At 70.2% G+C, this 54003-nt stretch carries 57 protein-coding genes and 5 pseudogenes (1 of these 62 cut by a window edge); 31 read left to right on the top strand and 31 right to left on the bottom strand.

The window, feature by feature from the left end:
• Positions 1 to 30: 30 nt before the first annotated feature.
• On the top strand, positions 31 to 1362 hold the full coding sequence (locus ACP4J3_RS22160; RefSeq protein ID WP_426537034.1) for an erythromycin esterase family protein: 1332 nt from the start codon (positions 31 to 33) through the stop codon (positions 1360 to 1362).
• Between the two features lie 9 nt (positions 1363 to 1371).
• On the opposite strand, the gene ACP4J3_RS22155 is transcribed toward ACP4J3_RS22160, so the two are convergent.
• The gene (locus ACP4J3_RS22155) at positions 1372 to 1866 is read right to left on the bottom strand and encodes an FBP domain-containing protein (RefSeq protein ID WP_426537032.1); all 495 of its coding nucleotides are present in this window, start codon (positions 1864 to 1866) and stop codon (positions 1372 to 1374) included.
• A gap of 90 nt (positions 1867 to 1956) precedes the next feature.
• On the opposite strand from ACP4J3_RS22155, the gene ACP4J3_RS22150 reads away from it, so the two are divergent.
• Positions 1957 to 2880: a DUF3626 domain-containing protein gene (locus tag ACP4J3_RS22150; RefSeq protein ID WP_426537030.1), complete on the top strand. Its 924-nt coding sequence runs from the start codon at positions 1957 to 1959 to the stop codon at positions 2878 to 2880.
• On the opposite strand, the gene ACP4J3_RS22145 is transcribed toward ACP4J3_RS22150, so the two are convergent.
• Positions 2811 to 3338 carry a hypothetical protein gene (locus tag ACP4J3_RS22145; protein ID WP_426537028.1) on the bottom strand — a complete coding sequence of 176 codons (528 nt, stop codon included), beginning with the start codon at positions 3336 to 3338 and terminating at the stop codon, positions 2811 to 2813. The genes ACP4J3_RS22150 and ACP4J3_RS22145 overlap by 70 nt on opposite strands.
• Positions 3339 to 3510: 172 nt before the next feature.
• Between ACP4J3_RS22145 and ACP4J3_RS22140 the strand changes: the two genes are divergently transcribed.
• Complete coding sequence (locus ACP4J3_RS22140) at positions 3511 to 4800, top strand: ROK family protein (RefSeq protein WP_426537026.1); 1290 nt, start codon at positions 3511 to 3513, stop codon at positions 4798 to 4800.
• 72 nt (positions 4801 to 4872) lie between these two features.
• A complete protein-coding gene (locus ACP4J3_RS22135) occupies positions 4873 to 5115 on the top strand; it encodes a hypothetical protein (RefSeq protein WP_426537024.1) in 243 nt (80 codons plus the stop codon).
• Between the two features lie 25 nt (positions 5116 to 5140).
• Here ACP4J3_RS22135 and ACP4J3_RS22130 read toward each other — a convergent pair whose 3' ends face one another.
• The 3 genes and pseudogenes from ACP4J3_RS22130 to ACP4J3_RS22120 form a co-directional block, all read right to left on the bottom strand.
• Positions 5141 to 6169 (bottom strand): SDR family oxidoreductase, encoded by a 1029-nt coding sequence (locus tag ACP4J3_RS22130; RefSeq protein WP_426537022.1) that lies wholly within the window; start codon positions 6167 to 6169, stop codon positions 5141 to 5143.
• Positions 6170 to 6246: 77 nt separating this feature from the next.
• On the bottom strand, positions 6247 to 6399 hold the full coding sequence (locus tag ACP4J3_RS22125) for a hypothetical protein (protein ID WP_426537020.1): 153 nt from the start codon (positions 6397 to 6399) through the stop codon (positions 6247 to 6249).
• A pseudogene (locus ACP4J3_RS22120) lies at positions 6389 to 7084 on the bottom strand (PHP domain-containing protein); the annotation flags it as partial. The pseudogene ACP4J3_RS22120 and the gene ACP4J3_RS22125, both read right to left, overlap by 11 nt.
• 446 nt (positions 7085 to 7530) lie before the next feature.
• Between ACP4J3_RS22120 and ACP4J3_RS22115 the strand changes: the two are divergent.
• The gene (locus tag ACP4J3_RS22115; RefSeq protein ID WP_426537018.1) at positions 7531 to 7962 is read left to right on the top strand and encodes a hypothetical protein; all 432 of its coding nucleotides are present in this window, start codon (positions 7531 to 7533) and stop codon (positions 7960 to 7962) included.
• Positions 7963 to 7998: 36 nt separating this feature from the next.
• On the opposite strand, the gene ACP4J3_RS22110 is transcribed toward ACP4J3_RS22115, so the two are convergent.
• Entirely contained in the window at positions 7999 to 8214 is a 216-nt protein-coding gene (locus ACP4J3_RS22110; RefSeq protein ID WP_426537016.1) for a hypothetical protein, read from the bottom strand.
• A gap of 8 nt (positions 8215 to 8222) precedes the next feature.
• Positions 8223 to 8438 (bottom strand): hypothetical protein, encoded by a 216-nt coding sequence (locus tag ACP4J3_RS22105; protein ID WP_426537014.1) that lies wholly within the window; start codon positions 8436 to 8438, stop codon positions 8223 to 8225.
• A gap of 386 nt (positions 8439 to 8824) precedes the next feature.
• On the opposite strand from ACP4J3_RS22105, the gene ACP4J3_RS22100 reads away from it, so the two are divergent.
• The 4 genes from ACP4J3_RS22100 to ACP4J3_RS22085 all read left to right on the top strand — a co-directional run bounded on the left by ACP4J3_RS22100 (position 8825) and on the right by ACP4J3_RS22085 (position 12120).
• Positions 8825 to 9349: a DUF6879 family protein gene (locus tag ACP4J3_RS22100; protein ID WP_426537012.1), complete on the top strand. Its 525-nt coding sequence runs from the start codon at positions 8825 to 8827 to the stop codon at positions 9347 to 9349.
• Positions 9350 to 9368: 19 nt separating this feature from the next.
• The gene (locus ACP4J3_RS22095; RefSeq protein ID WP_426537010.1) at positions 9369 to 10217 is read left to right on the top strand and encodes a helix-turn-helix domain-containing protein; all 849 of its coding nucleotides are present in this window, start codon (positions 9369 to 9371) and stop codon (positions 10215 to 10217) included.
• A gap of 404 nt (positions 10218 to 10621) precedes the next feature.
• On the top strand, positions 10622 to 11425 hold the full coding sequence (locus tag ACP4J3_RS22090; RefSeq protein WP_426537008.1) for a hypothetical protein: 804 nt from the start codon (positions 10622 to 10624) through the stop codon (positions 11423 to 11425).
• A 446-nt stretch (positions 11426 to 11871) separates the two neighbouring features.
• Positions 11872 to 12120, top strand: coding sequence for a hypothetical protein (locus ACP4J3_RS22085; protein WP_426537006.1), 249 nt, complete (start codon positions 11872 to 11874; stop codon positions 12118 to 12120).
• An 89-nt stretch (positions 12121 to 12209) separates the two neighbouring features.
• Here ACP4J3_RS22085 and ACP4J3_RS22080 read toward each other — a convergent pair whose 3' ends face one another.
• The 8 genes and pseudogenes from ACP4J3_RS22080 to ACP4J3_RS22045 form a co-directional block, all read right to left on the bottom strand.
• A complete protein-coding gene (locus tag ACP4J3_RS22080; protein ID WP_426537004.1) occupies positions 12210 to 12383 on the bottom strand; it encodes a hypothetical protein in 174 nt (57 codons plus the stop codon).
• A 208-nt stretch (positions 12384 to 12591) separates the two neighbouring features.
• Positions 12592 to 13722 (bottom strand): phage major capsid protein, encoded by a 1131-nt coding sequence (locus tag ACP4J3_RS22075; RefSeq protein WP_426537002.1) that lies wholly within the window; start codon positions 13720 to 13722, stop codon positions 12592 to 12594.
• Between the two features lie 240 nt (positions 13723 to 13962).
• Entirely contained in the window at positions 13963 to 14226 is a 264-nt protein-coding gene (locus ACP4J3_RS22070; RefSeq protein WP_426537000.1) for a hypothetical protein, read from the bottom strand.
• Complete coding sequence (locus ACP4J3_RS22065; RefSeq protein WP_426536998.1) at positions 14227 to 14529, bottom strand: hypothetical protein; 303 nt, start codon at positions 14527 to 14529, stop codon at positions 14227 to 14229.
• Between the two features lie 105 nt (positions 14530 to 14634).
• On the bottom strand, positions 14635 to 16101 hold the full coding sequence (locus ACP4J3_RS22060) for an AAA family ATPase (protein ID WP_426536996.1): 1467 nt from the start codon (positions 16099 to 16101) through the stop codon (positions 14635 to 14637).
• Positions 16098 to 16454, bottom strand: a complete 357-nt coding sequence (locus tag ACP4J3_RS22055; RefSeq protein ID WP_426536994.1) for a hypothetical protein — start codon at positions 16452 to 16454, stop codon at positions 16098 to 16100. Before ACP4J3_RS22055 ends, ACP4J3_RS22060 begins: the two co-directional genes overlap by 4 nt.
• A gap of 160 nt (positions 16455 to 16614) precedes the next feature.
• Positions 16615 to 18240, bottom strand: coding sequence for a recombinase family protein (locus ACP4J3_RS22050; protein ID WP_426536992.1), 1626 nt, complete (start codon positions 18238 to 18240; stop codon positions 16615 to 16617).
• A pseudogene (locus ACP4J3_RS22045) lies at positions 18215 to 18631 on the bottom strand (PHP domain-containing protein); the annotation flags it as partial. The pseudogene ACP4J3_RS22045 and the gene ACP4J3_RS22050, both read right to left, overlap by 26 nt.
• An 87-nt stretch (positions 18632 to 18718) precedes the next feature.
• Between ACP4J3_RS22045 and ACP4J3_RS22040 the strand changes: the two are divergent.
• Entirely contained in the window at positions 18719 to 18955 is a 237-nt protein-coding gene (locus ACP4J3_RS22040) for a hypothetical protein (protein ID WP_426536990.1), read from the top strand.
• A 97-nt stretch (positions 18956 to 19052) separates the two neighbouring features.
• On the opposite strand, the pseudogene ACP4J3_RS22035 reads toward ACP4J3_RS22040, so the two are convergent.
• A pseudogene (locus tag ACP4J3_RS22035) lies at positions 19053 to 19895 on the bottom strand (glycoside hydrolase family 16 protein); the annotation flags it as partial.
• 221 nt (positions 19896 to 20116) lie between these two features.
• On the opposite strand from ACP4J3_RS22035, the gene ACP4J3_RS22030 reads away from it, so the two are divergent.
• Positions 20117 to 20893 (top strand): sulfite exporter TauE/SafE family protein, encoded by a 777-nt coding sequence (locus ACP4J3_RS22030; RefSeq protein WP_426536988.1) that lies wholly within the window; start codon positions 20117 to 20119, stop codon positions 20891 to 20893.
• A 75-nt stretch (positions 20894 to 20968) separates the two neighbouring features.
• Here ACP4J3_RS22030 and ACP4J3_RS22025 read toward each other — a convergent pair whose 3' ends face one another.
• On the bottom strand, positions 20969 to 21649 hold the full coding sequence (locus tag ACP4J3_RS22025) for a VanZ family protein (protein ID WP_426536986.1): 681 nt from the start codon (positions 21647 to 21649) through the stop codon (positions 20969 to 20971).
• Between the two features lie 65 nt (positions 21650 to 21714).
• The gene (locus ACP4J3_RS22020) at positions 21715 to 22377 is read right to left on the bottom strand and encodes a DUF4230 domain-containing protein (RefSeq protein WP_426536984.1); all 663 of its coding nucleotides are present in this window, start codon (positions 22375 to 22377) and stop codon (positions 21715 to 21717) included.
• Positions 22378 to 22525: 148 nt separating this feature from the next.
• On the opposite strand from ACP4J3_RS22020, the gene ACP4J3_RS22015 reads away from it, so the two are divergent.
• Positions 22526 to 23479: a ribose-phosphate diphosphokinase gene (locus ACP4J3_RS22015; RefSeq protein WP_426536982.1), complete on the top strand. Its 954-nt coding sequence runs from the start codon at positions 22526 to 22528 to the stop codon at positions 23477 to 23479.
• 9 nt (positions 23480 to 23488) lie between these two features.
• On the opposite strand, the gene ACP4J3_RS22010 is transcribed toward ACP4J3_RS22015, so the two are convergent.
• Both ACP4J3_RS22010 and ACP4J3_RS22005 read right to left on the bottom strand, forming a co-directional pair.
• Positions 23489 to 23869 carry an anti-sigma factor antagonist gene (locus ACP4J3_RS22010; protein ID WP_426536980.1) on the bottom strand — a complete coding sequence of 127 codons (381 nt, stop codon included), beginning with the start codon at positions 23867 to 23869 and terminating at the stop codon, positions 23489 to 23491.
• A 171-nt stretch (positions 23870 to 24040) separates the two neighbouring features.
• Positions 24041 to 24478 carry a MarR family winged helix-turn-helix transcriptional regulator gene (locus tag ACP4J3_RS22005; protein WP_426536978.1) on the bottom strand — a complete coding sequence of 146 codons (438 nt, stop codon included), beginning with the start codon at positions 24476 to 24478 and terminating at the stop codon, positions 24041 to 24043.
• 103 nt (positions 24479 to 24581) lie between these two features.
• Here ACP4J3_RS22005 and ACP4J3_RS22000 point away from each other — a divergent pair, with 103 nt between their 5' ends.
• Positions 24582 to 26033 (top strand): aldehyde dehydrogenase family protein, encoded by a 1452-nt coding sequence (locus ACP4J3_RS22000; RefSeq protein ID WP_426536976.1) that lies wholly within the window; start codon positions 24582 to 24584, stop codon positions 26031 to 26033.
• A 23-nt stretch (positions 26034 to 26056) separates the two neighbouring features.
• Positions 26057 to 27163 (top strand): NAD(P)-dependent alcohol dehydrogenase, encoded by a 1107-nt coding sequence (locus ACP4J3_RS21995; RefSeq protein ID WP_426536974.1) that lies wholly within the window; start codon positions 26057 to 26059, stop codon positions 27161 to 27163.
• Between the two features lies 1 nt (position 27164).
• On the opposite strand, the gene ACP4J3_RS21990 is transcribed toward ACP4J3_RS21995, so the two are convergent.
• Entirely contained in the window at positions 27165 to 28115 is a 951-nt protein-coding gene (locus ACP4J3_RS21990; RefSeq protein ID WP_426536972.1) for an NADP-dependent oxidoreductase, read from the bottom strand.
• Positions 28116 to 28186: 71 nt separating this feature from the next.
• Here ACP4J3_RS21990 and ACP4J3_RS21985 point away from each other — a divergent pair, with 71 nt between their 5' ends.
• From ACP4J3_RS21985 to ACP4J3_RS21960, 6 genes are all read left to right on the top strand, one after another.
• Positions 28187 to 29146: a GlxA family transcriptional regulator gene (locus ACP4J3_RS21985; RefSeq protein WP_426536970.1), complete on the top strand. Its 960-nt coding sequence runs from the start codon at positions 28187 to 28189 to the stop codon at positions 29144 to 29146.
• 214 nt (positions 29147 to 29360) lie between these two features.
• On the top strand, positions 29361 to 31088 hold the full coding sequence (locus ACP4J3_RS21980) for an ATP-binding protein (protein WP_426537148.1): 1728 nt from the start codon (positions 29361 to 29363) through the stop codon (positions 31086 to 31088).
• A gap of 3 nt (positions 31089 to 31091) precedes the next feature.
• Complete coding sequence (locus tag ACP4J3_RS21975; protein WP_190070208.1) at positions 31092 to 31502, top strand: roadblock/LC7 domain-containing protein; 411 nt, start codon at positions 31092 to 31094, stop codon at positions 31500 to 31502.
• Complete coding sequence (locus tag ACP4J3_RS21970; protein ID WP_426536967.1) at positions 31499 to 31870, top strand: DUF742 domain-containing protein; 372 nt, start codon at positions 31499 to 31501, stop codon at positions 31868 to 31870. The genes ACP4J3_RS21975 and ACP4J3_RS21970 overlap by 4 nt, the downstream gene beginning before the upstream one ends.
• On the top strand, positions 31851 to 32456 hold the full coding sequence (locus ACP4J3_RS21965) for a GTP-binding protein (protein WP_426536965.1): 606 nt from the start codon (positions 31851 to 31853) through the stop codon (positions 32454 to 32456). Before ACP4J3_RS21970 ends, ACP4J3_RS21965 begins: the two co-directional genes overlap by 20 nt.
• Positions 32453 to 33697, top strand: coding sequence for a cytochrome P450 (locus tag ACP4J3_RS21960; protein ID WP_426536963.1), 1245 nt, complete (start codon positions 32453 to 32455; stop codon positions 33695 to 33697). Before ACP4J3_RS21965 ends, ACP4J3_RS21960 begins: the two co-directional genes overlap by 4 nt.
• Positions 33698 to 33745: 48 nt before the next feature.
• On the opposite strand, the gene ACP4J3_RS21955 is transcribed toward ACP4J3_RS21960, so the two are convergent.
• The 3 genes and pseudogenes from ACP4J3_RS21955 to ACP4J3_RS21945 all read right to left on the bottom strand — a co-directional run bounded on the left by ACP4J3_RS21955 (position 33746) and on the right by ACP4J3_RS21945 (position 39090).
• Entirely contained in the window at positions 33746 to 35359 is a 1614-nt protein-coding gene (locus ACP4J3_RS21955; protein WP_426536961.1) for a hypothetical protein, read from the bottom strand.
• Positions 35360 to 35921: 562 nt separating this feature from the next.
• Positions 35922 to 37565 carry an amidohydrolase gene (locus tag ACP4J3_RS21950; protein WP_426536959.1) on the bottom strand — a complete coding sequence of 548 codons (1644 nt, stop codon included), beginning with the start codon at positions 37563 to 37565 and terminating at the stop codon, positions 35922 to 35924.
• Between the two features lie 20 nt (positions 37566 to 37585).
• Positions 37586 to 39090: pseudogene (locus ACP4J3_RS21945) on the bottom strand (APC family permease).
• A 123-nt stretch (positions 39091 to 39213) separates the two neighbouring features.
• On the opposite strand from ACP4J3_RS21945, the gene ACP4J3_RS21940 reads away from it, so the two are divergent.
• The 3 genes from ACP4J3_RS21940 to ACP4J3_RS21930 all read left to right on the top strand — a co-directional run bounded on the left by ACP4J3_RS21940 (position 39214) and on the right by ACP4J3_RS21930 (position 40923).
• Entirely contained in the window at positions 39214 to 39990 is a 777-nt protein-coding gene (locus ACP4J3_RS21940; protein WP_426536957.1) for a helix-turn-helix domain-containing protein, read from the top strand.
• Positions 39987 to 40451 carry a pyridoxamine 5'-phosphate oxidase family protein gene (locus ACP4J3_RS21935; protein WP_426536955.1) on the top strand — a complete coding sequence of 155 codons (465 nt, stop codon included), beginning with the start codon at positions 39987 to 39989 and terminating at the stop codon, positions 40449 to 40451. The genes ACP4J3_RS21940 and ACP4J3_RS21935 overlap by 4 nt, the downstream gene beginning before the upstream one ends.
• A gap of 79 nt (positions 40452 to 40530) precedes the next feature.
• Positions 40531 to 40923 carry a VOC family protein gene (locus tag ACP4J3_RS21930; protein WP_426536953.1) on the top strand — a complete coding sequence of 131 codons (393 nt, stop codon included), beginning with the start codon at positions 40531 to 40533 and terminating at the stop codon, positions 40921 to 40923.
• 291 nt (positions 40924 to 41214) lie between these two features.
• Here the strand turns inward: ACP4J3_RS21930 and ACP4J3_RS21925 are convergent, their stop codons facing one another.
• The gene (locus tag ACP4J3_RS21925; RefSeq protein ID WP_426536951.1) at positions 41215 to 41523 is read right to left on the bottom strand and encodes a DUF4235 domain-containing protein; all 309 of its coding nucleotides are present in this window, start codon (positions 41521 to 41523) and stop codon (positions 41215 to 41217) included.
• A 24-nt stretch (positions 41524 to 41547) separates the two neighbouring features.
• Positions 41548 to 42561, bottom strand: a complete 1014-nt coding sequence (locus ACP4J3_RS21920) for a glutathione S-transferase family protein (RefSeq protein WP_426536949.1) — start codon at positions 42559 to 42561, stop codon at positions 41548 to 41550.
• A 124-nt stretch (positions 42562 to 42685) separates the two neighbouring features.
• On the opposite strand from ACP4J3_RS21920, the pseudogene ACP4J3_RS21915 reads away from it, so the two are divergent.
• Positions 42686 to 43719: pseudogene (locus ACP4J3_RS21915) on the top strand (cation diffusion facilitator family transporter).
• A gap of 75 nt (positions 43720 to 43794) precedes the next feature.
• Here ACP4J3_RS21915 and ACP4J3_RS21910 read toward each other — a convergent pair.
• Positions 43795 to 44244, bottom strand: a complete 450-nt coding sequence (locus ACP4J3_RS21910; RefSeq protein WP_426536947.1) for a nitroreductase family deazaflavin-dependent oxidoreductase — start codon at positions 44242 to 44244, stop codon at positions 43795 to 43797.
• A gap of 83 nt (positions 44245 to 44327) precedes the next feature.
• Positions 44328 to 44954, bottom strand: coding sequence for a LysE family transporter (locus tag ACP4J3_RS21905; protein WP_426536945.1), 627 nt, complete (start codon positions 44952 to 44954; stop codon positions 44328 to 44330).
• A 329-nt stretch (positions 44955 to 45283) separates the two neighbouring features.
• Between ACP4J3_RS21905 and ACP4J3_RS21900 the strand changes: the two genes are divergently transcribed.
• Both ACP4J3_RS21900 and ACP4J3_RS21895 read left to right on the top strand, forming a co-directional pair.
• Positions 45284 to 46492, top strand: coding sequence for a cytochrome P450 (locus ACP4J3_RS21900; RefSeq protein WP_426536943.1), 1209 nt, complete (start codon positions 45284 to 45286; stop codon positions 46490 to 46492).
• 12 nt (positions 46493 to 46504) lie between these two features.
• Entirely contained in the window at positions 46505 to 46750 is a 246-nt protein-coding gene (locus ACP4J3_RS21895) for a ferredoxin (protein WP_426536941.1), read from the top strand.
• A 70-nt stretch (positions 46751 to 46820) separates the two neighbouring features.
• Here ACP4J3_RS21895 and ACP4J3_RS21890 read toward each other — a convergent pair whose 3' ends face one another.
• Positions 46821 to 47372 (bottom strand): TetR/AcrR family transcriptional regulator, encoded by a 552-nt coding sequence (locus tag ACP4J3_RS21890; protein ID WP_426536939.1) that lies wholly within the window; start codon positions 47370 to 47372, stop codon positions 46821 to 46823.
• Between the two features lie 118 nt (positions 47373 to 47490).
• Between ACP4J3_RS21890 and ACP4J3_RS21885 the strand changes: the two genes are divergently transcribed.
• The 3 genes from ACP4J3_RS21885 (at position 47491) to ACP4J3_RS21875 (ending at position 49567) form a co-directional block, all read left to right on the top strand.
• Entirely contained in the window at positions 47491 to 47952 is a 462-nt protein-coding gene (locus ACP4J3_RS21885) for a DUF1348 family protein (RefSeq protein WP_426537146.1), read from the top strand.
• A gap of 22 nt (positions 47953 to 47974) precedes the next feature.
• On the top strand, positions 47975 to 48520 hold the full coding sequence (locus ACP4J3_RS21880) for a flavoprotein (RefSeq protein ID WP_426536937.1): 546 nt from the start codon (positions 47975 to 47977) through the stop codon (positions 48518 to 48520).
• Positions 48521 to 48589: 69 nt separating this feature from the next.
• Entirely contained in the window at positions 48590 to 49567 is a 978-nt protein-coding gene (locus ACP4J3_RS21875; RefSeq protein WP_426536935.1) for an aldo/keto reductase, read from the top strand.
• A gap of 25 nt (positions 49568 to 49592) precedes the next feature.
• On the opposite strand, the gene ACP4J3_RS21870 is transcribed toward ACP4J3_RS21875, so the two are convergent.
• Positions 49593 to 50414, bottom strand: coding sequence for a phytanoyl-CoA dioxygenase family protein (locus tag ACP4J3_RS21870; RefSeq protein WP_426536933.1), 822 nt, complete (start codon positions 50412 to 50414; stop codon positions 49593 to 49595).
• Between the two features lie 63 nt (positions 50415 to 50477).
• Here ACP4J3_RS21870 and ACP4J3_RS21865 point away from each other — a divergent pair, with 63 nt between their 5' ends.
• Both ACP4J3_RS21865 and ACP4J3_RS21860 read left to right on the top strand, forming a co-directional pair.
• Positions 50478 to 51398 (top strand): helix-turn-helix domain-containing protein, encoded by a 921-nt coding sequence (locus ACP4J3_RS21865; RefSeq protein ID WP_426536931.1) that lies wholly within the window; start codon positions 50478 to 50480, stop codon positions 51396 to 51398.
• 344 nt (positions 51399 to 51742) lie between these two features.
• On the top strand, positions 51743 to 53860 hold the full coding sequence (locus ACP4J3_RS21860; protein ID WP_426536929.1) for a ricin-type beta-trefoil lectin domain protein: 2118 nt from the start codon (positions 51743 to 51745) through the stop codon (positions 53858 to 53860).
• 9 nt (positions 53861 to 53869) lie between these two features.
• Here the strand turns inward: ACP4J3_RS21860 and ACP4J3_RS21855 are convergent, their stop codons facing one another.
• Positions 53870 to 54003 carry the final stretch of a DUF4232 domain-containing protein gene (locus tag ACP4J3_RS21855; RefSeq protein WP_426536927.1) on the bottom strand. It continues 550 nt past the right edge of the window, so 134 of the gene's 684 nt are visible here — the last part of the coding sequence; its start codon lies beyond the right edge, outside the window — the gene reads right to left on this strand; its stop codon occupies positions 53870 to 53872.

Raw genomic sequence — 54003 nt, 5'->3', positions numbered from 1 at the left:
GGTCCGCCCCGAGCGCAAGCCTTGGATCACATGAGACAGCATCGGACCGGATCAGTGCTGACCCTGTTCATCATCCTCGCCGCCCTGACCACCGGCATCCCGGCCACGGCCGCCCAGACCTCCACGGTCGTCGACGCACTCGACCGCGCCGCCCACCCCCTGCGCACGGTCGAACCCGGCGGCGACACCCGCGACCTGCGGCCCCTGGACCGGATGATCGGCGACGCCGAGGTCGTCGGCCTCGGTGAGGCCACGCACAGCTCGCACGACTTCTTCGCCCTCAAGGACCGCGTCTTCCGCCATCTCGTCGAGGAGAAGGGCTTCCGCACCTTCGCCCTGGAGGCCCCCTGGAGCACCGGTCTGCGCCTCAACGGCTACGTCCTGCACGGCAGGGGCGACCCGCGGCGCATCATGCGCGAGGAGTTCCAGCGGGACTACCTGTGGTGGAACAACACGGACTATCTGCGGCTGGTCGAGTGGATGCGGTCGTACAACGTCCGCCACCCCGGCGACCCCGTCCGCTTCATCGGCGACGACATCGCCTGGACCGGGCCCGAGTCGTACGACGCCGTCGAGACCTACGCCGCCGAAGCCCACCCCGGGCTGAGCGCCCGGCTCGCCGAGCTGTATCGCGGGCTGCGGCCCACCGCGCAGAGCGGGGAGTACATCGAGCGGTACCAGGCGCTGCCGTACGCCGAACGAAAGGAGCGGGCGGCGCGCACGGGCGAGGCCCTCCGGCTGCTCCGGCGGACGGCCCCGGGCGCGGATCGCGCGGCGTACGACTGGGCGGTCCAGCAGGCGACGGTCATCGACCAGACCGCCCGGCAGTACGCCTTCGACTTCGAGGACCTCGCGGGGGTCGCCGCGGCCATGCGCTACCGGGACGGGGCGATGGCGGCCAACGTGGTGTGGTGGCAGCGGCACACCGGGGACAAGGTGCTGCTGTCGGCGCACAACAACCACGTCGGCTATGTGCCGGAAGCGCCCGCCCAGTACCCCAAGGTGCAGGGCGCGTTCCTGCGCGAACACCTCGGCGCGGGCTATGTGAGCGTCGGTCTGACCTTCGGCCGGGGCTCGTTCAACGCCACCGGCTGGGACGACGACACCATCCGCCGCTGGACGCTGGGGCCGGCGGGCCCGGGCAGCAACGAGCGGACCCTGGAACGGGTGCGGCACCGCGACTACGTGCTCGACATGCGACACGTCGGGGCACCGGCCGTCGACTGGCTGCGCCGGGCCCGGCCGACGCGCGGCATCGGCACGGCCTATCCGGACGGTCCGCACGACATCGCGCTCGCCCGCAGCTACGACGTCCTGATCCATCTGCACCGGATGGCGGCGGCGCGGCTGCGGGACCGGTAGCCCGCGCGGTCAGACGTACAACTTGTCGAGGAAGGCGGACAGATTGCCCGTGGTCCGGGCGATCTGCTCCGCCGGCGTCAGGCTCTCCTCGAACCGGCCGCCCGACTCGGGGACCTTCTTGCCGCGGACGTACAGCGAGCAGGCGAGGTCGGTGCACATGTACAGGCCGACGGAGTTGCCCTCCCGTCCCGCCGGGCCCGCCTTGCGGGCCGTCATCAGCGAGACGCCGCCGCCCGGATGGGTCGTCAGACACAGGGAGCACATGCTGCGGTGCAGGAACCCGCGCTGGGAGGACGGGAACCGGAAGGTGACGCCCACCGGGCGCCCGTCGCGTTCGGTCACCAGATAGCTGCGATCGGGCGCTCCCGGATCCCGCCAGCCCAGGAAGTCGAGGTCGTCCCAGGGGAGTTCGCCGAGATCGCGGGGGAGGGGCAGCCGCTTGGCCTCCCCTTTCGAGCAGTTGATAAACGAGTTGCGGATGTCCTGCTCGGTGAGTGACCTCATGGGGGGTCTCCTGGGGGTGATATCGATCGGCAAAAACCTAGGCCCTCTAGGTTCAATCCTAGGATAGGCAGCCCGGACGAACGGAAACCAGTGAATTTCAGCGATGTGGGGTCACCTCGGGCCCGTGCGGCACTGCGGCATGTCGCGGCGTCCTCCGCGGGGCCGGCCGTCGACCCCGATGTGCGCATCACCCTCAACTTCCATCCTGACCGGCTGGTGCGCGGAGTGCCGATCCTGCGGGCTCTGGCCGAGGACGGCACGTACCACTCCCAGTTCGTGACCGGCACCAGCAACGGCGGGCTCACCGCCCACCCCGGCGGCGACCGCTGGCGCTGGGAGAGCCGGATCTTCGGCGGGATCTACGACGACGCGGCCGACCGCGAGCGTCCCGTGTACGGCGCGCTGGACTTCCGCCGCCAAGTGGTGGGCGCCGCCCCGCGCTTCGGCTCCTCCCACTTCCGGCTGACCGGCGCCACCCTCGCCCGGGCCACCTTCTGCTACCCCGACAGCGCCGCCGAACCGACCGACTTCGGAGTCGCCGCCGGCATGCACCTGGTCGCACTGGCCGAAGCCGACGGGCAGGACGCCCTCAACGACTACATCGAGGCGCAGATCCACGGAGGCGTGGTCCTCGCCCGCGACGTGGAGGCCCTCGTCCTGGACGCGGGCTACCGCGGCACCCCCGTCGAGGCGGCGGCCCGGTTGCTGCCCTGCCCCGTCGCGTGGCACCCCGGCTACCGGCTCACCGTGCCGGAACTGCGCCGCCACGCGGACTACCGAGGCCAGGAGTACGTCGACCTGGGCGCCCGGATCGCCGAGGGCGGCCGTGTCGACCCGCGCGTCATCGGGGACGCCGCCCGCACCGGACGCCACGAACTCCAGGACCTGAAGATGGTGTGGCACACCCTGGCGAGGTTCGGTGCCCCGGAGGGCGCGGGCACGGCCTACTCCGGTCCGTCCGGGGCGGCCGGCCTCGGCGGCCACACCCCGGCGACGAGCACCCCCGGCGCATAGCCCCGAGCCACCAGCTCCGCACGGTTCGCCGAGTTCCAGCGGGCCGACAGGCGCCGCAGGTGATGGTTCACGCGATCCACCGTCAGCCCGGCCTCCCGTGCGGCCCGCGCCCGTCGTGGCGCCCCGGCGAGCAGCGCCAGGATGTGTGCCTCCATCGGCGTGACCCGCGCGGCCGGCGCCTCCGGAACCGGCTCCCGGTCGCCCAGGACACGCAGCATCACCAGCAGCGTCGGCGTCTCGTCCACGGTGTCGCTCACCGGGTCCGCCGTCAGCTCCCCGTACCGCTCCGCACCGCCGGGCGCCCCGCCGGCGCCGAACTCCCCTCGTCTCTGGGCTACTTCGGCTGTGACGCCCCCGAAGTCGACTTCCTGTACGCCGGGGAGTGGCGCGCGGTGGAAGCCGCCGGAGCCGTGTCGCTGCGCCCCGCCTTCAGCACCGCCGGCACCTTCGTCCAGCACCGCATCGCCGCCGAGGCCGACGACGTCCGGGAACGGCTCGACGCCGGGGCCCGGGTGTACGTCTGCGGCGACGGCGCCCGGATGGCACCGTGGAGGACGTCCACGCGGCGTAGGTCACAATGGGAGGCGGTTCGAACGCGGCGGGGGACAGGGCTGATCCGGAGGGAGCCGCATGGCGGCGCGTAATGGGCGCACGGTACGGGACCTCAGACGGGGCAACCGCACTGCCGTACTGCAGCGCCTCTACTTCGACGGCCCCCTCAGCCGCTTCGAACTGGGCCCGGCGACCGGCCTCAGCTCCGGCTCCGTCAGCAACGTCGTCGCCGAACTGATCGCCGACGGCCTGGTCGAGGAAGCCGGCAGCGTCGACTCCGACGGCGGCCGGCCCCGCATCCTGCTGCGCGTCGCACCCGGCAGCGGCCACATGATCGGCGTCGACGTCGGCGAAACCCGGGTCAGGACCGGCCTGTTCGACCTGACCCTCACCGAACTCGCCCGCGCCGAACGGCCGCTGGAGCAGCAGCGGTACGAGGTGGAGGGCATCGTCGGCCATGTGCGCGACGGCATCGCCGACGTGCTCGCCGAGGCCGGCGTCGGAGCCGGGCGACTCCTCGGCGTCGGCATCGGCGTCCCCGGGATGGTCGAGGACTCCGGCGCGCTCGGGGCCGTCGTGCACGGGCAGACGATCGGCTGGGACGCCGTACCGCTGGAGAAGCTGCTGCGCGACGCCTCGCCCCTCCCGGAGGGCGTCCCGTACTTCATCGACAACGGCGCCCGCACCCTCGGCCAGGCCGAGATGTGGTTCGGCGGGGGCCGCGGCGCCCGCAACGCGGTCGTCGTGCTTTTCGGCTCCGGCGTCGGCGCCGGCCTCGTCACCCCCGAGGTGGAACACGGGCGGGCCGTCGAGTGGGGGCATCTGACGGTACGGGTCAGGGGGCGCCGCTGCCGCTGCGGTGCGCTCGGCTGCCTGGAGGCGTACGCGGGCGCCGAGTCGCTGCTCGACCGTTGGCGCGAGGAGGGCGGCAGCGTGCCGGAGGGTGCCGACGAGGAGACGGCGCTGACGGCGATGCTGGCCGGCGCGTATCCGGCCGAGGGCCGGGAGGCCGACCCGGCGGCGCTCGCCGTACTGGAGGAGACCGCCGAGTACGTGGGCGCCGGCCTGTCCGACCTGATCAACCTCTTCCAGCCCGAGCGCATCCTGATCGGCGGCTGGGCCGGCCTGCAACTCGGCGCCCGGTTCCTGCCCGCCGTACGCCGGCACGCGGCCTCGTACGCCCTGCGGCATCCGGCGCAGAAGGTCACCATCGACCTGGGCCGGCTCGGCCCGGACGCGGTCACCGTCGGGGCGGCGATCCTGCCGCTGGCCGACTTCTTCGCGCACGGCGGCCGGCGCGCCGAACCCGCGCCCGGGACACCGGCGCCGGCGCTGCGCACGCCGGTGGCGGAGCGGGTGCCGCACTGAGGTTTCGCCGGTGGTGGGGACGGTACTCGCGTGCCCCGGGACGACCTTGGACGACGCGAGGGAGGTGCCGTCATGGCCGACAACCGTCGCGGGGCTCCTGATCAGAACGGCGAGCCGGTACCGAGGGACCTGCCGGACCAGCAGGCCGACGCGGGAGAGGACCCGTGGGAGGTGCCCGTCGAGTCCGAGGAGGACACCACCGAAGCGGACGACGTCCCCGACACCGACGAGGCGGGCACGGGCCGGCAGGGGGCGGCGCCGCAGTCGGGCACCGTCCACCCCGAACATCCGGCACCCCAGGAACCGTCCGGCTGAACCCGCTCTTCCGCAGGCGCGCGGGTCAGCCCACCTTGCGGCCCCGCATGGGCTCGGTCGCCGCGCCCTCTCCGCGCTGAACGCCGTGCAGGAACTCCTCCAGCACCTCGGGCGCGGTGCGATCCGGCTGCCAGCCCAGTTCCGTACGGGCGCGCGTGCAGTCCATCAGCGGCAGCCTGAGGACCGCGTCGAAGAGGTGCGGTGAGGCCGGCAGCAGATGCAGCCCCCACGCGGCGGCGACCGCCGAGCGGGCCGCCGTGCGGGGGAGCCGCACCGGGCGGGCCCCGAGCAGCTCACCCAGCAGCGCCGCGTCGACCGGCGGGTCGGCCGCGAGATTGAACGCGCCGCGGACATCGGACTTCACCGCGCGCACATACGCCGCGGCGGCGTCGTCGGTGTGCAGGGCCTGCACCCGCAGCCCCGGGATGTCGGGCAGGAACGGCAGCAGCTCCGGGCGCACCAGCGGCCCGGGCAGGAAGCGCCCGCCGAAGATCCGGCGCTGCTCGCTCGCCGACTCCCGCTTGAACAGGAAGGCCGGCCGCATCCGCACCACCCGCACCCTGGGATGGGCCCGTTCGAAGCTGTCCAGCGCCCGTTCCAGATAGGCCTTCTCCCGGCAGTACGCGGCGTCGGGCCAGCCGTGCGTCGGCCACGACTCGTCCACGGCCCGCTCCTTCGGGCCCGGCGAGTACGCGCCGACCGACGACGCGTGCACCAGAGTCGGCACCTTCGCCTCGGCCACCGCCTCGAAGACCCGGATACTGCCCAGCACGTTCGTGCGCCAGGTCATCGCCGGATCATGCGTGGGCTGGAACGCCCAGGCCAGATGGACGACGGCCGCGGCGCCCGCGAAGAGCTCCGCCAGGTCGTCCTGCCCGGCGGCCAGATCGACCGCCGCCCAGTCGGTCTTCGGCGGCGACCAGTGCGGGGTCCGGCGGGCCAGCCCCAGGACGGAGCCGACCTCCGGATCCTCCGAGAGAAGCCGCACCACGCTGGTACCGACATTGCCCGTGGCGCCGGTGACCACGATCCTGTCGGCTGCTTCGCTGCTCACCTGCGGCTCCTCCCGGAAGGTGGGGACGGGAGCGGCCGAGTACCCCGGTCGCAGCGCGCCCACGCATCCGGCCCGCACTACGCCGCGAACGCGTTCACACCCGTCAGCTCCGCCGCCAGGTCCCACAGCCGCACCGCCTGCTCCCGGTCGGTCGCCCAGTCCTTGACGCCGCCGCGCTCGTCGATCTGTGTCACGCCGCTGAACAGCGACTCCGCGCGCTCACTTCCCACGCGTCCAGGCCAGCAGCTCGTCCGCGGTCCAGGTGGTGAGGACCCGCTCGGCCGGCACCGCGCACTCCTGCGCCCGCGCACAGCCATAGCGCTGCCAGTCCAGTTGCCCGGGGGCGTGCGCGTCGGTGTCGATCGAGAACAGCACGCCCGCCTCGACGGCCCGGCGCAGCAGCCGCTTGGGCGGGTCCAGCCGCTCGGGCCGGCTGTTGATCTCCACCGCCGTACCGGACTCGGCGCACGCGGCGAACACCTCGTCCGCGTCGAACTCCGACTCCGGCCGGCCCCGCCCCGTGACCAGCCGCCCGGTGCAGTGGCCGAGGATGTCCGCGTGCGGACTGCGCACGGCGGTGACCATGCGACGGGTCATCGCGCGGGCCTCCATGCGCAGCTTGGAGTGCACGGACACCACCACGACGTCCAGCCGCTCGAGCAGCTCGGGCTCCTGGTCGAGGGAGCCGTCCTCGAGGATGTCGCACTCGATGCCGGTGAGCAGCCGGAACGGCGCCCAGGTCGCATTCAGCTCCGCCACCACCTCGAGCTGCTCGCGCAGCCGGTCGGCCGACAGTCCACGGGCGACGGTCAGCCGCGGCGAGTGATCGGTCAGCACCGCCCACTCGTGCCCGAGCCCCGCCGCGGTCCGGCCCATCTCCTCGATCGGGCTGCCGCCGTCGGACCAGTCGGAGTTTTAGATCGAATACAGCCGACTCTACTCCCGAATGCTGCAACCGGAGGGAGCGGCGCAGTATGGGATGTGTAAGCCCTGACCTGCGAGAAGCTGATCACGATGAAGATCCGCACCATCGCCCACCACCTCGGCCTGCCGGTAGGGCGGGACCCAGGGGAGGCCCGGCAGCTCGCCCAGAGGGTGCGTTCGGCAGCCGAACCTGATCTCACGCCCGAGGCAGCCCAGCAGTTTGAAGAGGATGCATACGCAGTCCTCACGCAGTGCCATTGGCACCGGCCCTATCTCAGGGGTTGAGGCGACCATCCATCTACCCGCCCAGGGAGATGATCAGGATGACAAGTCCGCGCCAGCCCAACCGGGGTGAGGGGTGGGAGCCACGGCCGCAGCCCTCTGGAGGCCGCCGTCGATGGATTTTGCTGGCGGTTCTGACTGCGTTCGCTTTGGTCGTGGCCGTGGTGTTCGGTGCGCTTCTTGGCGGCGGTGACGACGGAGGCGGCGGCGACGTGCAGACACCGCCCCCCGCGACCGAAGCGCCTCGGACGCCGCCGACCACCGAAGAGCCGCAGACGACACCCACCCAAGATGAAGAGGCCCGCGAGCGACGTGACCTCGTCAAATTCGCCCTCGATGATCGGTCGGTATCCGGGGTCAAGAGCATCTGGATCGTCTGGACGATCACCAACAACAGTTCCGAGAAGTCCGACTACACCTGGGACTGGGAGGCCATCGACGCCAACGGTGTGCGCGTCGACGACTCGACGCAGTACGTGACGAACGTCCTGCCGGGGCAGACGACAACGGGCGACTTTCCGACGACCCTGGACACTGCCAACGTGAAGCTCAACATCACCAAGTTCGACCGCACCGCATCCCCGTAGGGAGCAGAAAGCAGCGGCGATCTTCGATCGCCCTACTCAACGGCCTCGGCCGGGGGTCCGCATGGCCTCGGCCATCTTCTCGGCCACGTCGGCGCGGACCATGCCGATATGGACGTATGGGGTTCCTCTGTGGGTCACCACCGGGCGCACCGAGCCCCAGACGCGTTCGGGCAGGCCGAGAGCAGCCAGGGCGGCGCGGATCGCCTCCGCCGCCTCTGTGGCCTCCCTGCGTCGAGCGCGGTACGTGCCCATGTCCATCGTCACGGGTGCCCGCCCCCGGAGTGGTCCCGGATCTCGGTGGCATGCCTGGCGGCCTGCGTGATGTCGCCCTTTTGCTTCGCGGCGTTGAGCTGTCTCCAGTTGGCCGTGCACACCTTGCAGTCGGGGGCAGGTACGCAGTCGAGTAGCCACGCATGTAGGCCGACCGGCAGCTCTACGGGCGGCTCCTGGGTGGTCTTGTGGCGCGTGGCTGCCATCGTGTCTCCCCGACTCGTGTGACTCCAGATACGACCGTAAGAAAGGGAAGTTGGGGCGGTCCACGAAGTTGCACGCGGTTGCACGGGAGTCGTGGCGACCTTGACGGCCTAGTCAGGGCACCGTGAGGCTCTGGTGCAACCGAAAGCAACCGACTCGACATTGGGAGGGGCCATGGGCCTACGGTTCGTCGGAAAAGATCCAGAGTCCGGAGATCACGGCTGCCCGGCGGTGTGGCTGGACGAAGAGACCCGAGATCTCGTCATCCAGGGCACGAACGCCGACGTCGACACGATCGCCCGGACCATCCAGGACAGCCCGCTACCCGACCATGAGGGCGTGATCCGGCTACCGCGGCGCATGATCCCGCTACTGAGGGAGGCACTCGATGGCGCAGAGCCTCAGTAGCTTTGCCGACCTGATCCGGTCCGTGGAGCACTCGGCCGTACACCTTGAGATGCGGGACGTGTACGCGATCTCCAACGAGGACGAGGGGTTCGCAGCGTGGAAGCGTGGCCACCGGCTCGACCCGGACGACCGCGAATCGTGGTGGCGCCCGTGGCTCGACCTCGTCCAGGAGGTCACCGCAAAGGGCGTCGTCTTGCGCCGCGCCCGCATCGTGTCGGAACCGGTGAGCGAGTACATCCGCTACGAGCACTCGTTCACGTTCACCAACATCGCCGCAGGCGAGGAGATCCGCTGGCTCCCGAGGCGCCAGGCGTCCGACCTCGCCCTCCCGGGGAACGACTTCTGGCTCTTCGACGCCCGTATCGTGCAGTTCAACGTCTTTGACGGCGACGGGCGTTGGGTGCACACCGACGAGACCGAAGAGCCGGCGGTCGCCCGGTTGTGCTCGACCGCGTTCGACGCCGTCTGGGAGCGGGCCACCCCACACGAGAAGTACGCCATCTGAAAGCCCGGTACGCCAGTTCATGTCCACATCCCCGCTGTCCTCCGCCCAGGCCGCCCGCGCGGCCATCGCCACCCGCCTGGACGAGATCCGGAGGGACGCCGGGCTCAGTGGGCTTGAACTGGCGACGCGGTGCGGCTGGCACAAATCGAAGGCTTCCCGCATCGCGCGCGCCAAGACGGCGCCCTCCGACGCCGACATCCGGGCATGGTGCCGGGCCTGCGGCGCCCAGGATCAGGCGGCGGACCTTGTTTCAGCCTCCCGTACAGCCGAGTCCATGTACGTCCAGTGGCGACAGATCCACCGTGACGGCATGCGGCGCGTCCACGAGAAGACCGTCCCGCTGTACGAGCGCACCACCCACTTCCGCGTCTACGCCTCGAACCTGGTCCCCGGCATGCTCCAGACCGCCGACTACGCGACAGGGCTCCTACGGTCCATCACGGAGTTCCAGGGCACCCCCGACGATGTCGCCGACGCTGTACAGGCACGCCTCAACCGCTCCCGCGTCGTCCGTGAGGGCAACCACCGGTTCGCCCTGCTGTTGGAAGAGGCGGTTCTGCACTACCGAGTCACCGACGACGCGGCGATGGTCGAGCAGCTCCGGCACCTGCTGGAGATCATGTCCAGGCCGAACGTGTCCCTCGGGATCATCCCCTTCACGGCCCGCCGCACCGTGTGGCCGCTCGAAGCCTTCTACGCCTTCGACGAGGCCCAGGTGGCGATCGAGACCCTGACAGCAGAGGTGAACATCACGGCTCCGGGAGAGATCCGCATGTATCTCAAGGCGTTCGCCGAGTTGTCCCGGACCGCTGTCTACGGCGGGGAGGCTAGAGAACGCATCACTAGGGCGCTCGACTCCCTGGGCTGACTTTGGGGACCGGCTCGACGGCCACAGCGAGTGATCCACGAGGTAAGCGCCCGCTCGACGGCTGGCCGAGGTGCACGGAATTGGGCATCCATTCGACCTTCGAATGTGTATCAGTTGTGAACTGGCGTCCAAACAAAGAGAGTTGAGGGATACTTGCTGCCCACAGTCACCCCAGGAGGAAGGACGGGCAGCAGCAGTGGCAGGCCCCCTCACCAGGAACCAGTGGATCTTGATCGTGGTTCCGATTCTCGCGGCCATCATCACCGTGATTGGCACGCTGATGGCAGGTTCGCCGGGAGATGAGACCAACAACAACTGCAGTGGCTCGTCGCAGTGCGGCGATGGCAACAGTCGCGTCGAGAACGGACCGCAGCCCAGTGCGAGTTAAGACTCTGAAGGCCCTGATGGGGGCGACGGCCCTCCTGGCGATACTCCTTGGGTGCTCGACGCACGAGACGAACAATAACTGCACTGATTCCGCGCAGTGCGGCGACGGCAACGGGCGGAACGAGGAGGCCAAGGCGGTTTCTGAATTAGAACTGGCGAAGGCCACCGCAGAGATCAGGCCAGGAATTCCAGCGACAGAGACTGACGGGACGTATGAAGTGTCTCCCGCGCCCGTCAAGATCGAAGGTGGAGTACTTGGGATTCACATCGACCTCACTGTGAAGAATCTGGGGACGAAACCCGCATTCATCTCGAAGGCCACCATGACCTTCCGGAAGTCGGGCTATCCAGAGGGGTGTGTGGGGATCGGCGGGCCTCTCTTAACCACAGCTACATACAATTTTACGATCCCGGATGATCAACCCTACGAGGATGGGGGGCCACAGCTCCTCCATAAGACCCCGTTCTCGATTTCACGGGAGCTGACCCACGAGATCCCGCCAAACAAGTACGAAAAGTTCACCCTGACGGTAGGACCTGAATCAGATGTAAAAGTGAACCCGTGGTTCGGCGTTCTGGATGTAATCCTGGAGCGGGACGACGGAAAGAAGCTAGAGATCGGCCCGCTAGCAGTAATCGCTAGCGGTAGCAATCCCGCCTTCTATCCGGATGGCGACTCCTGGAGTATCGACGAGGAAAAAAGCTATCCGGAGTGCCTGAAGCGGAATGCGGCCATGGTTCGCGAGATTATGCGAACTCCGAAGATTACGGTCTCGAAGGAGTTCGCGAGCCTCGACAAAGCACTTTCGAAGTACCTTTAATTCGCGCGCCGCGAACGGGCCTAGATGCACGGGTGGCGCGATGGCGCATCAAAAAAGTTCGCCGAGAGAGAAAGAGCGACGGGAGGGTCGGCGGCCGGGCGATTCTGTCTCGGCGCCGCCGACCCACCCCCACCCCTCCAGCCCTTACCGGACAGGCCGCGCGGGATGCCGTGACTGGTGACGACGGCACGGGGCGGGCGGCTGTTGCCGGTGCCGACGCCGTTGCGCGCTGTGGACGCCGATGCCGGGAGGGTGCCGGTGTGGGGTGCCGCTGCCCGGCGGCGGGCCAGAGGGCGCAGCGCTGGCCGCCTCGCGACGGGCCAGGCCGGGCGACGGCGTCCACAGCGACGGCGACGCCGGTGACGCGACGGCGGCGGTGACGCCCGTGACGTCGGCACCGATTGCGTCGGCACCGGTGACGGCGGCGACGGGTAGAGGTGACGCCGGTGACCGACGACGGCGACGGCGACGACGCTCGTTACGCCGGTGATGACGGCGCCCGTGACGCCAGGCAACAGCGGCGACAGGCCAGGCGGGCACGGGCGCGGGCCGTGCAGTGGAACGCGGGCGGCCGAGGCCGAACACTGTTGAATTTTGTGTGTGTTGAAGTCAGAGAAGAAAGAGGTGAATCAAGAGATGAATTAAATCAAAGCAAACAAAAGAAAATTGCATTCAAAGCAATGAGAATATTCTGACTTTGCAAGCATTGGTCGTTGGCGTGTTGGCATGGTGCAAGGGGTGGGCGTAGCCAGGCCAACCACTAGGCGGTGGCAGGGGATGGCGGCTACACGACGATGTTGGGGTCGGGCGGGTCGGTCACGGCGCGCACCCAGTGGGCCATGGCTTCGTCACCATAGACGCGGGCGAGGGCGAGGAACTGATCCTGTGTCAGGCCATTTCGACTCAGGAAGAGTTCGTGTCGACGCTTGTCGTCGTCGGTGTCGGTGTTGCTGTCCATGTCGGTGTCGCTTGTCCATATCGGTGTCGGTGTCACAGAAGGAGGGGTTCGCGCCTCCGCCTCGCGCGGACCGCTGGACGACGGGCGGTCCTGGGCTTCGTAGCGCCCATACGCGACGCGGAGGCTTCGGCAGGGGCCGGAGAGCCACGGAGAGGCCCCCGCCGAATTCCGCCGCCCACGGACGAGGATGGATGGCGGCGGCTTTTGTTTACGCGGTCAGGTCGATTTCACGGAAGGCCGCCGGCCGATTGACCGCCCACCCAAACCGGCCCTCGCCACGCATGATCAACTGGTTCTTCTTGAAGAGATCACCCGAGTTATCGACGTCCAGGGTGATGTCCTGCCGAACATAGAGGGTGGCCTGCCGGAAATCGCCGAGCAGCGCGGTACCCGAGGGCACGCTGGTGGTGATCACCTTCGGAATGTTCCCGAAGATGTTGGCGTAGCCGCTCGAATCCACGATGTACTCCCCGTCCGCCGTTGACAGCAGGTCGAGTACTTCCGCGTCATCCGGGTGCAAAACCCAGGCAGTGGGCTGCTCGTGTGCCGCCTCCATGGCAGTCCTCGCATTGCGCAAGGTCTGAGGCACGGAAACAGAGAACGCGGTACTCCCGATTCCGGAAGTCTCCAGAATTCCGACGACGTTCTCGCCGCCGGTCGCTCCGGAAACGATATCCGCCTCCAGGGCGTCCAGAACCCCCCGGGCCATTTCATCGGAGAGGAACCGCTCGATTTCGCGATGGTCGGCGAAGATGCGCTGCGGCACGGCCTCACTCAAATGCGCGTAAACCCTCACGCGGTCCTGAATCGAGGTCACGGTGAAGGTACTGGTCGGCTTGACTGCGTTATCCGCAACAGCCGCCGCCGCATCAGTCCGCACCGTCTGGCGCAAGTATTCGAATTCATTCGACGGAACCTGCCGCCGGTCAATGACCAGGTCAAGCAAACGCGACGGATTCGTCGGGGTCGTGAAGACGCCGGTGCGGACCATTCCGGGCGCATCGAACGAACCGGCGGCCAGGGCTTTGGTTCCGAACTCATCGGCCCGCTTGGTCATGGCCTTTGCGGTGGATTCGGCCCAGTCGCGGACGCCGGCTGCGGTGATGGACGAGCCGCCCCCGAGCTTTCCGCTGTAGCTGTGGCCGACGTCGAGGCGGGCGCCGTCGCCGTACTCGACACCGCAGGCCCGGGACTTCAGTCCCCTCAGCTCGTCGATTTCGGAGTTCAGCCGTTGGATGCGCTCGACGTCGTCGCGCCTCCAACTTGCGGGAGACCCGAGGTCTTCCAGGGCCCGCTTAAGTTCCTGCTTTTTCGCCTCAAGGGCTGGGAAAATGCTCATGATCGTGTTCCTTTACGGAGCAAAGGGAAAGTAGAGGCTTCGCTTCTCCGTAGGAACGTCCACGAACGTCCGCCGGGCTTTCGCGGTTACGACCGCGCGGCCACCGGATGCGGAAAGCCAGTCCGCCCGGTCGACCGGGTTCCGTCCAGCCGGAGAGGGTCGTCGGATTCGCGCTACGGCGCGTTTTCCACGACGACCCCCTTCAACCGAGGATCACTACCAGGTATTATACCCGGAATGTCAACCGCCCATTTCCTCGATAGCGGCCAGGTCGGACAGGACCCCGGCGCGAACGCCCCACAGAACCCAAGTGGGATCTCCGGAATACTTCAGCTCGACGGCCTTCACTCGCATGCCGAGGGCGAGAGCCTCCCAGGCATTTCCCTTCCCCCGCGACTTCACCCAGTCGACGAGTTCCGTCATGTGCCGCAGTTTTTCGTCGTCGGTGAAGTTGGCCATGGCGGCCTCATTGAGATCATCATGAAACGGCTGAGGGGACAACATTTACTTCCTCCTTTGTGTTGCGGTTCGAATCGCGCAGGAGCGGTCGTGATGACCCGCGTCGGCCAGCGAGGAGCACAGCGGGCACGACGGGCGCTCCGCCCTCCGGCGGGCTTTGTACTCGGACCAGGGCACCGGGTCGCCGGTCGCCGGGCTGTCGGTGTCGGCGGCGGCCGGGTCGAGGGGCTTTCCAGCGGCCGTGTGGAGGCCGAGGCCGAGGGCGGCCTGGGAGGCGGCCAGCGGCTCGTCAGGGCGGTTGGGCGGGGGTATGCAGTCCTGGTCGTTCAGGTCATTGGTGTCGGTCATCGGGTCCCGTCAGCTTCTCCTTTGAGTCGTTGGTGTCGTCCGTATCCCTCCGTACCTACGGGGGGTCCTATATAGACCCCCCTCCGCAGGGATACGGGTTAGGTGTTATGACGTGCCGTCAGGTATACGCAAGGGATACGTGCTGGTCAGAAGGGATACGGATTTCGGATACGAGCCGGTTACAGGAATACGATCAAGGGATACGAAGAGGGATACGGGACGCCTTTCGTATCCCTCCGTTTGGGTACGGGAACGATCTTTGATGATGATCTTTGCCATCTTCACGTGAAGTCGCCGATGGACGACTGGGCGCCCATGTTGACGATGTGCCATCCAGCTCCCGCCGGGCGGTAGCGGCTGCCCCCCGGCACCTTCTCGGCCAGCTCCTTGCTCATGAGCCCGGCGATCGCCTTCTGCGCTTTGCCGCGCCCGTCCCTCCACCCGCACTCGCGAGCCAGATCGGTGGGCGAACCGCCCAGCTCCCCGAACTCCGCCATGGCCACGAGCACGGTCCTCTGCTGATCGGTCACGTTCGGCACGTGCGCCTCGCCGCCGCCCGGCAGTCCGAGCACCAGCGACGCCCCCCCTGACCGTGTACGTCAGCGTGACGGGCGCCGCCTCCGCCGCATCCTTCTGCGCCGTGTTGAGGAGGGTGACGGTGTCCGTCTTCCGATCCCGCTTCACGGCGAACTCAGCGTCGACCCCGCCCAGGACGGCGTTCGAACCGCGCCCCTTCATGGGGTCGGCGTCGGGCGTGTGGTGGACGAGCCAACACGTCGCCCCGGTCGCCTCCTGCACCACACCCAAGGCGTCCACCACGGCACCCATCTCGGTGGCGTCGTTCTCGGAGACGCCCAGCGTGCACCGGGCCTGTGTGTCGAGCACGACCAGACCGAACTCGCCGCGCTTCACGAACCTGATCAGCAGCCGCACCTCGTCCTCGTCCCCGAGCTGTACCGGGCGCGGGTACCAGTCGACGCCCGTCATCCTGCGGCCGTTCACCGCCTCCCACGCCCGCACACGGTCGGTGATGCCGGTCGCCCCCTCCGCCACCACGTACAGCACCTTGACGGACGTCACGGGCCTGCCGTGCCACGACGGGACACCGCTCCCAACGCACCCGCAGATATCGAGCATGACGAAGCTCTTGAGGCTCTTCGGCGGTCCGTTGAGCCGTGCCAGCTTGCCCTTCTGCACGATGCCGTCGACCAGCCAGACGGGCTTCTCAAGCTCGTCGAGCCGGTAGGTGTCGTAGAGGCCAGCGAGCATCTGCGTAAGACGTTCCTCGTCCTCCTCCGAGAGTTCCGCGCTCCGCAGCTTCGCGGTCTTCTCGGCACGGCGACGGCGCCGCACCTCGTCGAGGGAGTCAAGGCGCTCGATCTCCCGGCGGATGCTGCTCTCGCGGAGGGCGGCCTCACGACGAGCCGCGTCCTGCGCCATGGCCATGAAGTCGTTCCTCTGGCCGTGAGCCTCGGCGATCAGAGCGATGCCGGCCTTCTGCGGATCGGTCTTCGCGGCGATGTAGCTGTCGGCCAGGGCCTCAAGGGACAACGGGCACAGGGGCTGGTTCACACCACACCGCCGATCCGCTCAGCGGGGCCGGTGCGGCGCGCCCGGAAGGCCATCCACAGCGGTGCCAGGTCGGCGGCGATCGCGATGTCCTCGGCGGGCGTCAGCGGCCCGTACACGGCTCGGTGGAACGCGAGGGAGCGCCGCCGAAGCTTCGCCCACGTGTCGGCCTCGATCAGCCGGTGACAGGCCGTACAGGCACGCCACGGGCCGTCCAGGACGACGTGGACGCCGTCGACGAGGCGGCGGGTGAAGGTCTCGGCCGGGTAGGCCCAGGCGGCGCCCCTGTCCGTACAGAAGTGGCAGCAGGGGCTCTTACCAGGGGTGTTACCGGTGGTATGGTTGTACTTGAACACGATATTCACCTTGTTTAGCGGTTGTCGGAAGCCCCGGGGTGTGGTCCCCGGGGCTCCGTCTTACTCAGGTCGCTCCGTTCAGCCCCCGCAGAGGCGGGATGGACAGACGTGGCGGAACCTGCACCAAACGTTACAAACTGTGTCAAGCGCCCTCCGGTGGTCAGGAACCGGCGTGCGCGTGGATCCCGCGCTCCATCTCCGCGATTCCCTCGGCGAGGGCCTGCGTGACGGCGGCCCGCGCGATGGCGTCGAAGTCTTCGCTCACGGGCATCCCGGACGCCGCGTCCCGCGCGTAGGTGAGCGCGTCGCGGGGGGTGAAGATCAGCGCATCGTGATAGCCCTTAGGCAAGCCGAGGAGATAGCAGCGCATACCCAGGTTCCGGAGGAACGGCCCCCGCTCGCCCCAGCTGTCCATGGACGCCCACCGGTCGGCGAAGGTCTGGCCGGTGCCGACCTCGTCCCAGCGGGGCGGAACCACCGGCTCCTGCCGAAGTTCCTCGGCGCGCGCGGCGTGCTGCTCCATCGTCGAGACCAGCGCGGCGCGCACCTCCTCCGACGATGTCTGGGCGACGGACTGTGCCAGGTTATGGATGGCAGTCTCCAGCTCGGTGATCCGCTGCCGGTTGTCGGCGCCGGGTATGTACCGCCGCTCCATGACCTCCTCGGCGCCCAACTTGTCGAGAAACACCCGTTCAGCCATGCGCAGCGTGGGGTCTCGCGGCCAATACGACGACTTGAACGGGCAGTCCTCGCCGCTCGACACCGACGCGCAGCGCAGGTGGGAACGACGGCCGGAGTCCTCGGGGCGGGGGGCCTCGTGCAGCTTGCGCCCGCAGCCGCAGAAGAACACGCCGTTGATGGGCGACACGTCGCCCCTCCCGCCAGGATGGCGAAGCCGGAGGATGTCCAGCGCACCCTGGAGCCGGTCGAATTCGACGTCTGTGAGCAGGGGGTCCGCCCAGCGCACCGGCAGGCCGTCACGTAGCAGTGGCTCGCCCTGGTGCATGGCGATGCCCTTCAGGACCGGAGAGCGAAGGATCTTGGTCATCGCTGTACCCGCCCAGCGGCGACGCTTCTCGGGCACCCTGCCGGACGCGATGAGTTGGTGGTCACGGCTGGTGGGGACGCCGCGCAGCTCCCAGTCCGCCGCAAGCATCCGCATCGACCAGCCCTGGTCGACGATCTTCTCGTAGGCCTCCCGTACTAGCGGCGCGGTCACCGCATCCGGGACCAGCCGAAACCGCTTCTTGCCGTCGCGGGTGAAGTCCTCGGCCCTGTACCCGAAGGGCCATGAGCCACCCGGCCAGAGGTCTTCCTGCCGGTAGTACGCACGCTGGTTGAGCCGCTTCCGGACCAGCGCCTGCCGGTACTCCATCGCCATGGTGGCCCGGCCGTACGCGGTCCACCGGCCTACAGGGGTATGGATGTCGAGGTTGGGGTCGCTGAGGCAGATGATCTCCTTGCCGCCCTGGTGGCACCGCTCGGCGAAGACCTCCCACGCGTACTGCTCGCGGGTGAGCCGGTCCAGGTCGGTGACCATGATCACCCGCCACGACTCCCACAGCGGTGACAGCATCCACGGCCCCAGCTTGGGCCGCTCGGCGGGGGCGACGGCGCCGGACACGTCCGGGTCTTCCACGTCGCCGACGACGGCCAGGGACAAATCCAGGACAGCGCGACTCAGGTCGGCTGCCTGCCGCTCCAGAGAGCTGCTGGACTCATTGGTCCGGCTAAGGCGGCGGACGAGCAAGGCGGGGGTTCCGGGGTCGATGTGCAGCACAGTCATTCACCTGCACCCACTGTGCGGCGGATCTCCTGATCAAAACAGGGCTTGTGATCAGTAGATCCGACCAGTCGGAGTGCAGATGGCAGTCCCCGCGCAGCAGCTCCCACAGGCGCCGGCCGCTCTCGGGCGGCTCCACACCGGGGCGGCCCTCCAGATCCGTCAGATATCCGGGCACCTGGCCGGCCAGCGCCTCCCGCACCACCTTCGCCGTCTTCGGCCCCACACCCCGCAGTGACTCCAGCGTCCCGGCCCGCGCCCGCGCCCGTACCTCGTCCTCGGGCAGCTCCGCGAGCACCCTTGCCGCCGTGCGGAAGGCGCGTACGCGATACGTCGGCTCCAGGGACCGCTCCAGCAGAAAGGCGATCCGGTTCAGCGCCTCCACGGGATCCATCGGCCACCTCCACCTCCAGGGTTCCCCGGCTCTGACCCTTTTGACCCGAAGGATCCGTTGACGCGCGTTGCGCTCTACGCTCTATGCATGACCGAAATCGCGAGCCCGCACATCTCTCAGCCGCGGATCCTGGTGCTCGGGGTTCAGCCGGGTACGCCTCCGTTCCGGATCATGGAGATCGACGGTGTCGTCGTCGGATCGGCCAGGGCCGTCACCGACGTCCTGGAGACCGCCGCCGCCTTCGGCATCACGGTCCACGACCTGGACGACCCGGATGTGATCCGCTGGGTCGGCGGCGACAAGTTCACCTGGCGTCACCATTAGCCCGCGTCGCTGACGGGTGCCGTCGGCGCAGTCCCACGGTCGGCCGACCGTGCCGTCGCGGCAGTGGGGCCGCACGGGCGTGCCGTCGGCGGAGCTACTCGCCGGTCGTCACCGAGACGTGGTCCACCACCAGTTGCTGCGGGAAGACGGTGGAGCCGTCCGGGTCGCCGGGCCAGTAGCCGCCCACCGCGAGGTTCAGGATCAGGAAGAACGGCTTGTTGAAGACCCACTGCCTGCCGCCCAGGTCGGCGGGGGTGCGCCGCTGGTAGACGTTGCCGTCCACGGACCAGGTGATGGAGTCGGGCGCCCAGTCGACGGCGAAGGTGTGGAACGCGTCGGCGAAGGCCTGCCCGTTGGGGAGGGAGTACGCGGCGCCGATGCCGCCCGAGCCCGAGTAGCCGGGGCCGTGGAGGGTGCCGTGCACGGTCGAGGGCTCGAAGCCGACGTTCTCCATGATGTCGATCTCGCCCGAGTCCGGCCAGTTGACCGGTGTGCCCAGCATCCAGAACGCCGGCCACATGCCCTGTCCGCGCGGCACCTTGATCCGCGCCTCGATGTGTCCGTACTGGGCGGTGAACTTCCCGGCGGTGTTCAGCCGGGCCGAGGTGTACTCGCAAGTGCCGTACCAGCACTGGTAGTTGGCCGGGTTCTCCTTCCGTGCGGTGATCACCAGGTGGCCCTGGCCGTCCAGGGCCGCGTTCTTGTTGCCCGAGGTGTAGTACTGCCGCTCGTGGTTGTTGACGTTGTCGCCGGTCTCGATCTGCCACTTCGAGGAGTCGACCGCGGCGCCCGCGGGCCCGTCGAAGGTGTCGGAGAACGTCACCGCCGCCGCCGAGGCGCCGGGTTGCTCCGCCTGCGCCGGGCCGATCGCGGCGGACGCGACCAGGACGGCCGACAGGGTGGCGAGGAGAGCGGTGCGGGGCAGGCGTGGGGAGGCCATCGCGCTTCCTTCCGTACGGCGGCGACCCGAGGGACGGGTTCGCCGGCCGAGGTGGGGGGTGAAGGTGTCGCCACTTGATTTAAGGAGTGAAGTAAGAGGGCGTCAATACCTTGGTACGGACCAGGGGTTGGGGTATGTGCCGGTCGTGGCGGCGGCCGGCGCCTGCCTGCGCGGGCACTCTTCGTCGGCCGCCGAACTGGTGAATTCCTAGGCTTCTCGCCATGAACGCCGCACATATCGGTGAGCTGCTCGCCGTCCTGGGCGCGGGGACGGCCGCCGGCGCCGTCAACGCCGTGGTCGGCTCGGGGACGCTCATCACGTTCCCGGTCCTGCTCGCGACCGGCCTGCCGCCCGTCACCGCCACGGTCTCCAACGCGCTCGGTCTGATCCCCGGCTCGATCAGCGGCGCCATCGGCTACCGGCGTGAACTGCGCGGCCAGCGCCGACGCATCCTGAAGTGGGGCGCCGGCGCCGGCCTCGGCGGACTCACCGGGGCGACGCTCCTGCTGGCCCTGCCCGCCTCGGCGTTCGAACGCATCGTGCCGGTCCTGGTCGGCCTGGCCCTGGTGCTGGTCGTCCTCCAGCCGCTGATCAGCAGGAGACTGCGCGACCGCAGGGCGCGCGAGGGCAGCTCCACACGCCCCGACGGCGGCCTCCCCCTGCTCGCCGGCCTGACCCTGGCCAGCGTCTACGGCGGCTACTTCTCGGCGGCTCAGGGCATCATCTACGTCGCCCTGATGGGCATGCTCCTCGACGACGGCCTGCAACGCCTCACCGCGGTCAAGAACGTGCTCGTCGCCGTGGTCAACTCCGTCGCCGCGCTGTTCTTCCTCGTCGTCGCCGAGTTCGACTGGACGGCCGTGCTCCTCCTGGCGACCGGGTCGGCGGCCGGCGGCCATCTCGGGGCCACCCTGGGCCGCCGCCTGCCACCCGCCGTGCTGCGCGCGTTCATCGTCGTGGTCGGCACGATGGCCATCGTCCAGCTCGTGCTGCGCTAGGCCCTGCCGCCAAATTCCCGCCTGCCGCCGCGCGGCCCGCCCTTCGGGTGGATGACGGGAATTTGACGACCGGGCCTAGGAGGAGCGCGGCTCCCGGGCGTGCACCGCGCGGCTCAGTCGCCGTCCCAGCAGGACGTAGCCGACCAGGGCTCCGGTGGTGTTGAGGATGACGTCGTCGATGTCGAAGGCGCGCCCCGTGACCAGCGCGCCCTGTGCGAACTCGACCAGGAGCATCACGGTCGCCGTCAGCAGCAGGACCCGCAGGACGCCGCGGGTCTTCGGGGCGAGGACCGGGACCAGGATGCCGAACGGCACTCCCAGCAGCAGATTGCCGCCGATCTGCCGGACGGCGTCACGCAGTTCGGGCTGGTCCAGATAGGCCCGCAGCGAGCGGCCCGGGCGCAGGTTGGTGTGCGTCAGGGCCTCCGACGCGGGTGAGGGCTGCAGGGTCAGCCTCGCCAGGACGACGGCGAAGGCGACCATGAACGCGAAGGCGCACAGCATCGCCAGCAGACGGGCGAGCAGGCGCAGCGGACTTCGCCCCGGTCGAGGGGCCCGCCCCGACTTGGCGGACCCCTTCGACTCGGCGGACCCTTTCGGCTTGGCGGAGCCCTTCGGCTTGGCACCGCCACCCGCCGGCTTCGCGCCGCCCTTGGCGGACTTGCCGCCGCCCGCGGATGACTTGGTGGTGCCTGTGGACTTGGTGGGAGTGCCGGGGTGCTTCGCGGCGCGCGAACGTGAGGTTGCACGGGCCATGCGATCCTCCAGTCTTCAACTTCCCTTCGTAGTAAGGGGATTACCCCGGTATCGCATGGCAGATGTCAGGTCGTGTAGGTCACCTTCACCTCCTTGAAGCCGAGGGAGTGCAGGAGTCCCTTGAGCATGTCGGTGGTGTTGGTCTCCGCGCGTGCGGTCAGCCCGCTCTCCTTGGCGGCGTCGCCGATGTGCCGGACCGCCAGCTTCTGCACGGCCTGTTCGCTGTTCGGGTTGTCCGAGAACAGATCGCCGATGCGGTCGAGCAGGCCGCGCTGCTTGGAGACGGCGTAGGAGCGGTCGGGGTCGAGGGACGGTTTGCCCAGGGCGGCGTGCGGCAGGCGGAGCGTGGCGGACGTACGGTCGTCGTTGACCGTGACGTCGTCGTCGCCGACCTTTCCGAGGTCGACATAGGCGTCCACGGTGCCCGCGCCGACGTACAGCGTGCGGCTGCCGCGGATGGCGTCGGGCAGGAACTTGGCGTCCTTCTCCAGATCCACGACGATCTGGAAGTTGCCGGAGGCGGCGTCGTAACGGCTGATGTCCTGGATGGACTGGAGCAGTGCGGGACCCGAACGGTCGTTGGTCTCGGTGCCGAACAGGTCCTTGAGGCCGGGGAGCACGCTCAGCCGGATCCCGGCGAAGAAGACGACGAGCACCAGAACCAGGGCGCTCACCGCCTTCGCCCAGCCGGGCATGCGCTTGTTGATGCGCTTGATGGAAGTCGTCATGTCGACGTTCCTCCTTCCCTACTGTTCGAAGTACCCCCAAACCCCTTGCCGGACCTGTCCGTTGGCCGATTGCCACCCCGGAGCAACGTTTCTGCGCTCGTCAGTAGCATGAGTCCGCCACCCGGATTGATCATGCGAGGAGCGGATCGTGCGAGAGATCGCCGTGTTCAGCGGTAGTGCCCACCCCGAACTGGCGACGGAGGTCTGTGCGCATCTGGGGGTACCGCTCAGCCCGACCCGGGTCAGCCGGTTCGCCAACGACTGCCTGGAGGTGCAGCTCCAGGCCAACTGCCGGGAACGGGACGTCTTCCTGATCCAGCCCCTGGTCAGGCCGGTCCAGGAACACCTGGTGGAGCTGTTGCTGATGTGCGACGCGGCGCGCGGCGCCTCCGCGCGCCGGATCACCGTCGTCATGCCGCACTACTCCTACGCCCGCTCCGACAAGAAGGACGCGCCCCGCATCTCACTCGGCGGCCGGCTCGTCGCCGACCTGATGGTGTCGGCCGGCGCGAGCCGCGTCCTCGCGATGACCCTGCACTCGCCCCAGGTGCACGGCTTCTTCACGGTGCCGGTCGACCACCTGCACGCGCTGCGCGAACTCGCCGCGCACTTCCGGCAGTACGACCTGAGCCGTACGACCGTCGTCTCGCCGGACCTCGGCAACGCCAAGGAGGCCGCCGCCTTCGCACGGCTGATCGGCGCCCGGGTGGCCGCCGGTGCCAAGCAGCGGTTCGCGGACGACCGGGTCAGCATCAGCTCCGTGATCGGCGAGGTGACCGGGCGGGACGTCATCATCCTGGACGACGAGATAGCCAAGGGCAGCACGGTGCTCGAACTCCTGGACCGGCTTCGGGAGTTGGGGCCGCGCTCGATCCGGGTGGCCTGTACGCACGGTCTGTTCGCGGCCGGCGCGCTGAAGCGGATCGGTGAGCAGCCGGACGTACTGGAGATCGTGTGCACCAACACGGTGCCGATCCCGGCGGACGAGCGCACCGAGAAGCTGCGCGTGCTGTCCATCGGCCCGGCGCTGGCCGAGGCGGTGCGCCGTATTCACAACGGGGAGTCCGTCAGCGCCCTGTTCGACGCGCCGGGAACCGAATAGTCAGGTGGCTCATAATGTGCCGGACGTGGCCTCGGACTGGCCCAGGGCCGCGTCCGGCGTCGGATGCGGGGGCAGCAGCCGGTTCAGGCCGGTGATCCGCAGCATGCGCAGGGTCAGCGGGTGGGTGCAGACCAGGTGAAGCCGCCCGCCGTGGTCGTGCGTCCGGATGAGCGCCCGGTACAGCAGCCGCAGCCCCGAGCAGTCGAAGAACTCGATGTTCCTCAGGTCGATCACGATCCGCGCCTCGGGGCGCGCCGTCACCCGGTCCAGGTAGGGGGCTATCTCCACCGCGGCCGCGATGTCGATCTCACCGAGGAACTCCAGCACCGTGTGGTCCCGGTGCCGGTGGACGCGCAGATGCCGGCTGAACGGCGCAGGACCCTGCTGCACGACGACATCGCCTCCAACCAACCTGTTCACTTGCGACGGGTGCTCAAATCCAGCCCCCGCACTGCAAGTTACCCTCGATCGAGCGAATCTGAGCATGTTCGATTGACATATGTCTTTGAATTGCGACAGATGCTTCGCGTGATGTGCGGGACGTGACCTGACCGTGGGTGACTACGACAGCGCGTGCCAGGCCCTGGACAGCGCCTGACGGAACTGCTCGGTCTGATGGGCCGTGAGGTCGCGCACCATCCGCGCCTCCAGCTCCCGTATCGGCCCTTCGTGCCGCGTCAGCAGTTCGCGGCCCGCGTCGGTCAGCAGGATCAGCAGCTCCCGGCGATTGCGCGGATTGCGCTCCCGGCGGACGAGCCCACGGGTCTCCAGGCTGCGTACCAGATCGGCGATCGACTGCGCCGTGACGAAGGAGTCGCGCGCCAGCTGCGCGGCGGACAGTCCGTCGTGTCTCTCCAGCACGGTGAGCGCGGTGTACTGCAGCGCCGTGATCCCGGACGGCCTGACCAGCTCGTCCAGGTGGGAGCGCACGACGAGCTCCACCTGCTTCACCATGTACAGAAGCGACGGCGGTGCCTTGGTTGCCTGGGCGTCGAGCATGAGTTCAGCCTAGAGCATTGACAGGAAACCTGTCTGTAAAGAGACTGCGGACCAACAGGAAACCTGTTGGTTGAAATCTTGGCGATGAGGCTGAGGAGTGGCGATGACCACCTTCGAGATCGAACCCGGCCGGCTGTTCATCGGGGGCCGGTGGCGCGAGGCCGTCGACGCATCCCGCACCGAGGTGGTCGACCCGTCCCGCGGCACGGTCCTCACCACCGTCGCGGACGCCGGTGCCGCCGACGTGGACGCGGCCGTACGCGCCGCGCGGGACGCCTTCGACGACGGCGCCTGGTCCGGGCTGAGCGGTCGCGAGCGCGGCCGGGTCCTGCACCGCGTCGCCGAGCTGATCCGGGAGAACGCCGACACCATCGCCGAGCTGGAGAGCCGTGACGTCGGCAAGCCGATCACGCTCGCCCACGCCGTCGACGTCACCAACGCCGCCAACGACTTCGAGCACTACGCCGCCCTCGCCCACGCCCTGGACGGCTCGGTCCGCGACACCCCCATGAACGCCCTCGCCTACGTACGGCGCCGTCCGCTCGGTGTGGTCGCGGCCATCACGCCGTACAACTTCCCGCTGATCCTGGCCGGCTCCAAGATCGCCCCGGCGCTCGCGGTCGGCAACACGGTGGTGCACAAGCCGGCCGAGGAGACCCCGCTCAGCGCCCTGTACATGGCCGACCTGTTCAAGCGCGCCGGTGTCCCCGACGGCGTGGTCAACGTCGTCACCGGCGGACCCGCGGCCGGCGAGGCGCTGCTGCGGCACCCCGGAGTCGACAAGGTCGCCTTCACCGGGTCCACCGCGGTCGGCCGGAAGGTCGCGGCCATCGCCGGGGAGGCGCTCAAGCCGGTCACCATGGAACTCGGCGGCAACGCGGCCCACGTCGTCTTCGAGGACGCCGACCTGGAGAAGGCCGTCGGCGCGATCATCAAGGGGTTCGTCTTCAACACCGGACAGTTCTGCATGGGCGCACCGCGGCTGCTGGTGGCGCGCCAGGTCTACAGCACGGTGCTCGGCATCCTCGCCGACGCCGTGCCCGGCGTCCCGGTCGGCGACCCGGGCAAGCCCGAGACCGTCGTCGGCCCGATGGCGGGGGAGCGGCACCTGCGCAAGGTCGAGGAGTACGTAGAACTCGCCCGCAAGGAGGGCGGTCGCATCGTCTGCGGCGGTGAGCGCCTCGACCTGGACGGCGGCTACTACTACAAGCCCACCGTGATCGCCGACCTGGCGAACGACTCCCGGGTGATCCAGGAGGAGATCTTCGGCCCGGTCCTCACCGTTCAGCCCTTCGACTCCGAGGACGAGGCCGTCGAGCTCGCCAACTCCACGCCGTACGGACTGGCTTCGGGCGTCCAGACCGGCAACCTGGCCCGCGCCCACCGCGTCGCCGACCGGCTTCAGGCCGGCATCGTCTGGGTCAACGACTGGGCGATGCTCGACCCCGCCGTACCCTTCGGCGGCGTCAAGGACTCCGGCTTCGGCCGCGAGTACGGGCCCGAGGCGCTCGACGCCTACGCCGTGACCAAGTCCGTCGTCGTCTCGCTCGACTGAGCGCACCGCCAAGGAGAATCCCGATGACCATCCCCACCCGTGCCGCCGTCGTCGAGTCCGGCGGAGCCCCGTTCACCCTCTCCGACGTCGAGCTCGACGAACCCGGACCGCACGAGGCCGTCGTCCGCATGGTCGCGACCGGCCTGTGCCACACGGACCTGGGCGTGGCGAGCGGCGGGCTGCCCTTCCCGCTCCCCGGCGTTCTCGGCCACGAGGGCGCGGGCGTCGTCGAGGCCGTCGGCCCGTCCGTGACCGGAGTCGTGCCCGGCGACCACGTCGTGCTGTCCTTCACCTCCTGCGGTGACTGCCGCAACTGCCGGGGCGGGCACCCCGCGTACTGCGCGACCTGGCTGCCGCTGAACCTCATCGGCGGCCGGCGGGCCGACGGCACCGGCACCATCAGCCGGGACGGAGAGGAACTCGGCGGTCACTTCTTCGGGCAGTCCTCCTTCGCCGAGCGGGCTCTGGTGGACGAACGCAGCCTGGTGAAGGTCGACCCGGACGTGCCGCTCGTCTCGATCGCCCCGCTGGGCTGCGGGGTGCAGACCGGGGTCGGCGCCGTCTGGAACGTGCTGAAGCCGGTCACCGGCAGCACCGTCGTCGTCCTCGGCGCCGGGGCCGTGGGCCTGTCGGCCGTCATGGCCGCCGCCCTCACCCCGGCGACCACGATCGTCGCCGTCGACCGCGTCGCCGAACGCCTGTCGCTGGCCAAGGAGTTGGGCGCCACCCACACCGTCAACGCGAGCGAGGCCGACCTCGGTGACGCGATCGCCGTGATCACCGGCGGCCAGGGCGCCGACGGCGTCGTGGAGACCACGGGCAACGTCGGCGTGCTGCGCCAGGGCGTCGACGCCCTCGCGCTGCGCGGCACCCTCGTGGTGGTGGGCGCCCCGCCGTTCGGCACCGAGGTCGCCCTGGACGTCAACGGCCTGCTCGGCGGCAAGCGGGTCGTAGGGCTCACCCTCGGCGACGCCGAGACCCAGGCCTTCATCCCGGCCCTCGTCGAGCTGGTGAAGGACGGACGGCTGCCGCTGCACCGCCTGATCAGTAGCTATCCGTTCGCGGACATCGACCAGGCGGTGCGGGACATGGGCGCTGGCAAGGCGATCAAGCCCGTGCTGACGTTCTGACTCAGTCGACCGTGAGGACCAGCTTCCCCGTGGTCCGGCCGGTGTCGCCGAGCGCATGTGCCTCGGCGGCGTCGGCCAACGGGAAGGTACCGGCGATCGTGGGGCGCAACTTCCCCGCCTCCACCAGCTCCGCGATCGCCTTCATCCCGCTGTGCGAGGCGTCCACGAGCATCCGCAGCACCCGCACACCGAGCCGCTCGGCCGCCACGTACAGCTCGTCCGAACCGCCCGGCAGGATCGAGACCACGATCCCGCCCGGGCGCAGCACGCGCAGCGAGCGTGTGGAGGTCTCGCCGCCCAGCGTGTCCAGGACGACATCGACGTCCTTCACGGCCTCGGCGAAGTCCGTCTCCCGGTAGTCGATCGCCTCGTCGACGCCGATCCCCCGCAGGAAGTCGTGCTTGCCCGCGCTCGCGGTGCCGATCACATACGCGCCCCGCGCCTTGGCGATCTGCACGGCCACGTGCCCGACGCCGCCGGCCGCCGCGTGGATCAGCACCCGCCGCCCCGGCCGGAGGTCGGCGTACTCCACCAGTGCCTGCCACGCGGTCAGCGAGACCAGCGGCAGCGCGCCCGCCTGCGTGTGGTCGATCGAGGCCGGCTTGTCCGCGAAGGCGCGGGCCGGCGCGGCGACGTACTCGGCGTGCGAGCCGTGGCCGAACGGGTACGACAGCATGCCGAAGACCTCGTCGCCGGGCCTGAAACGGGCGACGCCGATGCCCACCGACTCGACCACACCGGAGACGTCCCACCCCAGCACGAACGGCGGCTCGCCCAGGAAGCCGCCGGTGGCGCGGTGCTTCCAGTCGGTCGGGTTGACGCCCGCGGCGCGGACGCGGACCAGCACCTCGTTCGGGCGTGGCGCCGGGCGCTGCAGCTCCACTTCCTTCAGGACCTCGGGGCCGCCGAGGACGTCCTGGCTGATGACTCGCATCGTGTTCACAGTGCTCATGGTGGTTCAGCCTGCCCGGAGCCGCCGCCCAGGAAAATGGCACGATTGCCAACCTTCGATAAGATCGTGCCATGCGTGATCAGGGGCATGTGGAACGGGTCGTGGTGCTGGCCCTGGACGGCGTCTACCCCTTCGAACTGGGCATCCCCAGCCGGATCTTCGGCGCCGCCGACGGCCGGTACGAGGTGGCGACGTGCAGCGTCGACGGCCGGCCGGTGCGCAGCGACGCGGACTTCACCATCGGCGTCCAGCACGGCCCGGAGATCCTCGCCACGGCCGACACCGTGGTCGTCGCCTCCATCGCTCCGCCATACATCCCCCCGGGGCTGCCCGCCGAGGTGGCCGGCGCGCTCGCGCTGATCCGCCCGGACGCCCGCATCGTGTCGATCTGCACCGCCGCCTTCGTCCTCGCCGCGGCGGGCCTGCTGGACGGCCGCCGGGCCACCACGCACTGGCAGTCGACCGAAGCGCTGCGCCGCCGGTACCCGCAGGTCGACCTGGACCCGGACGTCCTCTTCGTCCACGACGGCCGGATCCTCACCTCGGCCGGCGCCGCCGCGGGCGTCGACGTGTGCCTGCACATCGTCCGCACCGACCACGGCAGCGAACTGGCCAACGCGGTCGCCCGGCGCTGTGTCGTGCCGCCCTTCCGGGACGGCGGCCAGGCCCAGTACATCGAGCAGCCGGTCCCGGACAGCGGAGCCGCGAGCACCGCCGGCACCCGCGCCTGGGCCCTGGAACACCTCGCCGAATCCCTCACCCTGACCGATCTGGCCGGCCACGCCCGGATGAGCCTGCGCACTTTCGCCCGCCGCTTCCACGACGAGGTCGGCCTCAGCCCCGGCCGCTGGCTGATCCAGCAGCGGGTCGCGCGGGCCCGGCATCTGCTGGAGTCCAGCGACCTGTCGGTCGACCGGATCGCCGGCCAGGTCGGCTTCGCCACGGGCACCTCCCTGCGCCAGCATCTGCAGGCCGCGATCGGGGTGTCACCGCAGGCGTACCGCCGAACGTTTCGCCGCGCTGGTCAGTAAAGGTATCTGTCGATTTTGCGCTTCCCTGGCTGACAGTGACGGAATACTCACTTCCGTCAACGCCCGAGGTTGATCCTTTTGCGTTCAAACCCGATAAGCTCCCGTCCGGCGCTGCGAGTTGACCCGGTCGTGATCGGTCATCTCGCGATGCGTACTCATGAGTGCGATCGCCCAGCACACCCCCCTTGTTCGATCGTCGCCTCGAAGGATGCAGATGGAACTCGCCACACCGCCGCCGGCGGCGCGGCCCCCTGTCGCCTGGTACAGCTGGTGGCTCATGCCACTGGCTTTAGGAGGTGGGACCGTTGCCGCCACGTTCATGAGCTCGGAGCGAATAACCGCCGCCGTCGCCGGCATCGCGGCGACCACCGCCAGCGCCGTGTGCGTACGCCTCCTGCTCCGCACCCGGGCGCAGTTGCGCCGGGCCGAGAGCGACTTCCGCGCCTCGCAGGCCGAGCACTCGCAGCAGTGGCAGCAGCACGTGGCGGGCCTGGAGCGGAAGTTCAGCGCCGACCGCGCCGCCCTGGAGGGCCGCCTCGCCGAGCAGTCCGGCGCCTATGAGGCCCAACTGGCCGAGCAGTCCCGCGCGTACGAGGAGCGCCTCGCCGAGGAGAGCGGCTCCTACGAGGAGCGCATCGCCGCGCAGGCCAAGTCCTACGAGGCCCAGCTCGCCGACCAGGCCGAGGTCTGGCAGGAGCAGCTCGCCCACCAACTGTCCGCCGTCGCCCGGCTCGCTGACGAACAGCTCCCCGACGCGCTGCGCAAACTGCGCGAGGGCGAAGCCATCGACGACGTCCTGCCCACCGTCACCCAGTGCGCCAAGGTCAGCTCCGAGCTCCAGGCCAGCCTGCGCAAGGTCCTGCGCACCTCGCTGATCGGCATCGAGGAGGAGTTCGACCGCTCCACCTCGGCCGAGCAGGCCGTGGTCGGCATCGGCAACCGTATCCACGTCCTGACCAGCAAGCTCCGCGGCCGGCTGCACGATCTCCAGGGCGAGCACGGACGGCTGCCCGCCGTCGCCCGCGGCCTGATGGAGCTCGACCAGGCGATCGGCCCGGCCGACTGTCTCGCCGCCAGCATCAGCGTCCTCGGCGGCTCGGACCGCCCCGGCCGCCAGTGGCAGGAGCCGCAGCGCCTGCTCAGCGTGGTCCGCGGCGGCATCGGCCGGATCAAGGACTTCCACCGGATCGACGTACGCCATCTGCCCGAACTCGGCGTCGACGGTGGCCTGGTGGACCATCTGACGCTGATCTTCGCCCACCTCCTCGACAACGCCGCGCGCTACTCGCCGCCCACCGAGCCGGTGCTCGTCTCCGGCAAGGAGGTCCCCAACGGCGTCGGCATCGAGATCCAGGACTCCGGCAAGGGCCTGAGCGAGGAGAAGAAGCGTGAGGCCGAGCAGGCCCTCGCGGGCACCGCGCCCGGCGCGGGTCTCGGCGGCATCTCGGAGGACGCGAACATCGGTCTGCGCGTCGTCGGCATCCTGGCCCGCCGGTACGGCATCCGCGTCACCTTCGCGGACTCGCCGTGGCTCGGCACCTCGGTGGTGGTAGTGGTCCCGCACAAGTACTTCAGCCCGCTGCCCGCGGCCGCCTCCGCCACCTCGGCGCCGGCCGCCCCGACGGCCTCGGCCGGCGCCGCCGCACCGGCCCGCGAGCCGGTCGTCGTCGAGACCGCCCCGGCCGACACCGCCGACGCCGTGGACACCACGCCCGGTGGCCTGCCCCGGCGCCGCAGCAAGCGGCACGAGGCGGCACGCCACGAGCCGGCCGAGCGCTCGGAGCAGAGCGAGGAGACGACGTCCGTCGCCGCCGTTCCGCCCGATGCCTCCTTCGCCGGCCTGGCCGCCTTCGCCACCGCGGGCCGCGAGGCCGGCGAGGACGAGGCGCCGGCCGATGGCCGCGAGTCCACCGAGCAGCACCGCACCGAAGAGAGCGACTAGTCCATGACGCAGCAGGGAACCGACGTGAGCTGGGCGCTCCGCGACCTGGTGGAGAGCATTCAGGAGATCAACTTCGCCCTCGTGGCCTCCAGTGACGGCAAGGCCATCACCGCCTACGGCGCCGAGGACCCCGATGACGTGGACCGCTTCGCCGCCGTGGTGGCCGGACTGCAGGCGCTGGCCCAGCCGGTCGCCGAGCAGTTCCCCAAGTACGCGGGGCAGCTCCGGCTGGCGATGATCGAGGTCGACGGCGGTCACCTCTTCGTCGTACGGGCCGGGGTGGAGACCTATCTCGGCGTACTCGCCCGCGAAGGCCTCGACCAGGGTCTGCTCGGCCATCAGATGAGGGACCTGGCGCGCAGGATGGGCGAGTTGCTCGGCACCACTCCGCGCCTGGAGGAGCACTCTGGATGAGTGCTCCCCGCCGGCCCACGGACCCGTCCGGTCTCGAGCGCTACTACGTCCTCACCCGGGGGCGCAGCGGACCGGGCGGTTCGGCGTCGAGTCTCGACGTGGCGACCCTCATCGTCTCCCGCACCGCCCCGGTACCGGGGATGCAGCACGAGCACGAGGAGATCCTCCGGCGCTGCCGCGATCCGCTGTCGGTGGCCGAACTCGGCGCCCACCTCGGATTGCCCTTCAACATTCTCGCGGTGCTCCTGACGGATCTGCTGGAGGCAGGCCGTGTCCAAGCCCGTGATCCCATCCCGGCGCAGGCCGCCGGGCGCGGGCCCGACCTCGCGCTCCTTGAGGAGGTACTCAGTGGACTTGAAAGGCTTTGACCAGCCGGGCGGGCCCGGTGCCGGGGGCACCCGCTCGGTGAAGGTGATGATCGCCGGCGGATTCGGCACCGGGAAGACCACCATGGTCCGCTCGGTCAGCGACATCAAGCCGCTCACCACCGAGGAGACCCTCACCCAGGCCAGTGCCGACGTCGACCACCTCATCGGCGTCGCCGACAAGACGGAGACCACCGTCAGCCTGGACTTCGGCAAGATCAGCCTCAACGACAGCCTGATGCTGTATCTGTTCGGCACTCCCGGACAGGAGCGCTTCTGGTTCCTGTGGAACGGCCTGTTCAAGGGCGCGCTCGGCGCGGTCGTGCTGGTCGACACCCGGCGCCTGGCCTCCAGTTTCCGGGCCATCGAGGAGATGGAGCGGCAGAAGGTGCCGTTCGTCGTCGCGCTGAACGTCTTCCCGGACTCCAAGGACTATCCGGTCGAGGAGATCCGCGACGCCCTCGACATCTCCGAACACATCCCGGTCGTGGCCTGCGACGCCCGCGACCGGGCCTCCAGCCGTGACGTGCTCGTCGCCCTGATACGCCACCTGAAGGACCGCTCTGCCGTCGCACTGGAGTCCCGATGAACGCCCAGCCCTTAAACGATCCCGACGCCCCGCGCGGCTGCCCGGTCGCCCACGGGGCCGATGTCACACGCCTGTTCGGGCCGGAGGCCTCGACCGACCCGTACGGCATCTACGAGCGGCTGCGCAAGGAGCACGGGTCGGTGGCGCCGGTGCTGCTCGAGGGCGACGTCCCCGCCTGGCTGGTCCTCGGCTACCGCGACAACCGGCGGGTGCTCGACAATCCCCGCCAGTTCAGCCGGGATGCGCGGATCTGGCGGGACTGGCGGGAGGGGCGTGTCTCCGAGACGTCACCGTTGATCCCGATGGTCGGCTGGCGGCCCGACTGCGTCTCCCAGGACGGCGAACCGCACCGCCGGTTGCGCGGCGCGGTCACCGACGGGCTGCTCGCGGCGTCCAGCCGCGGCGTGCGGCGCCACGCCACGTACTTCGCGAACAAACAGATCGACGCGTTCGCCGACGCCGGGCGCGCCGACCTGGTGGCCGACTACGCCGAGCACCTGCCGATGCTCGTGCTCACCCGGATCCTGGGCCTTCCCATGACGGACGGGCTGCGCCTGGTCGAGTCGTGCGCCCAGGTCTTCAAGGGCGGCGCGGGCGCCCTCGAGCACAACGAGCGGATCATGCAGATCCTCTCGGAACTCGCCGAGCGCAAGCGGGCCGAGCCGGGCTCCGACTTCGCCACGGCCCTGCTGGAGCACCCGGCCGACCTCGACCACGACGAGGTCGTCAGCCATCTGCGCCTGGTGCTGATGGCCGCGCACACCACCACCAGCAACCTGCTGGCCCGGGTCCTGCAACTGGTCCTCACCGACACTGCCCGGCTGTCCGGTCTGGTCAGCGGGCAGTTGAACATCTCCTCGGTGGTGGAGGAGGTCATGTGGGACACCCCGCCGCTGGCCGTGCTGCCGGGCCGGTTCGCGGCCGCCGACCTGGAGCTGGGAGGCCATCACATCCAGGAGGGAGAACTGCTCATCCTGGGCCTGGCCGCCGGCAACCTCGACCCGGAGGTGCGGCCCGACTCGGCCGCCGTGCAGGGCAACCAGTCGCACCTGGCGTTCAGCGCCGGACCGCACGAGTGCCCGGGGCAGAACATCGGCCAGTCCATCATCGAGATCGGCGTGGACGTCCTGCTGCACCGGCTGCCGGGCCTGCGCCTGGCCGTGCCGTCGGAGGAGCTCTCCTCGACCGCCTCCACCTGGGAGTCCCGGCTCGACAGCCTGCCGGTCGAGTTCTCCGTCTGACATCACCACCACCGCCGCCCGGCCGGACCCCGGCCGGGCAGCGCCGCGTCAGCCGTCGAGCCAGTCGCCTGCGACGTCCGTGGGCCGGTATCCCGTGGCGTTCCAGAGGAAATGCGGGTGGGCGGCGCCGAACATGTAGGCGAGCAGCGCGGTGTCTTCCCTCCCGGTCCGAGGGTCGTGCAGGGTGTGAAACTTCTCGGATCCGACTACGCCGGCGTCTTGTTGGATCTCACGAGCGCGGGCCGGGGACGCAGCGGCGTGTGATGCCTCCACGGCGGCTATATAGGTGCGGCTCAAGATCTCCCATGCGCTGTCGATGTTGCCGTGCCAGGGGCCGTGCAGTGCCTCGAAGGCGTGGAGCTCGGCGTCGAAGAGGGGCCATGTCCGGGGATATTGGGCTCGGCAGCGTGCGGACAGCTCGGCGGCCCCAGCGCTCAGCGCCGGCACGGTGGGCCGCGGGGCGATGGTGAGGGTGGTGCCGTCCGTGAGGATGCCGGAGCATGAGTTGGGCTGCAGGTCGCAGAGCGGGCATCCCTCGGCCGAGGGCAGGCCCTGGGTGATGCCGTCGAACCACAGGGCGTGGCGGCCCGTGAGTCCCATCCAGACGATGGTGGTGGTCATCAGCCAGGTGTTCCACATCGGGTCGTGCGCCTCGGGCATGCAGCCGTACTTGACTATGGCTATGGCGCAGGCGGCGTAGAGCGCCTTGGTGTGAGTGGGCATGTCGGCGAGCCAGAAGTTGCTGATCTCGCCGGTGAGGGCGTCGGCTCGTACGTCGGCCATGTCGTCGATGACGCGGCACAGCAGCAGGGAGGCGAGGTTTTCCTCCTGCCAGAGTTCGGTGTCGGGGGCGACATGCCAGAACAGGCAGTCCAGCATCTGCAGGATCGAGTAGGTGCTCTGGCTGAGGGGGTTGGTCTGGGGGAGCGTGACGCTGCCCGCGTCGTGCTGCTGGAGCCAGTACTCGTCGACGGATCGCTTGTGGGCCGCGAAGAGTCCGGAGACCAGGGCCCGTGCGCTGTTGGTGCTGAAATTCTCGGCCAGGCGGTCTTCGACGTGTTGGGTGAGGCGCGTTGTGTCGATGGTGTCGATCACGCGTTTGTATTCGTGGAAGACCAGGATGTCGTCCTCGAAGCGGTGGCGGTGGCCAAGGTCTCGTTCAAGGTCGTTCATCTGCCGGGTCCAGGACCATCCACCGGTCAGGACACTGTCGAGTTCCCGGCGGTGTGGCCAGTTCTTGACGGTGAGGGGACGACCGGCGCTCTGCCGCCAACGGTAGTCGTCCAGTGTGCGTGCGGGGGGCGTCGGCAGCCGACGGCACAGAGGGCAGGCGCAGACGGTCGTCTGCTCCTCCTCGCGCGACGGGGTGAGCGCCCGGCTCCGCCAGGCCCCTTCCAGCATCGTGCAGGTCAGTCGGCAGATCTCGACATCGGTGCCGACTTGGGGGAAGGCCGCTTCGATCACGCGCAGGCCGGCGTCGAGGTGCCTCAATCTGGCGTGGCCCTCCTCGTCGGGCGGGAGGAACGCGGGCTGCGCCAGATGGAGGGCCCCCTCCACATGCAGCGTGGTGCCGGAGCGGGGGGATCCGAGTGCGTCCAGCCGCTGCTGAGCGGCGTTCTGGCACCTTCGGTACTCCTGCGTGCTCCCATTGATGCGTTTCACGAAGAGGCGGGCCAGGGTGTTCCCCGCCTCCGTGGGGTGGGGCTGGGCACCTGGCCGCGTCGGCAGCAGGCTGTCGGCGGACGCTATCGGAACAGCACCTTCGACCTGAGATTTCACACCGGTCTCCCATCAAGCTGTGGTCGTGGCAACGGAATGGATCGACCGTGGTTGTTGGCCGGTCGTGGGGGGCTGCGTTGACGGCCGAGGAAACGGAGCGGATCGCTCATCTGCCTTTCGGCCTTCCATGAACGGCCCGCCTTGTCGAAGCTCCCTGTTACGAGACGCGCACCTGCATCGCCGTCTCAACTGTGTTGATCAGGAAGCACCCGCGGCTCACTGACGGCGGCGTCGAAGGGGAGGTGGTCCTGACGTCCTGAGACATGTGCGTCCTTTCGGGAGACGGCAGCGCAGAGTCCCCCCGCCCCTGCGTGCGGGCGGTCACCGTGACCGCCCGCGCACTCGAACTGGGCTTCGCGGCACGAAAGTTGAACCGAAAAGCGCTACCAGACTGCCCAGAGCGTAAATGATCTACGCGTGACCGGACCGTGATCTCCGTTACTGCTCATGCCTCGTGAGCTGCGTATACTCGCGCGCCCCCCACGTACGTCTGCGCGACCCGCGTGTCGGCGATCGCTCCCGCCGGCCCGTCGAACGGATCGCGGTCGAGGACGATCAGATCCGCCAGCGCCCCCACCCGCACCTCACCGGTGTCGTCGAGGTGGTTCGCATACGCCGAGCCCGCCGTGTAGGCGGTGAACGCCTCGGCGAGTCCGATCCGTTCGGCGGGCAGAAACACCGGCGTGTCGCCGCCGCCCGGTGCCACCCGGTTGACCGCCACATGGATGCCGTGCAGCGGATCGGGGCTGCTCACCGGCCAGTCGCTGCCCGCCGCGAGCCGGGCGCCGGAGCGCAGCAGCGCGCCGAACGGGTACTGCCACGCGGCCCGTTCGGGGCCCAGGAAGGGGATGGTCAGCTCGTCCATCTGCGGTTCGTGCGCGGCCCACAGCGGCTGGATGTTCGCGACGGCCCCGAGCCGGGCGAAGCGCGGCACGTCGGAAGGTTGGACGACCTGGAGATGAGCCAGGTGGGGCCGCGTGTCGCTCGGCCCGTTCACCCCCCGCGCGGCCTCGATCGCGTCCAGCGCGTCCCGTACGGCCCGGTCGCCCAGCGCGTGGAAGTGGCACTGGAACCCGAGCGCGTCCAACTCGGTCACGTACTTGGGCAGTTGCTCCGGGTCGAGGAAGCTGGTGCCCCGGTTGGCCGTGGCACAGCCGCACCGGTCGAGGTACGGCTCCAGCAGCGCCGCCGTTCCGGTCTCGGCGACACCGTCGAGCATCAGCTTGACGCTGCCCGCGCGAAACCGGCCGTGGCGGCTCTGTTTCAACGCCTCCCGCCGCTCGAGAAGTTCGGGAATCTGCTCGGCACCGCGCTCGCGGTCCCACCACAGCGCGCCGACGACACGCGCGGTGAGCGAGCCGTCCCGCGCGGCCGCCAGATACGCCTGCGACGGGTCGTCCATGCCGAGGAACTCCCCGACCAGCGCGTCCTGCCAGGCCGTGATGCCGAGCGCGTGCAGATGCCGCTGGGCGTGCAACAGAGCCGCCACCCGGTCGGCCTGCGTGGCGGGCGGGGTGAGCCGCCCCACCAACCGCATCGCCCCCTCCTGCAAGGTCCCGCTCGGCTCACCGGCAGCGTCCCGGTCGATCCGCCCGTCGGCCGGGTCGGGCGTGCCGCGCGTGATGCCGGCGAGCGCGAGGGCACGGCTGTTGACCCACGCGCCGTGATGGTCACGGTTGGGCAGATACACCGGCCGGTCGGGCACCACCGCGTCCAGCAGTTCCTTCGTCGGCGTACCGCCCGCGAAGGCCTCCATCGACCAGCCGCCGCCGGTGATCCACTCCCGCCCGGGGTGCGCGTCGGCGTACGCCCGCACCGCCGCGAGGGTCTCGTCCGCCGTCCGCGCTCCGGTCAGGTCGCACTGGGCCAGCTCCAGCCCCGCCGGCACCGGATGCACATGCGCGTCCTGGAACCCGGGCAGCAGCAGCCGCCCGGCGAGGTCCACCACCTCGGTCCGCGGCCCGGCCAGCTCGTGCACCTCCTGATGTCCTACGGCCGTGATGCGGTCGCCGGTGACGGCCACGGCGGTCGCGGTGCGGCCCTCGGGCGTGAGGACGGGGCCGCCGGTGAAGAGAAGGTCTGCGTGCATGGTCCGTTTCCTGGTCGGGGTCATCGGGAGGTGACGAGCAACTGGGGTGCGTCGGCGTCGGTGCCCGCACCCGTGTGGAAGTACGGCGACCTGCGCACCCACCTGGCCCACGCGGCGGCCACGAAGCCGGACGCGATCATCGCCAGCGGAGTGAAGAGCAGGAACCACCCGTTTTCCGCGCTGACTTCGAAGTGATCGGCGGAGGTGTAGAAGGACCAGCCGAGGTAACCGCCGAGGCCGAGCAGAGCGGCCGCGCTCAGCGTGGGCAGCACCACCGCCCGCACCCCCTGCCACAGGTCCTCGCGCAGCAGGGCACGGAACCGCACGGCGGCCGCCAGCGCCGTGAGCGCGTACGACAGGGCGACCACGACGCCCACGGCGGACACCGTCGCCATGATCATGTCGGCGAGTCGCGGGATGACCAGCGCCAGCGCCGCGACCACCGCCGCCAGCGCCCCGATCAGCACCGTGCCGGCGGCCGGAGTCCCGTACCGGGGGCTGACCTTGGACCACACCGGGCCGAGCGTACGGTCCCGGCTCATCGCGAACATCGCCCGGGCCGTCGGAATACCCCGGCCTGCAGCGAGGCGACCGCCGAGAACATCAGGGCGATCAGCGGGAGCGCCGCCCACGGCTGGGGGGCGAGCCGTTCGCCGAAGAAGGCCAGGCCCTCGGCTCCGTGGCCGACCAACTCCTCCTCGGACAGGACACGTTGGAAGGCGATGGAACCGAGCAGGAACAGCCCCAGCATGGTGAACAGGGTGGTGATCCCGGCCCGGGAGGCGTCGCGCGGGTCGCGGACCTCCTCGTTGACGCTGAACGCGGACTCGAAGCCCCAGTAGCAGAACACCGACAGCAGCAGGCCCTGGGCGAGCGCGGTCGGCGACGGGATCGCGAACGGGTCGAACCAGCTCAGGCTGAACTCGTGCGGGCCGGTGACGATGCCGTATCCGCAAAAGCCCAGCAGGACGACGTACTCGAAGACCAGCAGCCCGGCCTGCAGGCGCGCGGCGGTGCGGATGCCGGTCACGGCGGTGAGCGTGACCGCCGCCAGGACCAGGATGCCGACGGCCGTGGTCTGCGCGGTCGAACCCGGATCCAGTGCGAGGCCGCCCACCCGGTGCAGCCCGGCGTCGCCGGCGAGCTGGATCAGGGCCGAGCCGGTGACCGCCGTGGTGTAGGCCAGGAACGCCACCACGGCCACGATGTTCACCCAGCCCACCATGAAGCCGAGCCACGGGGTGAGCGAACGACCCACCCACACATAGCCGTTGCCCGCGTTCGGCTCGACCTTGTTGAGCCGGGAGTAGGCGCCCGCGATGCCCAGGACCGGCAGGAACGCCAGCAGCATGATCGCCGGCAGATGCAGGCCGACCACGCCCGCAGTGACGCCGAGGCCGATGCCGATGCTGGTGGTGGCGGCCGTGCTGGACGCGGCGATGGCGACGCCGTCCAGGACGCCGAGGGACCTGCGCAGTTCTGGCCGCGCCGGGGGATCGACTCTGCAGGGCTGCTGGTCGGACATGACCGCTCTCCGCTCGCACCGGGGGCCTGGGCGGCCCCGATGAGCGGACATGAAACCGACCGGGGGCTTAACAGGTCAACGGTGTTGTCATAAGGTGCGGGGCACCGACCCGAGGAGGCGGCCATGACCGACCGCGTCGTCCCGCCCGCCGCCCGCCGGCGCAGGCGCCCCACCAAGCAGGGCGTGGTGCTGTCCGAGGAACTGATCGTCGAGACCGCTCTGCGCCTCATCGAGGAGCATGGCGCCGACGCCCTCTCGGTACGCCGCCTCGGCCGTGCCCTCGGGGCCGATCCCAGCTCGCTGTACCGGTACTTCCGGCACACCGACGACCTGATGCTCGCCATCGCCGACGAGCTGATCGGCCGCACCCTGCGCACCTGGCGTCCCACCGGGGACTGGCGCGCCGACCTGCGTGATCTCGGCCTGCGCATGCACGCGGGCGCCCTCGCGCAGCCGCGGGCGGCGGTGCTCAGCTCGTACCGGGTGACCGGGCGGGCGTACGAGATCCAGGCCGTCGAGACGATCCTCGGAGTGCTGCGCGGGGCCGGGTTCCCGGACGCCGAGGCGGTGCGGATCTACCACGCCTTCGTCGACCAGGCCCTCGCCCACGGTGCCCTCGACTCGGCGAGTGCGGCGATGCCGAAGTCCGCGCGGGAGGCCGAGGCGGCGGTGTGGCGGTCGACGTATGCGCGGCTGCCCGCCGACACCCACCCGAACATCGCCGCCACAGCCCGCCATCTCATGGCGGACATGCCGCGCAGCTCCTACCCGGCGGCCCTGGACCTGCTGCTCGACGCGGCCGAGGCCATGTTGGCCGCAATCCGGCCCCGCGCCCAAGAATCGACCGCCACACTGGATCACCCGTCGCACCCGTCCCGCGAGGAGGCCGCCCACCGATGACCCCGCCCGCCGCACGCCCCGCCAAGCAGCGCAAACAGGACACCCTGCACCGTCTGGAGCACGACGAGGACGTGTGGGTCGCCACCGCTGACGCCGGTGGGGGAGCGCCGTATCTCGTCCCGCTGTCCTTCCTCTGGGACGGGTCGACGCTTCTGCTGGCCACGCCGGCGAGCAGCCCGACGGGCCGCAACCTGAAGGCGACCGGCACAACGCGCCTCGGCATCGGCCCGACCCGCGACGTGGTCATGATCGAGGGCACGGTCGACACGATCACCCTGGCCGAGCTGCCCGCGCAGGAGGGCGACCGCTTCGCGGCCAGGACCGGCTTCGATCCGCGTCGGCTCACCACGCCGTACCTGTACTTCCGCGTTCGCCCGACCCGGGTGCAGGCCTGGCGCGAGGCTGATGAACTGGGCGGGCGGGAGCTGATGCGGGACGGGAAGTGGCTGGTGGCGGACTGAACGTGACCGAGCGGGACACCCGTGGGGGTGCGGGGCGCGGGACAGGGCGGTCCCGCGCCCCGGACCCTGCGGAGGAACCATGCCACTGGTGAAAGCGGGCTTCGTGGTGCTCGACTGCGCCGAACCCGAGAAGCTCGCGGTGTTCTACACGGAACTGCTGGAAGGCGAGCGAACGGACGTCACCGCCAACCGCGTCGAGATCAGGGGCGCCGACGGGACCCGGCTCGCGTTCCGCCGCGACATGAACGCGACCCCGCCGAGCTGGCCGCGCCCCGAGAACTCCCTCCAGGCGCACCTGGACTTCGCGGTCGAGGACCTGGACGCGGCGGAGCGCAAAATCGTCGGCCTGGGCGGCCGCCCCGTCGAGGCGAAGGAAGCACCGGGCCCCTACGAAGTACGCGGCTACGCCGACCCGTCCGGCCACTCCTTCACCCTGCGCCGCACGGCCGCGGCGGCCCCGAAGCAGGGGTGAGGCCACGGGGCGGTACGACGGAACCCAGGCCGCGCGAGGAGGACGCCCGACGCCCTGGACCGGGACCGCGGCCGGGGCGAGCCCTGTTGGGGTGAGTACCGGACGCGTAGGGACGAGCGCTGGGCCGGCCGGGTGCTGGTCGTGCCGGGAGCAGCGCTGAACCCGCCCGGGCGTGCGCCGTCGAAGCCGAAGCGGAGGCCGTCGGTCAGCACGCCGGAGGCCTTGGGACGAGCACCGGGCGGGTCACAGTGTGTGCCGGACCTGGCGGGTCGGTGGCGTGGAGGGGTGTGGTCAGTCGCGGCCGCCCTTGTCGGCGACCGGCCACACGCCCGTCGAGCGCTCGATCGCCTTCGCGCCTGTGCGGTCCGCCAGGCTGCGGGCCATCGCGAACAGGGCGCCCTGGACCGCCGCCGCCAGCAGGATCTCGCCCCAGCCGCGGTCCCGGTCGAGGGCGTCGGGGGCGTCCTCCTCGTGCCGTATCGCCATCCAGGTCTTGCGGAAGGCGAGCCCCGCCAGCGCCCCGCTCGCCCAGCCCAGCGCGAACCCCAACGGCTTGTAGGCAAGGGGGAGTTTCGGCTTCTTCTGCTTCTTCCTGGCCATGTGTGCCTGCGCCTCCTTCGTCGGTCAGGGCCGCCCGCGCGCCGGAACCCGCTCGGCCTCGGGCACCGGCCCGGGCGGCGTCCCGTCGCCGAACGGCCTGCCGCCCAGCTCCGCACGGTGGTGCGGCGTCAGCCAGCCCGCCAGATCCGGCCCGAGGGGCACGATGCCGGTCGGGTTGATGCCGCTGTGCACCTGGTAGTAGTGCCGCTTGATGTGGTCGAAGTCGACGGTGTCACCGAATCCCGGCGTCTGGTAGAGGTCACGGACGTACGCCCACAGCACCCGATTCTCCGTCAACTTCCAGCGGTTGCACTTGAAGTGGCCGTGATAGACGGCGTCGAAACGGACCAGCGTGGTGAACAGCCGGATGTCCGCCTCGGTGATCGTGTCGCCGACCAGATAGCGCCGCTCCGCCAGCCGGTCGGTCAGCAGCTCCAGCCGCCGGAACAGGCGTGCGCACGCCCCCTCGTACTCCTCCTGGCCGGTGGCGAAGCCCGCCCGGTACACACCGTTGTTCACGTCCTCGAAGACGTCCGCCATCACGGCGTCGATCTCGTCCCGCAGCGGCTCCGGGTAGAGATCGGGCGCACCCTCACGGTGCAGCGCCGTCCACTCGGTGGCCAGGTCGAGCGTGATGCGCTGGTAGTCGTTGGTGACCAGCCTGCCGCTGGGCACGTCCACGACCGCGGGCACGCTGACCCCGCCCGGGTAGCCGGTCTCCCGCCGGTCGTAGGCCTCGCTGAGGAACCGGATTCCGAGCGCCGGGTCACGGTCGCCCGGATCCAGCGTGAACCGCCAGCTCCGGTCGTCCTGGATCGGGTCGGCGACCGCCAGCGACAGCGCCTCCTCCAGACCGAGCAGCCGCCGGGACACCAGCGCCCGGCTCGCCCACGGACAGGCACGGCTGACCACCAGACGGTAGCGGCCCGCCGCCACCGGCCAGCCGTCCCGCCCGTCCGCCGTGATCCGGTCCGTGAAGTGGGCCTTCGACCGCCGGAACGGCGTCTTCCCGTAAGCGGTGTTGCCCCCGCCGCTCATGATCGCGCTCCTCTCCGCCGTACGCCAGGTCCCGGTCGGGTACCGGCTTCCCGATCCCACCGAGTCCCCAGTTTCCCGCCGACGGCACGGTGTGAGCGGGCCCGATCAGGGCAGTCGGAGTTGGATGAGCGGGACGAACAAGGCACCGAAGACGGATCGCAGGACCCGTGTCACCGTCCTGGTGGCTCTCACGGCCAACCTCGTCATCGCCGTCGCCAAGGCGGTCGGAGGCCTGGCCGCCCACTCGCCCGCGCTGCTGTCGGAGGCCGCGCACTCCGTCGCCGACAGCATGAACGAGGTCTTCCTGCTGGCCGCCCTGCGCCGCAGCCGCCGCCCCGCCGACTCCCGCCACCCCTTCGGCTACGGCAAGGAACGCTTCTTCTGGTCGCTGCTCGCGGCCGTCGGCATCTTCGTGATGGGCGGCTGCTTCTCCTTCTTCCAGGGCTTCGAGGCGCTGCGCGGCGGTGCCGAGGAGGAGTTCAGCGGCTATGTGGCGGGGATGATCGTCCTCGGTGTCGCCTTCCTCACCGAGGGCCTGTCACTGGTGCGGGCGCTGCACCAGGTGCACCGTCAGGGAGGCATCGCGAAAGGGCTGCGTGACCCGGCCCTGCGCACGGTGGTCGCCGAGGACACCACGGCCGTGCTCGGCGTGAGCCTGGCCTTCGCGGGCATGGCGCTGCACATGGTCACCGGGCAGGCCGTGTGGGAGGCGTCCGCGTCGTTCGCGATCGGCGCGCTGCTGGTGTACGTCGCCTACCGGCTGGGCCGCGACGCACGCGACCAATTGATCGGGCAGGCCGCCGATCCCGAGGACGACGCCCGTATCCGCGCGCTGCTGGCGGCACAGCCCGAGATCGACAGCGTGGAGGCGCCACGCGGCGGTAGCCGCATATCGAATGCGCCACGATGAAGACCGGCCTGGAGACGGCCCTGGTGGCGGCCCGCGTCGACCTGGTGCCCGGCCTCGACTGGGGGTCCCCCCGCTCGAGCGAAGCCGAGAGTGGGGGAGAACAGGTCGAGGAGGTCGCCGTCCGCATCAAGCGGTCCATCGGCCGCACCGTCGCCGAGGCGGACCAGATCTTCCTCGACGTGACCGAGCGCTCCGCCCGGGAGGCACAGGGAAGCCCCGCCGCGACGGGGGAACGCGGCGGGGCCTGACGCACGTGTGCCCGGCGAACGCGGGTTCATGCGTGCGAAGAGAACAAAATCTTCGACCGGATCCCCGGGCCCCGGTCAGTCCTCGCCGATGGGCTCCAGCACGAACACCGGGATGACCCGATCCGTCTTCTTCTGGTAGTCCGCGTACGGCGGATACGCCGCGACGGCCCGCTCCCACCACTCGTCCTTCTCCGCGCCGGTGACCTCGCGGGCCTTCATGTCCCGCGAAACCGGCCCGTCCCGCAGTTCCACATGGGGATCGGCCTTGACGTTGTGGTACCAGACCGGGTGCTGGGGCGCCCCGCCCAGCGAGGCCACGGCGGCGTAACGCCCCTCGTGCTCGACGCGCATCAGCGGCGTCTTGCGGATCTTGCCGCTCTTGGCGCCCCGGGTGGTGAGCAGGATGACCGGCATCCCCGTGTTCATGAGGGTCGTCCCCTCGGTGCCGCCGGAGCTCTCGTACAACTCCACCTGGTCGCGTACCCACTTGGTGGGGCTGGGCTCGTACTCGCCCTCAAGAGGCATGACATCGGTCCCATCGTCGTGTCCTGGTGCTGTCTGACACCGTCGTTCAACAGTGGCATGCGCGAGATTCATCCTGCCCCTGGTCACACCGTCATCCGCACCGCCAGCGCAAGGATCACGCCGCTCGACACCAGCGCCGTCACCAACCGCCCCCGGTGCCCCGTCAGCACTCGCCCCAGAAGTGCCCCGCCCCCGGCCAGCAGCAGTTGCCAGCTCGCCGACGCGGCGAACGCGGCCAGCACGAACACGCCCTGTTCCAGGAGCGATACGGCGTCCGTGGCGCGGGTGCCGAGGACCAGGGCCGCGAAGTAGATCACAGTGATCGGGTTGAGCAGCGTGATGCCGAGGAGGGCCAGGTAGGCGCGCGCCGGGCTCGGGGGCGGGGGAGTGGAGCGGCGGGTGGCGAGCCGGTGGCCGCGGTAGTGCCGTACGGCGGTGATCGCGCCCTGTACCGCGAGGACCGCCAGCACCAGGGCGGAGGCCCAGCGCAGCGGCACCAGCACCGGACGCAGCGCGCCGGCCAGCGCCGAGCCGCCAACGGTGGCCACGAGTGCGTAGAGCCCGTCGGCCGTCGCCACGCCGAGCGCGGCGCAGACCCCGGTCCGCAGGGACGTACGGGCGGTGAGGGAGACCAGATAGGTCGCGACCGCGCCGACCGGGACGGCGATGCCGTAGCCCGCGAGCAGCCCCGCGACGAGCGCGGCGGTCACGACGTGGGAAGCGCGGGCCTCCGCGGTCGGCCGGGCTGCTGCTGGGACCGCACCGGACGAACGGCGACGGTCGGCGGCAGCGAGGTGATGGTCGTAGGCATGGCCGGATTCTGCGGCTGGTGACGGCCGGTCGGCAATCGAATTTCACCGGAGCACCGGTCTGAGCGCACCGCGGGGCCCATCGGCCGCCGCCGAGCCGAAGCTGTGTGCGACGATCCCCGGCCAGATTGGCCCCGCGTCCGATCTGGCCGAACTTGGCGTCGCTCTCTAGATGCCTCGGGCATCTAATGAAGATCGGCACGACGCACTCTTCGTCTGCGAGGTCTTCCATGACGGACACGGCGGAACCGCACACCGTCACCTTCCCCCAGAACCGAACCTGTCCGTACCACCCGCCCGCGGCCTACGACCCCCTGCGCGAGTCACGCCCGCTGGCCCGCATCGCGCTCTACGACGGCCGCCCGGCCTGGCTGGTCACCGGACACACTCTCGCTCGCACCCTGCTGGCCGACCCGCGGCTGTCCTCGGACCGCACCCATCCAGGCTTCCCCGCGCCGACGGCCCGGTTCGCGGCCGTCCGTGACCGCAGAAGCGCGCTGCTCGGCGTCGACGACCCCGAACACCGCGTCCAGCGGCGGATGCTGGTTCCCAGCTTCACGCTCCGGCGGGCCGTCGAGCTGCGCCCGCGGATCCAGCGGATCGTGGACGAACGGCTGGACGCGATGATCGCCCGGGGAGCGCCCGCCGAGCTGGTGAACGACTTCGCGTTGCCCGTGCCCTCGATGGTCATCTGCGCCCTGCTGGGCGTGCCCTACACCGACCACGACTTCTTCGAGGGCCAGTCGCGACGCCTGCTGCGCGGCCCCACGACCGCCGACGTCATGGACGCCCGCGAGCAACTGGAGGCGTACTTCGCCGGTCTGATCGAGCAGAAACAGAAACAGGCGGAACCCGGCGACGGAGTCCTCGACGAACTCGTCCACCAGCAGCTGCGCGCCGGCGAGCTGGACCAGGACGAGGTGATCGCCCTCGCGACCATTCTGCTGGTCGCCGGCCACGAGACGACCGCCAACATGATCTCCCTGGGCACCTTCACCCTCCTCCAGCACCCCGACCGGCTGGCCGAGTTGCGTGCCGACCCCGAGCTGCTGCCCGCCGCGGTCGAGGAACTCATGCGGATGCTGTCCATCGCCGACGGGATGCTGCGGGTCGCCGTCGAGGACATCGAGACGGGCGGGGAGACGATCCGGGCGGGCGACGGCGTGGTCTTCTCCAACTCGGTCATCAACCGCGACGAGGCCGTCTACCCCGACCCCGACGTCCTGGACTGGCACCGCTCGGCCCGCCACCACGTCGCCTTCGGGTTCGGCATCCACCAGTGCCTCGGCCAGAACCTGGCCCGCGCCGAGATGGAGATCGCCCTGCGCACCCTCTTCGACCGCCTGCCGACCCTGAAGCTGGCCGCCCCCGCGGAGGAAATCCCCTTCAAACCCGGCGACACGGTCCAGGGGATGCTGGAACTCCCCGTGACCTGGTAAGAGGCTCCGGTCATGAACGATGAAACACGCGAAACGAACGAATCAGGCAATACGCCCCGCCGTATCGACATCGACCACGACCTCTGCATCGGTGCCGGGCAGTGTGCCCTGGCCGCCCCCTCCGTCTTCACCCAGGACGACGACGGCTTCAGCGCCCTGATCCCGGGGCGCGAGGACGGCGGCGGCGACCCGATGGTGCGGGAGGCTGTCCGGGCCTGCCCGGTCGGCGCCATCACCATGTCGGACAAGGAGGGTTGACGGGGCGAGTACCTCGCTCGACGCACGCGGTCATGGGCGGGCCCGCCCTCCGGCGCGGGCCCGCCCCGTCTCAGCGCGCCGCCAGCAGCGACCGCGCCGCCTCCCTGGCCTCGGCCGCCGGCCGCGCGCTGCCCGTTATCCCCGCCGTGACCATGGCGCCCTCGGCCAGCAGGTACAGCGCCCCGGTCAGTGCGTCGGGCAGCCCGGCCCCGGCCACCAGTGAGCCGAGGTAGTCGCGAAACGCCGCCTTGTGCGCCCGCGCCTGGCCCGCCACCCGCTCCGAGAGGGCGCCCAGCTCGCCGTACGAGTTGATCCAGGCGCAGCCGCGGAAGTCCTCCTCGCCGAACCACTCCTGAAGCCAGTCGAAGACGGCCAGGATCCGCCGCTCGGGGTCCGGCTCCCGTTCCACATACGAGGCGAGCTTGCCGCGCCAGCGCACGTCGCGGCGCTCCAGATACGCCTCGACCAGCAGCTCCTTCGCCGGGAAGAGCTGATAGAGCCGCTTGAGCGAGACCCCGGACGCGCCCCGGACGTCGTCCATCCCGACGGACTGGATGCCGCGCCCGTAGAACAGCTTCTCGGCGGCGTCCAGCGCCTGCTCCCGGGCGGTTGCGCTGTCCATGAACGACCTCTCCTTGACCTGAGAACGTGCGTTCTCCTACGGTAGCAGCCGGATGGAGAACGCACGTTCTCCATCTCTCGAACACTGCCTCGACGACCACTTCGCCCCGGAGGACGACATGACCGACCGCCGCCCGCCCCTGCCCCCGTTCACCCGCGAGAGCGCCGCACAGAAGGTGCAGGCCGCCGAGGACGCCTGGAACACCCGCGACCCGCACAAGGTCGTCCTCGCCTACTCCGAGGACTCGGTGTGGCGCAACCGCGACACCTTCGTCACCGGCCGCGCCGAGATCGTCGCGCTCCTCACCGCGAAGTGGGCGCGCGAGCGGGAGTACGCGCTGCGCAAGGACCTGTGGGCCTTCGACGGCAACCGCATCGCGGTCCGCTTCCAGTACGAGTGCCAGGACGCCGACGGCCAGTGGTGGCGGTCGTACGGCAACGAGCAGTGGGAGTTCGACGAGCACGGGCTGATGACCCGGCGCGAGGCGAGCATCAACGACGTGCCGATCGAGGAGAAGGAGCGCCGCATCCTCGGCCCGCGCCCGGAGAGCGAGCGCGGACTGACCTTTCCGCTGCGCTAGCCCGTTTGAGTACGGTTCCCGGGTGACCGAACAGGCTGTGGCCGAGGCCCGCAAACCCTTCCTCTACGTCGTCGTCTGCGCCGCCGGCATCGCCGCGGACGTCAGCAAGCTGATCACCGCCGCGCAGGAGCGGGACTGGGAGATCGGGGTCATCGCGACCCCGGTCGCCATGAACGGCTTCTTCGACACCGCCGCCGTCGAGGCCCTGACCGGCCGCCCGATCCGCTCGGCGTGGCGTACCCCGGCCGATCCCCGCCCGTTCCCGCCGCCCGACGCCGTCGTCGTGGCCCCGGCCACCTTCAACACGATCAACAAGTGGGCCGCCGGCATCGCCGACACCCTCGCCCTCGGCACCCTCTGCGAGGCGTACGGCCTCGGCGTCCCCATGGCCGTCCTGCCCTGCGTCGCCGACGCGCTCGCCGCCCACCCCGCCTACCGGGACAGCCTGGTACGGCTGCGGGGGATGGGGGTGCGCTTCGGCGAGCCGTACACCGGCGAGACGGACGAGGACGGCAGGCGGCCGGAGTTCGGGTGGGCACGGGCGCTGGATCTGCTGGATCGCGCTTAGTGCCCCGGCGGGCCACGCACGACGACGTACGCTCCCTTGGTACCCCACCCGAAAGCAGGAGCAGCAACGATGCAGTACGTGAAGCTCGGTTCGACGGGCATGGACGTGTCGCGGATCTGTCTGGGCTGCATGACCTACGGTCTGCCCGACCGGGGCGCGCACGAGTGGACCCTCGACGAGGAGGCGTCGCGGCCGCTGATCCGGCAGGCGCTGGAGGCGGGGATCAACTTCTTCGACACCGCCAACGTCTACTCCGACGGCACCAGCGAGGAGATCGTCGGCAAGGCGCTGCGCGACTTCGCCCGCCGCGACGAGATCGTGCTCGCGACGAAGGTACACCTGCGGATACGGCCCGGCCCGAACGGCGCCGGCCTCTCCCGCAAGGCCGTCATGGCGGAGATCGACCACAGCCTCGCCCGCCTCGGCACCGACTACGTCGACCTCTACCAGATCCACCGCTTCGACCCGCACACCCCGGTCGAGGAGACGATGGAGGCCCTGCACGACCTGGTCAAGGCGGGCAAGGTGCGCTACATCGGGGCGAGTTCGATGTACGCCTGGCAGTTCTCCAAGATGCAGTACACGGCCGAGCGGCGGGGCTGGGCCAAGTTCGTCTCGATGCAGAACCACTACAACCTCCTCTACCGCGAGGAGGAGCGCGAGATGCTCCCGCTCTGCGCGGACCAGGGTGTCGGCGTCCTGCCCTGGAGCCCTCTCGCACGCGGCCGCCTCACCCGGGACTGGGGCACGGTCACCGACCGCAGCGCCAACGACAACTTCGGCAGCACCCTGTACGGGGACAGCGACCGGGTCGTCGTCGAGGCCGTCACCCGGGTGGCGAACGAACGCGGCGTCCCGCGCGCTCAGGTCGCCCTGGCCTGGCTTCTGCGGCAGAGCACGGTGACGGCCCCGATCATCGGCGCGGCCAAACCCCAGCACATCGAGGACGCGGCGGCAGCGGTGGAACTGGAGCTCACGGAGAAGGAACTGGAGGAGCTCGAACAGTCCTACGTCGCGCACCCGGTCATCGGCCACGGAAGCCGCTGAGGCCGCTGAACGGATCCGCCAAGACTCAGTGGGGTCCGTGCTGTTCGAACTCCGTGCCGCACGGGCCCGAGCCCTCGCTCTCCGGCAGGGCGACGCGGTCGCCGCTCATCGTGAGCGTGCGGTAGTGGACACCGATGCGCTCGGCCGACCGCCCGACGTAGTGACTGATGAACGACCGGCGAAAGCGGTCCGCCGTACGGTTGGGCTGCGAACCGTGGACCAAGCTGCCGTTGAAGAACAGCACGTCACCCGGCCGCATGTCGACGGGCACCGCCTCGAGGCCGGGCGGCGGCGGGACGTACTCACGCGCGAAGGACACCTCGGCGTCCGCCACTTCCGGGCAGAACAAGTCCATGGCATGCGTACCGGGCACTACTTCGAGACCCCCGTTGTCCCGGTCGATCACATCGCAGGCGATCCACGCCGCCACACATGTGCCCGGCTCGACCCGCAGATAGAAGTTGTCCTGGTGCAGCGCCTGCCCCCGGGCCCCCGGCGGCTTGAAGTAGAACATGCTCTGCGCGGCCAGCACCTCCTCCCCGAGCAGCACCTCCAGCACGCCGCGCAGCCGCGGGTCGAGCAGCATCCGCAGCGACAGCTCGTCGATCTCGTGCGGGTGCATCACCCGCGGATACGCGCGCAGCGGATCGGCGTCCCCCGGTCGGGGCTCGAAGTGCCCGGGCACCGGCCCGGCCGCGTGCAGCGCCGCGAATCGCTCGCACAACCGGTCGATCTCGGCGTACCCGAACAGCCCGCGTACGACGGTGAAGCCCTGCTCCTGGAACTGGCGGAGCCCGGTCTCGGGCAGGGTGGGAGCGCCGGTGGCGCCGATGTCCGTGGCTGTCATGCGTCCACTCCTCGGTGAGGTGTCCTCGGCCTGCCACGCTAGGCCGACACACGCATCAGGAGGATGACCGTGAGCGCTGACGGATTGCCCGAGACTGCCGCACCCGGCGTTCCCGCGCCGTCGCCCGGCCTGGTGGTGGTCGGGCATTTCGACCAGCCGCCGGGGTACCGGATCAACCGGCCGCGCGGTGCGGACAGCTGGCTGTTCACCTGGACGACCGGCGGCCACGGCCGGCTGCGGCACGGCCGCACCGAGGCGCGGGCCGGGGCCGGGGACCTGGTGGTGCTCGCGCCGGGAGTCGGGCACGACTACGGCGTCGAACCCGGTGCACGGCACTGGGAGTTCTGGTGGGCGCACTGCCAGGCCCGCCCGACCTGGCGGTCGTGGCTGCGCCCGTACGACGCCGGCGCGGGGATGTACGTCGTGACGCCGACGCCGGACGCGGTGCACGGCCGTGTCGAGGCGGCGTTTCGCCGGATGCTCGCCGACGCCCGCTGGACGGGCACGGAGGCGCCGCCCGCCATGGCGCCGGGGGAGGAGCCGGTCGCCGTGGCCCACGGCACCGCGGCCCGCGAACTCGCCCTGTGCGCACTGGAGGAGGCGGTCCTGCTCACCGCCGGAATCTCCCGAACTCAACCGCCCCGCCCTGGAGTCGACGACCGGGTGCGCAGGGCGCAGGCGCTGATCGACGCCGACCCGGCCGCCGCGCACACGGTCCGCTCGCTCGCCGCGCACGTCGCGCTCTCGCCCTCCCGGTTCGCGCACCTGTTCACCGGGCAAATCGGCCAGTCACCGATGCGCGCGCTGCGCGAGGCGCGGCTGCGACACGCCGCGCGGCTGCTGGAGACCACCGGCCTGTCCGTGGAGCGCGTGGCGGCCGCCTCCGGGTTCGCCAGTCCCTACCACTTCAACCGGGCGTTCCGGGAGCGGTACGGGACACCGCCCGGCACGTACCGGACGGGCGGTCCAATGGTTGGCGCCTGACTTGTGAAGGCCCGGTGAAGGCGCGTACGCGCGCATGACCAGGCAGAAAAGTCGAGGAGCGGCCGTTCAATGGTTTTCCCGGAGATCGAACCCCGACGAGTGCTTACCGTTTCCAATTGCTTTGGCGATATCTCGCAATGACTGGATGGTCGTTATTGACCGTTCGTCAATTACTGCTCGCCGCATACACAATGCACAAAAACTGGAATGACTTGTTCTCTCTCCTTGACCTGTGCAAAGGTGTGCCTCGCTCCCCTACGCCCCACGCTTCACAAGAGCCGCGCCCGGAGCATACCCGTTGGTATGGACCTTTAATGCCGAATGCCCTCCGGAGGAACGCCGCCGTGCATGACGCAGGCCTGTCGAATTCCCCCAGCGACGCCCGAATCTCTGAAGTCACGGACGCTCAACTGAGCGCCGAACTCAAGAAGTGGACGGGGGTGTCACCGGCGCTGCACCCCGTCGGTGAACTTCTCGACCGGCACTGGGAAGCGGGCTTCGCCTACGCGCGCCTGTGCACGGCCGACGCCAGGTCGGCGGGCATGCTCACCACCGCGGCCTTCACCCGGCTCTTCGGCGAGACCCTGCGGCAGACCGGCCCGACGGCCGCCTGGCGCCCCCGGCTGCTCGTCACCGTGGGCCATATCGCGGCGGAGTGGGACACCGACCACAGACGCGAGATGCTCCACCCCGAGCTGCGCTCCGAGGCGGAAGGCGCGGAGCGCGTCGCCGCCCGGCTGCTGCCGCCCGCCGACCGCCGGCTGCTGTCCGGAGCCTTCCAGCGCGTGCCCCAGTGGGCCCGCTGCCTGCTGTGGCACACCGAGGTCGAGGCCGAGCCGCTGTCCGTGCCGGCCGCACTCCTGGGCCTCGACGAGGAGTGCGCGCGCGTCGAACTGGGCCGGGCCCTCGAGCGGCTGCGCGAGGAGTGCCTGCAGGTCCACCGCGAACTGGCCCCCGAGCAGGAGTGCCGCCAGTACCTGCGGATGCTGGACGTGACGTACCGGCGCGGCGGGGTCGAGGTCGACCCCGATCTGCGCGAGCACCTCAGCCGCTGCGAGCACTGCAGCGAAAGCGCCCGCCAGCTCGCCTTCTTCAACGAGGGCCTTGGCGTCGCCCTCGCCGAGGCGGTCCTCGGCTGGGGGGCGAGGGACTATCTGGTGTCCAGAGCGAGCCTGACCGAGAAGCCGGCCCGGACGGTGCCCGCACCGGTACCGTCGCAGCGGATCGCGGGGGAGTCCTTCTTCGCCGACGCCGCCCCCGTGGCGGATCTGCCCGCGCCCCCGGCCGAACCGCCCGCCGCCCCCGCGCCGGAGGCCGTCGCCCCGGTCCAAGAGCCGTCCGCGACCCAGCCCTTCGCCACGGCCGACGCGGCCGCTCAGCCCTTCGCCGCCGCCGGCGCGCCCGCCCCGCCCGCCGAGCCGGGCCCCCGACGGGCCCGCCGTGCCGCCCGCCGCCCCGCCCCGGGCACCGGACCCGCCACGGCCACCGGCGCCGACGGCGCCGGCTCCGGCCGCGCGGCCCTCAAGGCGGCCCGCCGTGCCGCCCGGCGCCGCAATCTCACCGCCGCCGTCGCGACCGCCAGCGCCCTCGTCGCCCTGCCCCTGGTCATCTGGTCCATGGGCGACTCGGGCGCCGACTCCGCCCCCACGGCCGGCGACCGCCCCTCCGAGGCGCCCGGCACCGGCTCCAACTCCGCCACCGGCAACCCGTCCTGGGCGGGGGCCGCCGAGGCCGCGAAGGGCGATCTGCGCGGCAAGCTGCACAACATCGGGTCCGGGCTGTGCGTCGGCATCGTCGGCGGGAAGGCCGTCGTGGACGCGGAGACCGAACTCACCGAGTGCTCCTCGGCAGCCGGCCAGCAGTGGGCGTACGAGACCGACGGACTGATCCGCAGCGGCGCCGACCCCGACCTCTGCCTCGACTCCCACCTCGGCTACTCGGTCCGGCTCGCGCGGTGCACCGGCGCCGAGGACACCGCGACCAAGAACATCCGCTACGACTTCACCCTCCAGGGCACCCTGGTCCCGCGCTTCGACCAGGACCTGGCCCTGAGCCCCGCCGCCACCGACGGCTCGGGCGCCCTGGTCCTCAAGACCCGCGAGGACGAGGCCGACGACCAGCACTGGGTCATCGACACCTCGGCGCCGGAACTCCAGATGGAGGTCGTCAACTGGGACTCGGTGGCCGAGACGCCGCAGGCTCCGACCCCGACCCCCGCGCCGACGAAGACGCAGCCGCCCACACCGACCCCGGCTCCGACCGCGACCCCGACGCCCTCGCAGCCGACGTCCGCGAGCCCCTCCCCGACCGGCGACGCCTGCTACCACGACCCGTACGCCTGCTCATGGGGTGGCAACAACGGCTCGTACGGCGGCGGATACGGAGACGGCTACGGCGGCTATGGGGGCTACGGGTACGGCGGGTACGGGTCCGGTGGCTACGGCTACGGCGGCCGCCGCTGAGCGGACGGATCAGCCCCCGGTGCCGGGCTGGACGATCGTCACGAACACCGACGACTCGTTCCCGGCCACCGGCACCTCACCGGCCGTCCACGCCACCTTCAGCGGGTCCCGCTCGTCGGGCGGCGTGACGAGCAGCGCGGCCG

The sequence above is a fragment of the Streptomyces sp. UG1 genome, from assembly GCF_049974585.1.
Classification (GTDB): domain Bacteria; phylum Actinomycetota; class Actinomycetes; order Streptomycetales; family Streptomycetaceae; genus Streptomyces.
The sequence above is the reverse complement of the archived record's forward strand: the minus strand, read 5'-3'. Positions and strand labels throughout refer to the sequence as shown.

Bases quoted from the DNA above. Each gene is read 5' to 3' on its own strand.
- ACP4J3_RS22160 (WP_426537034.1), top strand. From the start codon at position 31: ATGAGACAGCATCGGACCGGATCAGTGCTGACCCTGTTCATCATCCTC.
- ACP4J3_RS22155 (WP_426537032.1), bottom strand. From the start codon at position 1,866: ATGAGGTCACTCACCGAGCAGGACATCCGCAACTCGTTTATCAACTGC.
- ACP4J3_RS22140 (WP_426537026.1), top strand. From the start codon at position 3,511: ATGGCGGCGCGTAATGGGCGCACGGTACGGGACCTCAGACGGGGCAAC.
- ACP4J3_RS22135 (WP_426537024.1), top strand. From the start codon at position 4,873: ATGGCCGACAACCGTCGCGGGGCTCCTGATCAGAACGGCGAGCCGGTA.
- ACP4J3_RS22110 (WP_426537016.1), bottom strand. From the start codon at position 8,214: ATGGGCACGTACCGCGCTCGACGCAGGGAGGCCACAGAGGCGGCGGAG.
- ACP4J3_RS22105 (WP_426537014.1), bottom strand. From the start codon at position 8,438: ATGGCAGCCACGCGCCACAAGACCACCCAGGAGCCGCCCGTAGAGCTG.
- ACP4J3_RS22100 (WP_426537012.1), top strand. From the start codon at position 8,825: ATGGCGCAGAGCCTCAGTAGCTTTGCCGACCTGATCCGGTCCGTGGAG.
- ACP4J3_RS22095 (WP_426537010.1), top strand. From the start codon at position 9,369: ATGTCCACATCCCCGCTGTCCTCCGCCCAGGCCGCCCGCGCGGCCATC.
- ACP4J3_RS22090 (WP_426537008.1), top strand. From the start codon at position 10,622: ATGGGGGCGACGGCCCTCCTGGCGATACTCCTTGGGTGCTCGACGCAC.
- ACP4J3_RS22080 (WP_426537004.1), bottom strand. From the start codon at position 12,383: ATGGACAGCAACACCGACACCGACGACGACAAGCGTCGACACGAACTC.
- ACP4J3_RS22075 (WP_426537002.1), bottom strand. From the start codon at position 13,722: ATGAGCATTTTCCCAGCCCTTGAGGCGAAAAAGCAGGAACTTAAGCGG.
- ACP4J3_RS22070 (WP_426537000.1), bottom strand. From the start codon at position 14,226: ATGTTGTCCCCTCAGCCGTTTCATGATGATCTCAATGAGGCCGCCATG.
- ACP4J3_RS22065 (WP_426536998.1), bottom strand. From the start codon at position 14,529: ATGACCGACACCAATGACCTGAACGACCAGGACTGCATACCCCCGCCC.
- ACP4J3_RS22050 (WP_426536992.1), bottom strand. From the start codon at position 18,240: ATGACTGTGCTGCACATCGACCCCGGAACCCCCGCCTTGCTCGTCCGC.
- ACP4J3_RS22040 (WP_426536990.1), top strand. From the start codon at position 18,719: ATGACCGAAATCGCGAGCCCGCACATCTCTCAGCCGCGGATCCTGGTG.
- ACP4J3_RS22030 (WP_426536988.1), top strand. From the start codon at position 20,117: ATGAACGCCGCACATATCGGTGAGCTGCTCGCCGTCCTGGGCGCGGGG.
- ACP4J3_RS22025 (WP_426536986.1), bottom strand. From the start codon at position 21,649: ATGGCCCGTGCAACCTCACGTTCGCGCGCCGCGAAGCACCCCGGCACT.
- ACP4J3_RS22020 (WP_426536984.1), bottom strand. From the start codon at position 22,377: ATGACGACTTCCATCAAGCGCATCAACAAGCGCATGCCCGGCTGGGCG.
- ACP4J3_RS22005 (WP_426536978.1), bottom strand. From the start codon at position 24,478: ATGCTCGACGCCCAGGCAACCAAGGCACCGCCGTCGCTTCTGTACATG.
- ACP4J3_RS22000 (WP_426536976.1), top strand. From the start codon at position 24,582: ATGACCACCTTCGAGATCGAACCCGGCCGGCTGTTCATCGGGGGCCGG.
- ACP4J3_RS21995 (WP_426536974.1), top strand. From the start codon at position 26,057: ATGACCATCCCCACCCGTGCCGCCGTCGTCGAGTCCGGCGGAGCCCCG.
- ACP4J3_RS21990 (WP_426536972.1), bottom strand. From the start codon at position 28,115: ATGAGCACTGTGAACACGATGCGAGTCATCAGCCAGGACGTCCTCGGC.
- ACP4J3_RS21985 (WP_426536970.1), top strand. From the start codon at position 28,187: ATGCGTGATCAGGGGCATGTGGAACGGGTCGTGGTGCTGGCCCTGGAC.
- ACP4J3_RS21980 (WP_426537148.1), top strand. From the start codon at position 29,361: ATGGAACTCGCCACACCGCCGCCGGCGGCGCGGCCCCCTGTCGCCTGG.
- ACP4J3_RS21975 (WP_190070208.1), top strand. From the start codon at position 31,092: ATGACGCAGCAGGGAACCGACGTGAGCTGGGCGCTCCGCGACCTGGTG.
- ACP4J3_RS21970 (WP_426536967.1), top strand. From the start codon at position 31,499: ATGAGTGCTCCCCGCCGGCCCACGGACCCGTCCGGTCTCGAGCGCTAC.
- ACP4J3_RS21960 (WP_426536963.1), top strand. From the start codon at position 32,453: ATGAACGCCCAGCCCTTAAACGATCCCGACGCCCCGCGCGGCTGCCCG.
- ACP4J3_RS21950 (WP_426536959.1), bottom strand. From the start codon at position 37,565: ATGCACGCAGACCTTCTCTTCACCGGCGGCCCCGTCCTCACGCCCGAG.
- ACP4J3_RS21940 (WP_426536957.1), top strand. From the start codon at position 39,214: ATGACCGACCGCGTCGTCCCGCCCGCCGCCCGCCGGCGCAGGCGCCCC.
- ACP4J3_RS21935 (WP_426536955.1), top strand. From the start codon at position 39,987: ATGACCCCGCCCGCCGCACGCCCCGCCAAGCAGCGCAAACAGGACACC.
- ACP4J3_RS21930 (WP_426536953.1), top strand. From the start codon at position 40,531: ATGCCACTGGTGAAAGCGGGCTTCGTGGTGCTCGACTGCGCCGAACCC.
- ACP4J3_RS21925 (WP_426536951.1), bottom strand. From the start codon at position 41,523: ATGGCCAGGAAGAAGCAGAAGAAGCCGAAACTCCCCCTTGCCTACAAG.
- ACP4J3_RS21920 (WP_426536949.1), bottom strand. From the start codon at position 42,561: ATGAGCGGCGGGGGCAACACCGCTTACGGGAAGACGCCGTTCCGGCGG.
- ACP4J3_RS21910 (WP_426536947.1), bottom strand. From the start codon at position 44,244: ATGCCTCTTGAGGGCGAGTACGAGCCCAGCCCCACCAAGTGGGTACGC.
- ACP4J3_RS21900 (WP_426536943.1), top strand. From the start codon at position 45,284: ATGACGGACACGGCGGAACCGCACACCGTCACCTTCCCCCAGAACCGA.
- ACP4J3_RS21895 (WP_426536941.1), top strand. From the start codon at position 46,505: ATGAACGATGAAACACGCGAAACGAACGAATCAGGCAATACGCCCCGC.
- ACP4J3_RS21890 (WP_426536939.1), bottom strand. From the start codon at position 47,372: ATGGACAGCGCAACCGCCCGGGAGCAGGCGCTGGACGCCGCCGAGAAG.
- ACP4J3_RS21885 (WP_426537146.1), top strand. From the start codon at position 47,491: ATGACCGACCGCCGCCCGCCCCTGCCCCCGTTCACCCGCGAGAGCGCC.
- ACP4J3_RS21875 (WP_426536935.1), top strand. From the start codon at position 48,590: ATGCAGTACGTGAAGCTCGGTTCGACGGGCATGGACGTGTCGCGGATC.
- ACP4J3_RS21870 (WP_426536933.1), bottom strand. From the start codon at position 50,414: ATGACAGCCACGGACATCGGCGCCACCGGCGCTCCCACCCTGCCCGAG.
- ACP4J3_RS21865 (WP_426536931.1), top strand. From the start codon at position 50,478: ATGACCGTGAGCGCTGACGGATTGCCCGAGACTGCCGCACCCGGCGTT.